This is a genomic window from Massilia sp. UBA6681, from assembly GCF_002454935.1.
Taxonomy (GTDB): domain Bacteria; phylum Pseudomonadota; class Gammaproteobacteria; order Burkholderiales; family Burkholderiaceae_D; genus Telluria; species Telluria varians.
Map to the genome: position 1 here is coordinate 1 of NZ_DKJX01000069.1, position 57,671 is coordinate 57,671.

The window sequence follows — 57,671 nt, forward strand, 5'->3', positions numbered from 1 at the left end:
GGAATACTTCGGTTGCTTCTTCGTAGCTCCATTTTCTCAAACAATGGAGCCTCCACAAAATCCGGGGCGGTTCAGAGCGGCTATTGGCCACTGTTGGTCCCTACTGTGAAGGCATCGAGGCCGAACTGGCGTCGCTGAGCGAGGATCGCGACAAGCCGGCCGGCACGGTCAGGATCAGTTCGCACGACCACGCAGTTCGAACGATCCTGTGGCCGAAGCTGTCCAGACTGCTTCCCGCATATCCTGACTTGAAGATCGAGTTTTCGATCCACTACGGACTGATCGACATCGTTGCGGAACGGTTCGATGCAGGCGTGCGCGTGGGCGACCAGGTGGCCAAGGACATGATTGCGATGCGCATTAGCCCGGATTTCCACATGACCGTGGTCGGTTCACCTTCTTACTTCTCAACGCGGAAGGCGCCGGCAGTTCCTCAAGTCCTGACTGAACACAACTGTATCAATTTGCGGCTGCCGACCCACGGCGGCGTGTATGCGTGGGAGTTTGAGAAGGATGGTCAAGAGATGAGCGTGCACGTCCAAGGGCAGGTGATCCTGAATACATCGGCGGAAATCGTGACTGCCGCATTGGAAGGCTATGGTCTGGCTTACGTCCCCCAGGACGTGGCCGACCGCCACATCGCAGCGGGTGACCTGGTGCAGGTGCTGGATGACTGGCGCCCGACCTATCCCGGGTATCACTTGTACTATCCAAGTCGGCGCAATGCGTCGCCGGCATTTTTGCTTGTGTTGGACGCGTTGCGCCTGAGGGCCTGATGAAGTGGGATGGAGAACGTCCGTTTTGGGTCGGTTCCTGCCCTTCGTGACGTCTACGTCCATCGGCGCGCGGGTCCGAAGAATGTCTGGACATTGTGTAGCGACCGGCAGCGCCTAGATTGGAAGAAGATGCCGCTGGCAAATCACGGGAAATATTGGCTGATACCGAGTTTTTGCAGAGACGACCGGCCCGCCTGTTATGTGATGCAAGCGTCGGATAAATGTGCGGTGACAGCCGGGAACATGCGATTTTTAGTTCGGTGCGCTCGAGCGCGCCACGGCGCCGTCGTGATCCGCCCCCGGCGAGCCCAGGAGCGCGAGATGCGGGATAATAGATGGGCGCTCAGTGCGCCGCCATCACCTCCTTGCGCCACCAGTCCTCGACCATCTGCTTCTCGTGCGAGTACATCTCGTGGGGATAGCGATTAACTCCCATCAGGTAATTCGGATTGGACAGCTTGGCTTCCCCGGTGCGCACTGCCTTCCCGTCCTGCTCGATGGTGTAGCGCAAGTGCAGACGCGGCCAGTCGGCGCGGCCCTTCAGCACGCGCACATTACGAATCGCCACGCGCGGGAACTCGTCCCCGGCCAAGTCGATATCGAGCATCTCGACCTTCAAGTTTTGCCCCGCCGGCAACTGTTTCGACAGATTCGCGAAATGCTCGCTAAAGTGCCACTCCATGTTTTCCCGGTCGATAACCGAGCGCGGCACGTCCGCCATGTTTGCAGGATGGGCGAACGTCACGATCGCTTCGGCCGATGCATTCAATGAAACGATCGTCACCGCCACTGCCAGCGCGCCCTTGTAGATGAGCTTATTCATTACCGACCCCTTTGCGTGTTCCTATTCATCCAATCGATGAATATACGCTTATTTGGAGGCGTCAGTCTCATTCACAATGCCCGCGCTTTGTTGAAGTCCTGCGAGAAGTTCATGAAGACCTGGTACTTTGGCGTGTTGAGCAGGTTATTTCGAAAATCTGGTTCAAAGCTACGTTGTTGATTCGCAGAGCTCATAACGGCCCGCAGAGCCGTCCAGATGGGTCCGACTCCGTCTTCGCTCCAAGGGGTAACGATACGGGCTCCATTTTGGGGCCCGTATCGTTATTGGCTGTCCGACGTTAACGACGATGTCCGGCGTTGACGGGCGTGTGTCATTCCTCCTGCCGGTAGCATCCTCGATCAAGCAGGAAGCGTGCGACAAGCGCTGGCTCTGCGCTCAGCCACGGAGCCGTCCGCGGTCCCGGCGTCAAGACACTGCTCCAGATGAGGGGAACGGGCCGACGCTACGCTTGCGCCTTTGCCGTCGCAGCGCCCTCAAGGCGCCTGACGCCGCAGCGTAATCCGCGTCAGCTCGGCAGGCACGCCAAGCCGAAGCGCGAAGCCCGGCCACAGCGCCGTGCCATTGTTCAGGTACAGCGTCATGCCGTCGACCTCGTAGCGGCCCGAGACGAAGCCATTGTTCGCCTGTGCCACCACCCGATCGAGCCCGAGGATCATGCCGCCGTGCGTGTGGCCGGACAATTGCAGCGCGACGCCACGGCTGGCCGAAAAGCGGGCATTCCTGGGCTGGTGGTCGAGCAGCACGACCGGCACGCCGCTTGGTGCGCCGCGCAGCGCCGCATCGAGGTCGGGCGCGGGAGCGCCGCTGCGCGGGGCGGTCACGTCGTTCACGCCGGCGAGCACCAGTTGGCCGCTACCTCGCTTGACGATGGTATGGCTATTGTCCAGAGGCCTCATGTTGAGCCCGGCAAAATACGCCATCCATGCGCCGTGGCCGAAAAAGTACTCGTGATTACCGGGAATGACCCAGACGCCGTCCCGGGCGCGCAAGTCACGCAGCGCGGCCACGTCGGCTTCGCGCTCCGCGACATTGCCATCGATGAGGTCACCGGTGATGACGATCAGGTCCGCCCCGAGCGCATTGGCATCATCGACGAGCTTGCGTGTCCATGCTGCATCGAACAGGCGACTGATGTGCAGGTCGGTCAGGTGCAGCACCCGATAACCGTCGAATTCGCGTGGCAAGTCCTTGATTGCGATCTGTACGTCCTTCAGCGGCGGCGGCTTGATCGCCTGCATGACGCCGAGCGCGGCCAACAGCATGGCCGTGACGCCGATCGCGCCGCGCAGGCGCGCAGGGATGGGCACGCGGCGGCGCCGGACCAGTGCGAGCATCAATGCGCCGACATCGAGCACGAGCTGGAACACAGCCAGCAGCAACATGGCGCCAAACGCCCAGTTGAACAGGATGATGAGGGATTTCGGAAATTCCGGCGAAAACACGCTGCCGGAAGAAAAACGCGACCACAGGTGATATTGCGAGGCCAGCACCAACACCACGGCGCCAGCGAGCTTGGTGCGCCCGGCCATGGGCAAGGGCAATAACCAGCGTATCAGCACGACCACGCAGGGCAAACTGAACATCAGATGAAACATCAGCTGCGCTCCATTCGCTTCGGGTTGCGGCTGGAGTCGGCCGGATTGCCGTGCGGGGGCGTGGTGGCCCAAGATAGTGCGAGGTAAATACCCATCGTGCCTTGTGTCCGAGCTGTCGAACACGCGAGCATAACGTAGATTGCGTGAAGCCATGGGCACCGGAGTGATTCGGCGCCGTTCGAAAGAAAAGAGACGGCCGGACGCGCGGGCCCGGCCGTTGCGCCGCTCAGGCGGCGGGGTGGGGCGAACCGGCAGGCGGCACACCGTCCTCCTGCACGGCGACGGCAGGCTGGCTGCCGTCGTCGTGGTGGAAGGGCGCGAACCAGGTCGCCAGGAAGGACGGGATGGTCGCCACCATCACGAAAGTGAAGTAAGCGACGTAGCCCATCATCTCCTGCAGGTGGCCGCTGAGCACGCCCGTCACCATGCCGCACAGCCCCATCAGGCCGGTGCCGAAGGCGTAGTGCGTGGTGGTGTACTTGCCCGGCGCGAGTTGCTGCATCAAGTAGATCATGAAGCCCACGGCGCCGAAACCGAAGAAGAACTTCTCGATGACGACACCCGCCGTGATGGCCATCAGGCTGCTCGGCAGGTAGATGCTCATCAGGAGGAAGGTCACGTTCGGGATGTTCACCGCGCAGCACAGCACGAACAGCGTCGACTTCAGGCCGCGCCGCGCCACGTACCAGCCGCCCAGCAGGGAGCCGAGCAGCACCGCGGCCAGGCCATAGGTGCCGTAGATCAGCCCCAGCATTTCGTTCGACAGCCCCAGCCCGCCCTTGGAGGCCGGGTCGACCATGAAGAAGGGACCGATCTTCTCGAGGAAGCCGATGCTGAGCCGGAACAGGAAGGCAAAGGCGATCATCTTCCAGATATCGCGCTTCTGGAACAGGGTGACGAAAGCGTCCAGCAGGATGCGCCCGGCGTCACGCACGCTCGACGGCGTGTCGGCGGCGCGCGCGCCTTCCGGCATCACGCGCGCATGCCACAGCGCCATCAGGAGGGTGATGCCGGCGACCAGGAAGAAGATGATGCGCCAGGACTCGACCCAGTCTGGACCGAATACTTTCGGATCGTGGCCGAACACATTGGTGTGCAGGTAGCCGCTCAGGAACACCATGCCGCCCGCGGCGACGATCGGGCCGATGTTCCAGGACAGGCTCTGGATGCCGCAATACAGCGACTGGGCGCGTGAGTCGAGCGAGGTGACGTAGACGCCGTCGCTGGCGATGTCCTGCGTGGCGCCGATGAAGGACAGCGCGAAGAACAGCGCCATCAGGATGCCCATGTAGCCGGGCAGGCCCAATGCCAGGCCGACCCCGGCGAAACCGAGCCCGATCGCCACCTGCGCGCACAGCACGAAGAACTTCTTGGTGCGGTACATCTCCACGAACGGCGCGAACAGCGGCTTGATCGTGTATGCCAGGATCAGGAGGCTGGAATACTGCGCGGCCCGGCCGTTGTCCATGCCCAGGTTCTTGAACATGATGGCGGTGACGCTGGTGAGCATCACGTAACCGAGCGCCATCGTGAAGTAGCCGCTCGGCACCCACAGCAGCGGGTGGCGGCTGCGCTCAGGCATGCCCATGCTGCACCTCCAGCGCCGCTTGCGGCAAGGCGTGCGCCGCTGGTCGCGCATCCAGGTGTTCCGCCAGCATGGCGGCGGCGCCAGCCAGGGCCGGGTAGGGCGCATGGATCACGAAGCAGGGAATGCGCGCGGCAAAGCTTGAGAAGCGCCCCTTGTTCTCGAAGCGGGCGCGGAACGACGAGCGCGCGAACCATTCGCCCAGGCGCGGCACCACACCGCCGCCGATGTAGATGCCGCCGCGCGCACACAGGGTCACGGCGAGGTTGGCCGCCACGGTGCCGAGCATGCCGCAGAAGCTGTCGAGGGTGTCGGCGCACAGCGGGTCGGCGCCGATCAGGCCCCGTTCGACGATGACGGCCGGCTCCAGCGGCGCGGGCTCGAGGCCGGCGCATGCCCGCAGGGCGTCGTGGATCAGCGCCAGCCCGGGCCCGGAGACCAGGCGTTCGGCCGAGACGTGGTCCCAGCGCTGCCAGCAGTAGGCCAGGATGTCCTGCTCGCGGCGGTCGGCGGGCGAAAAGGCCACGTGGCCGCCTTCGCTTTGCAGGACGTTCCAGCGCCCGTGCGCGGGCAGCAGGCCCGCCACGCCGAGGCCGGTGCCGGCGCCGACCAGGCCGATCGCGCCGTCCAGCGCCGGGGCGCCGCCGCCCACCTGCACCAGCTCGGAGGCGGCCAGCTGCGGCAGCGCCATCGCCAGCGCGGCGAAGTCGTTCACCGCCAGCAGGGTCTCCAGCCCCAGTTCCGCGCGCGCCGCCTGCAGCGAGAACTCCCAGCAGTGGTTGGTCATCTTGACATGGTCGCCTTCGACCGGGTTGGCGATGGCGATCACCGCATGGCGCACCGGCGCCGTGGGCGTGCGGTGGCGTTCCAGGTAAGCGCGCGCGGCGTCCTGGAAGCGCGGGTAGTCGGCGCAGGCCAGGGTCTCGGTCGCTTCGATCGAGCCCGTGCCGCGCTCCAGGGCAAAGCGCGCGTTGGTGCCGCCGATGTCGGCCACCAGGCGCGGGCCGTCCCGGTATTGTTCGTCGTTCATTGTCTCCTCCGTGTTTCTTTTTATTTGCCTGGCATGCGCGTCATGCTGCGCGGCGCTGCCCGCGCTGGGCGGCGACGAAGTCGCGGTACCAGTGGGCGCTGGCCTTCGGCGTGCGCTGCTGCGTAGCATAATCGACGTGGTAGATGCCGAAGCGCTTGGCGTAGCCCGAGTTCCACTCGAAATTGTCCATCAGGCTCCACATGAAATAGCCGCGCACGTCCACGCCGGCGTCCATGGCCGTCTTCAGCGCCGCCAGGTGCTGCTCGACGAAGCGGATCCGGGAGGTATCGTTCACCTGTCCCGCCTCGACGCGGTCGGCCGAAGCCATGCCGTTCTCGGTGATGTAGATGGGTGGCAGAGTATATTCATCCTTGAGCTTGAGGAGAAGCTCGGTCAGGCCCTGCGGGTAGATTTCCCAGCCCATGTCGGTGGTTCCCAGCACGGCCGGCGCCGTGCGCGGCGGCGTCTCGGCGCTGGCGTAGTGGCGGAAGTAGTAGTTCACGCCCAGGAAGTCGAGCGGACCCTGGATGATGTCGAGGTCGCCCTCCGCGACCTGGGGCGCGTCGGCGCCGTGCGCGCGCAGCGCCAGTTCCGGGTAGCGGCCCTTCAGGATCGGGTCCATGAACCACTGCACCGAGCGCGCCCACTCCAGCTCCGCCAGCGCGCGGTCGGCCTCGCTATCGGTGGCCGGGTCCGAGGTCCACTGGTTCAGCACGATGCCGAGCGCGGCGCGCGGACTCAAGGAGCGCATCGCGCGCATCGCCAGGCCGTGCGAGAGCAGCAGGTGGTGGGATACCTGGATCGCCTGCCTGGCGTCGGTGACGCCGGGGGCGAACTGCGAATTGCCGTAGCCCAGGTTGGCGGTGCACCAGGGTTCGTTGTGGGTCGCGATGCTGGCCAGGCGGTCGCCGAAGCGGCGCGCCACTTCCTCTGCGTAATCGGCGAAGCGGTAGGCGGTGTCGCGCGCGAGCCAGCCGCCCCCGTCCTGCAGGCCTTGCGGCAGGTCCCAGTGATACAGGGTCAGGTGCGGCGCGATGCCTTTTTCCTGCAGCGCATCGAGCAGGCGCGCGTAGAAGTCGAAGCCCTTTTCGTTCCATGCGCCCTTGCCGGCCGGCTGCACGCGCGCCCAGGCCATCGAGAAGCGATAGGCATCCACGCCCAGGCCGGCCATCAGGCCGACGTCCTCGCGGTAGCGGTGGTAGTGGTCGCAGGCGACGTCGCCGTTGCTGCCGTCCTTGATGTTGGCGGGGTTGCGCGAGAAGGTGTCCCAGATCGAGGGACCTTTTCCGTCGGCGTCGGCGGCGCCTTCGATCTGGAAGGCGCTGGTGGCGACGCCCCAGGTGAAATCGGGAGGGAATTGCGTGGAATCGGTCATGGCGGATGATGTCGAGGTTGGCGGCGAGGCCCGGTGGCGTGCCAGCGCAGCCACTGCGAACCCGTTTATGAAATCGATTTCATCATATGCGGGTGCCGGAGCGGGTGTCAACGATATTTTGGCGGGTAGTAGCGTGGTAGCTGCTGCTATACTGGCAATTTTCCACCCCTGGCCGCGGCCCCGAGTTGCCGTTCCGGCCGAAAGCATGCATGAGAAAAGCATCCGACAGGCCGACGGCCACTGTCCATGAAGTCGCCCGCGTGGCCGGGGTGTCGGCGGCGACGGTGTCGCGCCTGCTGAACGGCACCGCCAAGGTCTCCGACGACAAGCGCCAGGCGATCGAACAGGCGATCGAACGGCTGAACTACAAACCGAACGTGCTCGCCCAGAACCTCAAGACCGGCAGCTCGCGTACCATCGGCATCCTGACCCAGTCGCTGGCCTCGGGCTACTTTGCCGACGCCATGGCCGGCGTCGACGAAGCCCTGCAGGGCACCGGTTATGCGCCGCTGATCGTGTCCGGCCACTGGCATGCGGACGAAGAGGCGGAGCGGATCGAACTCCTGATCGCGCGCCGGGTGGACGGCCTGGTGATCCTGAGCGGGAACCTGAAGGACGAGCAGATCCTGGCCCTGTCCGAGCAGGTGCCGATCGTCGCCTTCGGACGCGACCTGCAAGGCCCGCGCACCTATGGCTTCTGCCTGGACAACTACCGCGGCGCCTGCGACGCGGTCGAGCACCTGGTGGAACACGGCCACCGCGACATCGCCTTCATCGCGGGCCCCTCCGAGCACCGCGATGCGCTGGCGCGCCTGGCCGGTTACCGCGACACCCTGGCCAGGCATGGGATCAAGCCGCAGCGCAAGCTGGTGCTGCCCGGCGACTTCTCGGAGTCCGGCGGCCTGCAGGCGGTCGAGCGCCTGCTCGCATCCGGCCAGCGCTTCACGGCCATCTTCGCGGCCAACGACCTGACCGCGTATGGCGCCCGGCTGGCCCTGTTCCGGCGCGGCATCGCGGTGCCGGACGAAGTGTCCGTGGTCGGCTTCGACGACCTGCACAGCTCGATGTACACGACGCCTCCCTTGACGACGGTGCGCCAGCCGCTGTTCGACGTCGGTCAGCGCCTGGGACGGGCGATCCTGCGGATGATCCGCCACCAGCCGCTCGAGCTCGAAGTGCCGGAACCGACCCTCGTGGTGCGGGAGTCGGTGCGCGCGATTGGGGCGGCACCGCTCCCGTAGGCTCACGTCAAGCCTGGCGGTCCGGCATGGCGCGCATCGCGTCCGCGATCGCCTGGCGCAGCGGCTTGGCGCGCAGCTGCGCGTCGTAGGGAAGGGGACGCTGCGCCAGCTTGTCCTTGCGCGGCGCCTCGTCCCAGGTCTGCAGCCAGCTGATGTGGTCGGCCATACCCCACAGCAGGAAGTCTTTCAGGCGCGGATAGGAAAGCGTCACGTCGAGGAATTCGCGCGCGGCGGCGGCCACGCCGGCGTCGCGCTTGGCGATATCGGCCGGCAGGGCGCGGTCGTTGACGTCGAACTCGGTGATCAACAGGTCGTAGCCCATGGCGGTGGCCTCGTCCAGGAATTTGCGCCACTCCAGCATGTCTTCGCGGCCGCGCTTCTTGCTCTCGTCCCAGGAGCCGATGTGGGCCTGCAGGCCGAGCGCATGGACCGGGGTGCCGCGCTTCTTCAGTTCGGCCAGCATGGCCAGCACGCCGGCGCGGTGCTTGGCGCTGCCCGAGTCTTCGCGCATGTAGTCGTTGTAGACCAGCTGGGCGTGTGGCGCATATTCCTGGGCCAGGCGGAACGCCAGGTCGATCTGCTCGATGGCGCCGCTGGAGCCGGGGAATGCGCGGGTCAGGGCGTTCTGGCGCATCTTGCCGTCGGTATGGTCGACTGCTTCGTTGACCACGTCCCAGCTGCCGATTCGCTTGCCGTAGTGTTCGCATACGGTCTTGACGTGCTTGCGCATCAGGGCTTCGGCGCGCGCGCTGCCCTTGCCGAAATCTTCTTTCGCGATCCAGCCCGGCAGCCATTTCTCGGCCTGCCAGAACAGGTTATGGCCGCGCATCGCCATGCCGCTCTTCTCGGCCCAGGCCAGCATCGCGTCGGCCGGCCCGAAGCGGTAGGCGTCGCGCGCCGGCTCGAGTGCCTGCCACTTCATCTCGTTCTCGGCCACGATGATGTTGCACTCGCGTTCGACCAGGGCGCGGTAGGCCGCGTTGCCGAACTGGTTCGCGCCGGCGCCTACCGCGGTGCCGAAGCGCAGGCCCTTGCGCTTCGCGATGTCTTTGAGGGCCTCGCCTTTAGGGGCGGCTGCCAGTGCGGGGAAGCCCGCCGGCAGAAGGGCGGCGCCGGCCAGGGCCTGCAGCATGGTGCGTCGTGTCGTCATGTGGTTTGGGTCTCCATGTTGTAATCGTGTCCGCGAATGTTAGCGCAAACTTTCCGCGATTGAAATCGATTTCGGAGCACCTGCGGTTTTTATGCTGACGCAGGCAGGGACACGTTTACGCGTTTGCGAATGTGTTAAGATAGCGCAAACAACAGGGTTGAAAGTCCATACAGGGGTCTGCGAGAACATGAGTAAAGCCAACGTGAAAGCCATCCAGGAAGACGTGGAGCGTCGCGGCCAGCCGACCATGGCTGACGTCGCCAAGCTGGCCGGCGTCTCGCCGATGACGGTGTCGCGCGTCATGAACGGCAAGGGCCTGGTGCGCGAGAGCACGCGGCGCAAGGTCGCCGAGGCGGTCGCCGCCCTGAACTACACCCCCAACCAGGAGGCGCGCAACCTGGCCGGCTCCAAGCCGATCCGGGTCGGATTCCTGTACAGTAACCCGAGCGCCGCCTACCTCAGCGAATTCCTGGTCGGCCTGCTCAGCCAGTCCGGCCTGAACAACGTCCAGCTGTTCGTCGAGAAGTGCGAAGCCGGGCAGCACGAAGAAGAGCAGACCCGGCGCCTGATCGGCAACGGGCTGGACGGCATCATCCTGCCGCCGCCGCTGTGCGACAGCGAAGCCGTGATCGCGTGCGTGGCCGAGGCCGACATCCCGGCCGTGGTAGTGGCCTGCGGTTCGCCGGACGAGCGCGTGGGCGCCGTCAGCATCGACGACTACGATGCCGCCTACCAGATGACGCGCCACCTGATCGCACTCGGCCACCAGCGCATCGGCTTCATCGTCGGCCACCCGAACCAGACCGCCAGCGGACGCCGCCTGGCGGGCTACCGCGCCGCCATCGAAGAGAAGGGCGCCGACAAGGCCGAAGACCTGGTGGTGCAGGGCATGTTCACCTACCGCTCGGGCCTGGATGCGGCGGAACACCTGCTGGCCCTCGAGGAGCGTCCGACCGCGATCTTCGCCAGTAACGACGACATGGCCGCGGCTGCCGTCGCGGTAGCGCACCGCCTGGGCCTGGACGTGCCGGGCGACCTGACCGTCACCGGCTTCGACGACTCGGCCCTGGCCACCACCATCTGGCCCGAACTGACCACCGTGCGCCAGCCGATCGCCGAGATGGCGCGCGAGGCCGTGCAGTCGCTGGTGCGGCGCGTGCGCGCACTGCGCGAGGGAGAAGAGGCGCCGCCGGAACGCGTGCCGATGGTATTCGAACTGGTACGCCGCCAGTCGGACGCCGCCCCGCGCACCAGGCCGCCTGCGCGGCTTCCTTCCGTCAAGGCTGGCGCCAAGGCCGCACCTTCGGGTGCGCGCCGCGTCCAGGCAACACGCTGAGCTACGCGCGCGGCTGATTGCGCGCTCGTTCTCGGCCCCGCAGCGCGCCGTGCCGGCGCGCCCGCGGCACCCTTTCTCTTCCCCGACATCCCCGCCCCGAGGCCACTCCGGCCAGGTTCCCATCGCCTTTCGTCGCGCTCGCTGAACATTCGGCAAGTATTTGATTGACAGCTGATAATACCGCCGTTTAGACTGGAATGGTTGCGGTAACATTTCTGTTATACGAATGTTTGAATGCACTCACCCGCCATCCACGAGCGGGACATAACAACAAGCAGCGGAGACGACATCGATGGGTATCAAACGCAGGGAGTTCCTGGCCTCGGTAGGGAGCATGGCCGGCATGGCAGGCCTGGGCAGCGTCCCGGCCCTCGCGGCAGCGGCGCCCAAGGGCGCGCAGGGCGTACCGTTGTACAAGCAGGCCGGCGCACCGGTCAATGCGCGGGTCGAAGACCTGCTGCGGCGCATGACGCTGGAGGAGAAGATCGTCCAGATGCAATGCCTGTGGCAAAAGAAGCCGGGCGTGCAGAATCCGGACAGCAGTTTCTCGATCGAGAAGGCGCAGGCCGCCTACCCGAACGGCATGGGCATGCTGGCGCGCCCGTCCGACCGCCTGCTGGGCCGGGACGCCAACGTGGCCGGCAATTCGGGTGCGACCGAAAACCGCGGCCCGCGCGAGACCGCCGAGTATGTAAACGCGGTGCAGAAATGGGCGGTGGAACGCACCCGCCTGGGCATTCCGGTCCTGATGCACGAGGAAGCCTTGCATGGCTACACGGCGCGCGAGGCGACCTGCTTCCCGCAGGCGATCGGCCTGGCTTCGAGCTTCGACCCGCTTCTCGTGACGCAAGTGTTTTCGGTCGCGGCGCGCGAGATGCGTGCGCGCGGCGCCAACCTGGCGCTGGCGCCGGTGGTCGACGTGGCGCGCGATCCGCGCTGGGGCCGCATCGAGGAAACCTATGGCGAAGACCCGCACCTGTGCGGCGTGATCGGCAAGGCCGCCGTGATCGGCTTCTCGGGCGAGACCCTGCCGCTGGCCGCCGACAAGGTGCATGCGACGCTCAAGCACATGACCGGCCACGGCCAGCCCGAGAGCGGCACCAATATCGGCCCGGCCAATGTCGGCGAGCGCACCCTGCGCGAAGACTTTTTCCCGCCGTTCGAGAAGATCGTCAAGGAAACCAATATCGCCGCCGTGATGCCCTCGTATAACGAGATCGATGGCCTGCCTTCGCACGCCAACCGCTGGCTGCTGACCGACGTGCTGCGCAAGGAATGGGGCTTCAAGGGCGCCACCGTGGCCGACTACATGGCCGTGATCGAACTGGTCTCGCGCCACAAGCTGGCAGCGACCGGCAAGGAAGCGGCGCTGCGCGCGGTCAAGGCCGGTGTCGACGTCGAGACCCCGGATCCGGCGGGCTACCTGAGCCTGGCGGAGCTGGTACGCGAGAACAAGATCGCGGTCAAGGAAATCGATGACGCGGTGCGCCGCGTGCTGAAGCTGAAGTTCGACGCCGGACTGTTCGAGAACCCGTATGCCGATGCGGCCCGCGCCGACGCGCTGACCGCCACCCCGGACGCGATCGAACTGGCGCGCGAGGCGGCCCGCCGCAGCGCCGTGCTGCTGAAGAACAAGGTGGACGAGAGAGGCGTGGGCCTGTTGCCGCTGCAGCCGAACCGGGTCGGCAAGATGCTGCTGCTAGGCACCCACGCGAAGGACACGCCGATCGGCGGCTACTCCGATATCCCGCGCCACGTGGTCTCGATCCACGAGGCGCTGGAGAAGGAAGCGCGCGCCCAGGGCTTCTCGTTCGACTACCGCGAGGGCGTGCGCCTGACCGAACAGCGCATCTGGGGCAAGGACGAGATCGAATTCACCAAGCCGGAAGTCAATGCGCGCCTGATCCAGGATGCCGTGGAAGCCGCCAGGTCGGCCGACACCATCGTCATGGTCCTGGGCGACAACGAGATGACCGCGCGCGAAGCCTGGGCCGACCACCACCTGGGCGACCGCATCACGCTGGACCTGCTCGGCCAGCAGAACGACCTGGCGCGCGCCATCTTTGCGCTGAATAAGCCAACCGTGGTGCTGCTGCTGAACGGCCGTCCGCTGTCGGCCAAGCTGCTGGCCGAACGCGCCGACGCCTTGCTCGAATGCTGGTACCTGGGTCAGGAAACCGGCCATGCCGTGGCCGACCTGCTGTTCGGCCGCGCCAACCCGGGCGGCAAGCTGCCGGTCACGATCGCGCGCGACCCGGGCCAGCTGCCGATGTACTACAACCGCAAGCCGAGCACCCGGCGCGGCTACATCGACGGCGTGACCACGCCCTTGTTCCCGTTCGGCTACGGCCTGTCGTATACCCGTTTCGAGATCTCGGCGCCGCGCCTGACCCAGGCGCGCATCGGCGTGAACGGCAGCACCCGGGTCCAGGTGGACGTGCGCAACGTGGGCCAGCTGCGCGGCGACGAGGTCGTGCAGCTGTATATCCGCGACGACGTCAGCTCGGTGACCCGGCCGCTGCTGGAGCTGAAGGGCTTCCAGCGCGTCACGCTCGAGCCGGGCGCAAGCCGTACCCTGGAATTCGACATCAAGCCGAGCGACCTGTGGTTCTTCAACGCCGACATGAAGCGCGTCGTCGAACCGGGCACGTTCAGCATCTTCGTGGGACCGAACAGCGTCGACCTCAAGAAGGCGACCCTCACCGTGGCATAAGGAAAAGAGAAAGATCATGACACAAGAAACCAATCTGCTGCCCGCCGACCTGAACGACGCTTTGCTGGTCGGCCGCGTCTGGCGCGAAGCATCGGCCAACTGCGCGGTCGCCGGCCCCGCCGTGGTGGCGGTACGCCGCGGCCGCCTGGTCGACATCACCCGGCACGCCGCCACGGTGGCCGAGCTGTTCGAGCGCGACGACATGCTGGCCATCGTGCGCGGCGCCGAAGGCGAAGACCTGGGCGACGCGCTGGCGCTGGTGCAGGCCGCAAGCAGCGGGGAAGCCGACGGCGGCATCAAGCTGCTCGCCCCCTGCGACCTGCAGGCGATCAAGGCATGCGGCGTGACCTTCGCGGTCAGCCTGCTGGAGCGCGTGATCGAAGAGCAGGCCAAGGGCGACCCCGGGCGCGCCAGCGAACTGCGTGCCCAGCTGCAGGCCTCGATCGGCACGAACCTGGCGCAGATCGAGCCCGGCTCCGAGGCCGCCCTGCGCCTGAAGGACGAGTTGTCCAGCCGCGGCCTGTGGTCGCAGTACATGGAAGTGGGCATCGGGCCGTATGCCGAAGTGTTCACCAAGTCGCAGCCGATGTCGGCGGTCGGCCACGGCGCGGAGGTCGGCCTGCACCCGGCATCGCACTGGAACAACCCGGAACCGGAAATCGTGCTGGCCGTGAACAGCCGCGGGCTGGTGGTCGGCGGCACGCTCGGCAACGACGTCAACCTGCGCGACATCGAGGGCCGCAGCGCACTGCTCCTGGGCAAGGCCAAGGACAACAACGGTTCCTGCGCGATCGGTCCATTCATCCGCCTGTTCGACGGCGGCTTCTCGCTCGATACCCTGCGCGAAGCCGAAGTGGGCATGCTGATCGAAGGCCTGGACGACGGCTTCACCTTGGCGGGCCACAGCCGCATGCGCGAGATCAGCCGCGACCCGCTCGACCTGGTCGGCCAGACCTGCGGCGCCCACCACCAGTACCCGGACGGCTTCATGCTCTTCCTCGGCACGATGTTCTCGCCGATCAAGGACCGCAACGCGCCGGGCAAAGGCTTCACCCACCACCTCGGGGATCGCGTCAGCATCTCCACGCCCTCGCTTGGCACGCTGGTCAACACGGTCCAGCGCAGCGACGGCATCGAACCCTGGACCTTCGGCGTACGGGCCCTCTACAACAACCTGGCGCGGCGCGGCCTGCTGGCCGCAGCCGGCGGCCGATAGGACGCCACTCCTTACGAGAACTTCATGTCTGACAACAAGAATCAAGAATTTACTTACGCGTCCTACCCGAGCCTGGCGGGCAAGCGGGTCGTCGTCACCGGCGGCGGCAGCGGCATCGGCAGCGAGCTGACGGCGGCCTTCGCCGGGCAGGGCGCGCGCGTGGTCTTCCTCGACATCGCCGAAGAGGCGTCGCGCCAGCTGGAGGCCAGCCTGGCCGCGTCCCAGTACCCGCCGAAGTTCATGCGCTGCGACCTGACCGACCTGGACCAGCTCAAGTCCGTTTTCGCCGCCATTGAGGAAGAGCTCGGGGGCGTCGACATCCTGCTCAACAACGCGGCGAATGACGACCGCCACGAGATCGAGGACGTGACCCCGGAGTATTGGGAAAGCCGCATGAACGTCAACCTGCGCCACAAGTTCTTCTGCACCCAGGCTGTCCTGCCGGGCATGAAAGCGCGGCGCGACGGGGTGATCCTGAACTTCGGCTCGATCTCCTGGCATCTGCCGCACACCCAGCTGCACCTGTACATGACGGCCAAGGCCGGCATCGAGGGCATGACCCGCGCGCTGGCGCGCGATGTCGGCAAGTACGGCATCCGCGCCAACACCGTGGTGCCGGGCGCGGTGCGCACCCCGCGCCAGCAGGCGCTGTGGCATACCGAGGAAGAAGAGGCGCGCATCCTGGCCGGCCAGTGCATCCCGGAGCGCGTCGAGATGCAGGACGTGGCCGCATTGACCCTGTTCCTGGCCTCGAACAACGCGCGCCATTGCAGCGGCCGCGAATACTTCGTCGACGCGGGCTGGTACGGCGCATGAGCGGCCCGAACGACATCGCGAGCAGCCCGGCCTGCCTGTGGCAGGTGGGCGCCACGCTGGGCGAGGGCGTCCTGTGGGACGCCGCCAGCGCGCAGGTCTGGTTCGTCGACATCAAGGGCCGGCGCGTCCACCGCTGCGACGCCGATGGCGCAAACCAGCGGAGCTGGGACGCTCCGGGCCAGGTCAGCTTCATCGTGCGCGCCGGCGACGGCGGCATGGTCTGCTCGCTGGACGACGGCCTGTACCGCTTCCATGAAGATACCGGCGCGTTCGCGCCGCTGCTGGCGGTGGAGGCCGAGGTACCGGGCAACCGCTTCAACGACGGCCACGTCGACGCCGACGGGGCGCTGTGGTTCGGCTCGATGGACGACGCCGAAGAGCAGCCTACCGGCGCGCTGTACCGCTTCGACGGCAGCAAGGCCGAACGCCACGACGACGGCTACATCATCACCAACGGCCCGGCGCTGAGCCCCGACGGGCGCACCCTGTACCACACGGACACCCTGGAAAAGCGCACCTATGCCTTCGACCGGGCGGCGGACGGCAGCCTGTCGAACAAGCGCCTGTTCGTGGAATTGCAGGACGGCGGCTATCCGGACGGCATGGCCGTGGATGCCGAAGGCTGCGTGTGGATCGCCACCTTCGGCGGCTGGCGCATCGACCGCTTCGACGCGCAAGGGCGCAAAGTCGGCGAAGTACGCTTCCCTTGCGCCAACGTCACCAAGCTGGCCTTCGGCGGCGCGGACCTGCGCACGGTCTACGCCACCACCGCCAGCAAGGGCCTGTCGAACGAAGAACTGGCGGCGCAACCGCTGGCCGGCGGCCTGTTCAGCTTCCGCGTGGAGACCCCGGGACTGCCGCAGCGCCTCTTGCGGCTGGAGAAATGAGAACATGAATCACGACGACCAACAACAGAAGCCACGCCGTTTCCGCTCCCAGGACTGGTTCGACAACCCCGAGCGGATCGACATGACCGCGCTCTACCTGGAGCGCTTCATGAACTACGGGATCACCCCGGACGAACTGCGCTCGGGCAAGCCGATCATCGGCATCGCCCAGAGCGGCAGCGACATCGCGCCCTGCAACCGCATCCACCTGGACCTGGCCAAGCGCGTGCGCGACGGCATCCGCGACGCCGGCGGCATCCCGATGGAATTCCCGCTGCACCCGATTTTCGAGAACTGCCGCCGCCCGACCGCGGCGCTGGACCGCAACCTGGCCTACCTGGGCCTGGTCGAGATCCTGCACGGCTACCCGATCGACGCGGTGGTGCTGACCACCGGCTGCGACAAGACCACCCCGGCCCAGTTGATGGCGGCCGCCACGGTCGACATCCCGGCCATCGTGCTGTCGGGCGGCCCGATGCTGGATGGCTGGTTCGAAGGCGAACTGGCCGGTTCGGGCGCCGCCGTCTGGAAAGGGCGCAAGCGCCTGGCAGCAGGCGAGATCGACGAAGAGAAATTCATCCAGATCGCCACCGCCTCGGCCCCGTCCGCCGGCCATTGCAACACCATGGGCACCGCCTCGACCATGAACGCCGTGGCCGAAGCACTGGGCATGTCCCTGACCGGTTGCTCGGCAATTCCCGCGCCGTACCGCGAACGCGGCCAGATGGCCTACGACACCGGCCGCCGCATCGTCGAACTGGCCCATGCAGACGTCCGTCCCTCGACCATCCTGACGCGCGAGGCCTTCCTGGACGCGATCGTGGTCAATGCCGCGATCGGCGGCTCCAGCAACGCTCAGCCCCACATCGTCGCCATGGCGCGCCATGCCGGCGTCGAGATCACGCCCGAGGACTGGATGGAATACGGCTACGACGTGCCGCTGCTGCTCAACATGCAGCCGGCTGGCAAATACCTGGGCGAGCGCTTCCACCGCGCCGGCGGCGTGCCGGCCATCATGTGGGAGCTCGAGCAGCAGGGCCTGCTGCGCTCGCAGCGCCCGACCGTGACCGGCAAGACCATGGCCGAGAACCTGGTGGACAAGGAAAGCTGGGACCGCGAGATGATCCGTCCCTTTGCCGATCCGCTCAAGCACAGTGCCGGCTTCCTGGTCCTGAAGGGCAACCTGTTCGACTTCGCCATCATGAAGACCAGCGTCATTTCCCCGGCTTTCCGCGAGCGCTACCTGTCGGAGCCCGGCGCGGAAAACCGCTTCGAGTGCCGCGTGGTCGTGTTCGACGGTTCGGACGACTACCACCACCGCATCAACGATCCGGCGCTCGAGATCGACGAGCGCACCATGCTGGTGATCCGAGGATCCGGCCCGCTCGGCTGGCCCGGATCGGCCGAGGTGGTGAACATGCAGCCGCCCGATGCATTGATCAAGCGCGGCATCATGGCGCTGCCGACCCTGGGCGACGGCCGCCAGTCCGGCACCTCGGACAGCCCGTCGATCCTGAATGCCTCGCCCGAGAGCGCGGCCGGCGGCAACCTGGCGCTGTTGCGCACCGGCGACATCGTGCGCGTGGACCTGAACGCGGGACGCTGCGACGTTCTCATCTCCGATGCGGAGATGGAAGCACGCCGCAGGGACGACCCGCCGGCGATCCCGCCGAACCAGACGCCGTGGCAGCAGATCTACCGCGCCACCGTGGGCCAGTTGCATACCGGCGCCTGCATGGAACTGGCGCTGCCTTATCGCGGCGTGGGCCACGACATGCCGCGCCATAACCACTAAGGCTAAGACGGGCTGGCGCGGCGGCGGGATTTTGATCAGAATGGCAGAAGCCGCTGCAGCGCTGGACCGCAAGGCAACATAAGCAGCATAAGAAATTCATAGGAGACGTAATAATGAAAAAGATGATCAAGGCCGTCAGCCTGGCCTGCGCCATGCTGTTCACGGGCGGCGTCGGCGTTGCCCACGCCGATGCCACCAATCCCAAGATCGGCTTCTCGATCGACGACCTGCGCCTGGAGCGCTGGGCGCGCGACCGCGATTACTTCACCGCCGCCGCCCAGAAGCTGGGCGCCAAGGTGTACGTACAGTCGGCCGACGCCAGCGAGCAGCGCCAGATCGCCCAGATCGAAAACCTGATCTCGCGCGGCGTGGACGTTCTGGTGATCGTTCCCTACAACGCCACGGTGCTGAACAACGCCATCCGCGAAGCGAAGAAGGCCAAGATCAAGGTGGTCTCGTATGATCGCCTGATCCTGAATGCCGACGTCGACGCCTACGTCTCGTTCGACAACAAGGCGGTCGGCGAACTTCAGGCGCAGTCGCTGGTAAACCTCAAGCCGAAGGGCAACTACTACCTGCTGGGCGGCGCTCCGACCGACAACAACGCCAAGATCCTGCGCGAAGGCCAGATGAAGGTGCTGCAGCCGCTGGTGGACAAGGGCGACATCAAGATCGTCGGCAAGCAGTGGGTCAAGGACTGGAGCGCTTCCGAGGCGATGGCCATCGTCGAGAACGCGTTGACCGCGAGCGGCAACAAGATCGACGCCGTGGTCGCCTCCAACGACGGCACCGCCGGCGGCGCGATCCAGGCGCTGGCAGCCCAGAAGCTGGCAGGCAAGGTGGTGGTGTCGGGCCAGGACGCCGACCTGGCGGCGGTGCGCCGCGTGATCGCCGGCACCCAGACCATGACCGTCTACAAGCCGCTGCGCGCCCTGGCCTCGAACGCGGCCAACGTCGCCGTGCAGCTGGTGCGCAACCAGAAGCCGGCCTACAACGCCCAGATGCACAACGGCGTCAAGAACGTCGACAGCCTGCTGCTCAAGCCTGTCCTGCTGAACAAGTCGAACGTCGACCTGCTGGTCAAGGACGGCTTCTACACCCAGGCACAGCTGGCCGGCAAGTAATCCACCAGCTGTCGGCACTTTGCGCCAGCCGCGCCGGTCGGAGACGACCGGCGTGGCGGCGCACCTGAACGAGTCTTGAATGTCACCCTATCTTCTCCAAATGAAGGGCATCGCGAAGCGATTCGACGGTGTCCCCGCGCTCGACGGGATCGACCTGGCGATCCGTCCCGGCGAGTGCATCGGCCTGTGCGGCGAGAACGGCGCCGGCAAGTCGACACTGATGAAAGTCCTGTCGGCGGTCTACCCGCACGGCAGCTGGGACGGCGAAATCCTGCTCGACGGCCAGCCGCTGCGCGCGCGCTCGGTGCGCGAGACCGAGGACGCCGGCATCATCATCATCCACCAGGAACTGATGCTGGTGCCCGAACTGTCCGTGGCCGAGAACATCTTCCTCGGTAACGAACTGACCCTGCCGGGCGGGCGCCTCGACTATCCCGCAATGAACCGCCGCGCCGAGGAGATCCTGCGCGAACTGAAGCTCCCCGACGTCAACGTGGTGCTGCCGGTGAAGAACTACGGCGGCGGCCACCAGCAACTGATCGAGATCGGCAAGGCCCTGAACAAGCAGGCGCGCCTGCTGATCCTGGACGAGCCCTCGGCCTCGCTGACGGCCAGCGAGATCGAGGTCCTGCTCGAGATCATCCGCGACCTCAAGGCGAAGGGCGTGGCCTGCGTCTACATCTCGCACAAGCTCGAGGAAGTCGCGGCGATCTGCGACACCATCGTGGTCATCCGCGACGGCAAGCACATCGCCACCACGCCGATGCAGCAGATGAACGTGGACCGCATCATTGCCCAGATGTGCGGGCGCGAGATGAACCAGCTGTATCCGTCCCTCCCGCACGAGGTGGGCGAGGTGGTGATGGAGGCGCGCCATGTCACCTGCTGGGACCCGGACCAGCCGCAGCGCAAGAAGGTCGACGACGTGTCCTTCGAGCTGCGCCGCGGCGAGATCCTGGGGATCGCCGGCCTGGTGGGCGCGGGCCGCACCGAGCTGGTCACCGCGATCTACGGCTCCTACGAAGGCGCCTATGAAGGCGAAGTGTGGCTGAACGGCCGGCGGGTCGACACCTCGACACCGCTCAAGGCGATCGGGACGGGCTTCGCCCTGGTGCCCGAAGACCGCAAGCAGCACGGCATCGTGCGCGACCTGTCGGTGGGCGAGAACATCACCCTGTCGGTGCTGGACCGCTTCTCGAAGCTCTCGCGCATCGACGACGGCCTGGAAGCGCGCGAGGTGGGCGAGCAGATCCGCCGCCTGGCGCTCAAGACCGCCAGCCCGGCGCTGCCGATCACGGCGCTCTCGGGCGGCAACCAGCAGAAGGCGGTGCTGGCCAAGATGCTGCTGACCCAGCCGAAGGTGCTGATCCTCGACGAGCCGACCCGCGGGGTCGACGTCGGCGCCAAGTTCGAGATCTACAAGCTGATCCTCGAACTGGCCGCCCAGGGCATCTCGATCATCATGGTGTCGTCCGAACTGGCCGAGGTGCTCGGGGTCTCCGACCGGGTGCTGGTGATGGGCGAGGGCAAGCTGCGTGGGAATTTCCTTAATCAAGGCCTGACCCAGGAAATGGTGTTGGGCGCTGCAATCGGACAGGTGAAATGATGCTAGACAAAGTACACGCGCCAGCGGCGGCCCAGGGGGGCGCGGCACGGGCGGCGACAAACACGGGAATCAGCTTCAAGCAGATTTTCACGCAGTATAAAATCCTGGCCCTGCTGGTCGCGATCGCCATCATCTGGGCCTTCTTCAGCTGGAAGACCGACGGCGGCTTCACTTCCGCGCGCAACCTGTCCAACCTGATGCGCCAGATGTCGGTGACCGGCATCCTGGCCTGCGGCATGGTGTTCGTCATCATCGCCGGCGAGATCGACCTGTCGATTGGCTCGCTCCTCGGGCTATTAGGAGGACTGGCCGCCGTGCTGGATGTCGTCCACCACCTGCCGCTGCCGATCTCGATGGCGATCGTGCTGGCAGGCGGCATGCTGCTCGGCTTCCTGAACGGCTACCTGACAGCCTATGCGGGGATACCCTCATTCATTGTCGGGCTGGGGGGCATGCTGGCCTACCGCGGCATCGTGCTGGGACTGACCGACGGCACCACCATCGCCCCGATCTCGCCGGAATTCGAGCAGCTCGGCCAGGCCTACCTGCCGCCGGCCTTCGGCATGCTGCTCGGCGCCGGCCTGTTCGTGCTGGCCTGCGTGCTGGCCTGGCGCCAGCGCGCCAGCCAGGCGCGCCACAATCTGCCGGTCCTGCCGCTGTGGCGCAGCGTGGCCCGGGTGGCCATCATCGGCGTGGTGCTGGCTGGCCTCATCACCACCTTCAACAGCTATGAAGGCATCCCGCTGCCGGTGCTGATCCTGCTGGTCCTGCTGGGCGTGTTCAGCTACATCGCACGCCAGACCGTGTTCGGCCGCCGCATCTACGCCGTCGGCAGCAATATGGAAGCGACGCGCCTGTCGGGCATCAACGTGCGCGCCGTGAAGCTGTGGATCTTCGGCCTGATGGGCCTGATGTGCGCGCTGGCCGGCCTGATCAACACTGCGCGCCTGGCGGCGGGTTCGCCCTCGGCCGGCATGTCGGCGGAGCTGGACGTGATCGCCGCCTGCTTCATCGGCGGCACCTCGATGCGCGGCGGCGCCGGCACCGTGCACGGCGCGCTGGTGGGCGCCCTGGTCATGGCCAGCCTGGACAACGGCATGTCGATGCTGGACGTCGACACCTACTGGCAGATGATCGTCAAGGGCCTGATCCTGACCCTGGCGGTGTGGCTGGACGTGGCGACGCGTACCGGCCGGCGCTGATCCAGACGGCGCCGGGGCGCCGGTGGACGTGAAAAAGCCAGGCGCATGCGTCTGGCTTTTTCGTTTATGGCCTTGTCCCGATCTTTGTAGGGTGGGCGGGTCCTCCCGCCCACGCGGTGATAGTTGGCTTCTTAACCGGCGCACGGGCTGCAGCACCGTGATGTGACCGCGTGGGCGGAATCCGCCCACCCTACAACTGCTCCGATCAGCCCGCGGTCTTCAATACGCCGTCGACCACCCGGGCCAGGCCCAGTGGATTGTCGTCGCGCAGCGCTTCCGGCAGCAGTTCGCTTGGCACGGCCTGGTAGCACACCGGGCGCAGGAAACGGTCGATCGCGGTGGCGCCGACCGAGGTCGTGCGGCTGTCCGAAGTGGCGGGGAAGGGGCCGCCGTGCACCATCGCATGCGACACCTCGACGCCGGTCGGGAAGCCGTTGAACAGGATGCGGCCGGCCTTGCGCTCGAGCAGGGGCAGCAGGCTTGTCGCCAGCGCGCCGTCCGCCGCCGTCGCGTGTACGGTCGCGGTCAGCTGGCCTTCCACATGTGCGGCCACGGCCAGCAGCTCGGCCTCGTCGCGGCACCGCACCATCACCGCGGCCGGGCCGAAGATCTCTTCTTCCAGCGCTGGGGTGGCGAGGAAGGTGGCGGCGTCGCAGCCGTACAGGGCCGGCTGCGCTGCGCATGCCGGGCCTTCCGCGTCGGCTGCCGCGCCGCGCGCCAGCAACTGCACGCCCGGCACGGCGGAGCGGGCTTCGACCGCCTCGACATAGGCCTTGTGGATGCCGGGCGTGAGCATGGTGCCGGCGGTCTTGAGCTGCAGGGCTTCGGCAGCCGCGACGCTGAATGCGTTGAATGCCTCTCCTTCCAGCCCGACCACCAGGCCCGGATTGGTGCAGAACTGTCCGACGCCGAGCGTGAGCGAATCGACGAAGCCTTGCGCCAGCCCGGCAGCCTTGCCCTCGAGCGCGTTCGGCAGCAGGAAGAAGGGGTTGACGCTGCTCATTTCGGCATACACAGGAATCGGTTCCGGGCGTGCGGCGGCGGTGCGCATCAGGGCCAGGCCGCCCTGGCGCGAGCCGGTGAAACCCACGGCCTTGATCGCGGGATGCGCCACCAGCGCGGTGCCGATGCTCCTGCCTTCGCCGATCAGCATCGAGAACACGCCTTCCGGCATGTCGCAGTCGATGGCGGCCTGCTGCACCGCGCGGGCTACCAGCTCCGACGTGCCGAGGTGGGCGTTGTGGGCCTTGACCACTACCGGGCAGCCTGCCGCAAGGCTTGATGCGGTATCGCCGCCGGCCACCGAGAACGCGAGCGGGAAGTTACTGGCGCCGAAGACCGCGACCGGGCCCAGCGGGATCTTGCGCATGCGCAGGTCCGGGCGCGGCGGCGTGCGCTCGGGCAGAGCCGAATCGAGGGTCGCCGCCAGGAAGTGCCCGTCGCGGACCACCTTGGCAAACAGGCGCAGCTGGTTGACGGTGCGCATGCGCTCGCCCTCCAGGCGTGCCTGCGGCAGGCCCGATTCGAGGCCGGCGCGCTCGATCAGGGCCGGGCCCAGGTCGAGGATGCGCGCGGCGATGGTCTCCAGGAATGCGGCGCGCCGCTCCAGGGGCAGGGCGCGGTAGCTGTCGAAGGCCTGCTCGGCCAGCGTGCAGGCGGTCTCCAGCTCTGCGCTAGAAGCCAGGCCGAAGCCCGGTTCGAGGGTGGCGTGGCGCGCCGGGTCGACGGCGTGAACGACGCCCGCGGCGCCGCGCACGCTGCGCCTGCCGATGATCATGTCGCCTTGGATCTGCATGGAATGCTCCTTGTCTGATAAATGGATGACGAGAGAAAAAAAAGCCGCGGTCCGCATGGCGGAACCGCGACTTCAGGAGAGACGAACTTGCTTGCCGTACTAAGACGCAGAAGCGCGGCTTAGAACGAGTACTGCGCCCGGATGGTGTAGCGCGGACCGCTCATGAACAGCTGGCGGGTGAACATGCCGGCGTGCTGCTGCATGACCTGGCGCGTCTTGGCGTTGTTCAGGTTCTGGGCTTCCAGGCCGATACGAAACTTGTCCGTGAAGTCGTAGAAGATCGAACCGTCCAGCTGGCCGTAGTCGTCCTGCCACAGCGGCAGGCCGTAGGCCTGGTCGTTGTTTGGCGTCGGGATCAGGAAGCGTGAGCCGGCGTCCGGATTCGTGTTCAGGCCGTTGTTGCCGCGGCTGCCCCAGGTGTTGACGGCAACCAGGTAGCGCGAGCGCCAGTTGTACGCCAGGCGCGCCGACAGGCCGTTCTTTTCGTACATGACCGCGAAGTTGACCGTGTGACGCGACAGGCCTTGCAGCGGCGTGTTGCCGAACGGACGTCCGTCGGTGTCGCAGCCGTTGATCGACAGGTTCATGTTCGACTGGTCGCTGCCCGCGCAGAATGCGGCCGGCACCGGCTTGTCCAGCTTGCGCTCGCTCGACACATAGGTCCAGCTGGCCTGGGTGCCGATACCGCGCAGCCAGTCAGGCACGAAGTCGTAGTACTGCTGGTGGGCGATCTCGAAGCCGCGGGCAAAGCCGTGGGCGCCGTTGATCGGATGGGTGACCGCGAAGGTCCGGTCCTGGCCGTTGACATCCTTCACCGTGTAACCGTAGGTGGTGTTCACGACGATGTTCTTGATGTCCTTGTCGAAGGCCGAGAAGGTCAGCGATCCGCCCGGCGCGAAATACCATTCGGCGGTCAGGTCGATGTTGGTCGCGGTGGTCGGCCTCAGGAGCGGGTTGCCGTCGCTGGTGCCGGTCAGGTTGTTGCCGCTGAAGACGACGCGCTGGTCCGCGAGCGTGACCGGATCCTTGATCGTCAGCTGGTTCGCCGGCGAGCTCAGGGTGGTCAGGGACTGCAGCTGGTTGAAGTCCGGACGCGACATCGCCTTGGCCCAGGCGAAACGGAACTGCAGCTGGTCGCTGACCTTCATGCGCAGGTTCAGGCTCGGCAGCCAGTTGTGGTAGCCGGTATCGGTGCTGCGCGGGGTTTCGAACTTGGCGATGTTGACCAGGGTGTTCACGCCTTCCACCGGCACGTCGCCCGGAATGCTGACATTGGTCGGGTCGTACGCGATGTAGCCGTGCGTGGTGTTCGTCGTCTTCACGTAGCGGATGCCGACGTTGCCGTCGATCGGGTACTTGAGGTCGTCGAAGCCGAAGCGCAGCTGGGTGTAGGCGGCGCGGGTCTTCTCGGTCTGCGTGTTGCGTGCCGACGGCGTGTCGAAGGTCGATGGTTTCCACGTGTCGCAGGTGCCCCAGCCCTGGGCGGCCGCCTGCTCCTGGCACAGGATGGTGTGGTAGCCGTGCAGCTTGGTCCAGCCGTTCGGGAAGTCGCGTGCCAGCGCATCGGTCGGATACAGCATCGCCGGAATCGATACCTTGCCGCCGAAGAAATTATCGATCTGCGCCAGCTCGGTGCCGCCCGCGAAGCGCGGGTCGCTCAGGCGTGCGACGCCCGGAATCTGCCAGCCTTCCATCCACGGGAAGGTAATCGACGACCAGTTGTAGAACTTCTGCGCCTTGTTGTTCTCGCCTTCGCGGTCAGCCATGCGCACGCCGAAGCGGATGTCGCGCAGCACCGGATCGTCGAAGGAGAACTTGATGTCGCTGCGCCAGGTCTTCTGCTCGGCCTTGGCGCGGTCGAGCGCTTCCTGGGTATAGGCCCAGTAGTAGTTCTTCGGGTCGGCCATGAACTGCGCCGAGCCGAGGCCGATCTTCGGAATGCTGCCCCTGAGGTCCATCGACTGGTTCGGCAGGATGAAGCCGGTCGAGACGTCGGCGTCGAAGCCCTCGGTGGTGGAACGGACGTGCTGGATGTCATTGGTCCAGGTCAGGTCCGGCGTCACGCGCCATTGCACGTTCAGCGCGAGGTCGCGCGTGCCGGAGGTGCGCTGGTTGATGCGGCGCGAGCTGTTGAACGGCGAGCCGCCGTAGCTCGGGTTCGCGATCGTGCCGCTCTGGAAGGCGCCCTTGTTGTCATAGACGGTGTCGGCGCCGGCGACCTGCTGGTACCACTTGTCTTCCGACGAGGCGACTACGCGCTCGCTCAGGTCTTCCTGGTAGTCGGTCTTGAAGTAGGTCAGGCCAGCCGTCACGTCGCGGTTCGGCCGCCACTGGAACGCGGCATAGTCGCCGCGGCGGACGCGCTCGAAGTCCTGCGAACGCAGGCCGCCGCCGAGCGGCAGCCATTTGGTCGCGTCGCGGTTGTACTGGGCCGGGTTGCGGGAATTCACGTGCGGGAAGTACGGATCGATGCCGATGGCGTCGGTACGGGTCGGGTTCTTCGCGTAGGCGAAGTTGACCAGGGCGCCGAATTCGCCGAGCGCGGTGTTCCAGCGGTTCGACAGCAGCACGGTGCCGGTCGGACCCTTGGCCTTGTTCAGCTCGGAATAAGTTTGCGACGCGCCCAGCGAGCCCTTCAGGCCCTTGAAGTCGAACGGCATGGCCGTGCGCAGGTTGACCAGACCGGCGAGGGCGCCTTCGACCTGTTCCGCGGATGGGTTCTTGTAGACGTCGACGCCGGCCATCAGCTCCGGCGGCACGTCGGCGAAGCCGAGCGAGCGGCCGCCGCCGGCCGAGAACGCGTCGCGGCCGTTGACTTCCGAGCGCACGTAGGTCAGGCCGCGCACCGAGATGCCGGAACCTTCGACGGCCTGGCGATTCGGGTCGCCCGGCATGTTGCGGTCCATGGTGACGCCCGCGATACGCTGCAGCACCTCGGTGACCGAACGGTCCGGGAGCTTGCCGATGTCTTCGGCGACGATCGAGTCGACCACTTCGTCGGCATTCTGCTTGAGCTTCTGGGCCGATTGCAGCGCTGCGCGCTGGCCGGACACCTTGACCACCGCCGTCGCAGGGACGACCGGCTCCTCCGCGCTGCTATTGGTGGTCTGGGCCCATGCTACGCCGCTATAGACGACGGCGATCTGCGCGACCGCTGCAGCGATCGCTGTTTTCTGGAACTTCCTCACGATGTCTCCTGATGTAGGTAATTTTTTTATTTGCCAGGCCGCCATGCGCCGCGACTGCATCGACGCCCTGCTAACACTGGATGTTGTACGCTACCATAATTTTAGCGCCGAAACCTGAACAGCGTGTAAGTTTTGTTAATGCACAACACTCAATGCGGCGAAGTGGCCACGTGGCGACATGCGAAACGCGCTGGCTAAGGAATTACCGGAGGGTGCGATCCGCCGCCAGGCGCTTCTATCACTGCAATCGATGTCACGCCATCTCTACAGTACGCAATAGATTGCGCAAGGTCAAGAAATCGATTTCATGACTTGAGGATTTTTCTTGCGTTTGCTACGCGAATCGTCCCGCAAGCTGCATCGGTCTAGTGCGGTGAGGTCGAATCCAGCTTGACTGAAGCACTCTCTAGCCGGAATAAGCATGCTGCTCCTCACTGCTAATCCGGTCGCTGGATAAGTTTTTCCAGGGCAAACAGCGGCAAGCATATCGGTACTGATATGTTAGCGTGAACATTTTGCTTGCAATGCTGTGTACGGCTGACTTACGATGCTGGCACGAATTGTCGACCGAATACCGATTGAGAGGCCCTGCAAGGGTCCGACAGGAGACAGCATGAACCGATTCAGGACGCTGGCTGCAACGCTGGCACTGGTGCAGCTTGTACAGGTGGCGCCGGCCGCAGCAGCCGATTCCGAGCTGCCGCGCTTGGTGGAACGCGGGGGGCGCCACGCGCTGCTGGTGGACGGCGCACCATTCCTGATCCTGGGCGGCCAGGCCCACAACTCCAGCAATTACCCGGCAGCCCTGCCCAAGGTCTGGGCCGCGCTCGAGGATGCACAGGCGAATACGCTGGCAATTCCGGTCGCCTGGGAACAGGTAGAGCCCGAAGAAGGGCGCTTCGACTTCAGTTACGTGGATACCCTGGTGGCCCAGGCCAGGGCGCATGGCAAGCGCCTGGTCCTGCTGTGGTTCGGCACCTGGAAGAACACCGGCCCGGCCTATACGCCGGAGTGGGTGAAGTTCGACAACGCGCGCTTCCCGCGCATGCGCGACCAGGAAGGCAAGGCCAGCTACTGCCTGTCGCCCTTCGGCGAAGCCACGCTCGCCGCCGACAGGAAGGCGTTCGTGGCCCTGATGCGCCACCTGCGCAACATCGACGCCGGCAAGCGCACCGTGATCATGGTGCAGGTCGAGAACGAGGTCGGCACCTACGGCCTGGCGCGCGACCATGGGGCCCGCGCCGAAGCCGCGTTCCGCCAGGCGGTACCGGGCGCGGTGCTGGCCCGCCAACCGGCACCTGCGGGACGACCGGCGCAGGGCAGCTGGAGCGAGGTGTACGGCGACTACGCCGAGCAGTACTTCCATACCTGGGCGATCGCCAGCTACATCGAGGAGATCGCGAAAGCCGGGCGCGCCGTCTACGACCTGCCGATGTTCGTCAACAATGCGCTGCGCGAACCGGGCCAGCCGGGCCAGCCGGGCCAGCTTGACCAGCTGCCCCCACCCTGGAAAGGCGACTTCGCCAGCGGCGGCCCGACCTGGGACGTGCTCGGCATCTACAAGGCTGCCGCGCCCCACATCGATTTCGCCGCGCCCGACATCTACATGCCGGAGTCCGGCAAGGTGGGCGCCGTGCTGGAAAGCTTCCAGCGTCCGGACAATGCCTTGCTGGTGGCGGAGATGGGCAATGCCGCCACTTATGCGCGCTACGTCTGGCAGATCGTCGGCAAGGGCGCCCTCGGCGTCGTGCCCTTCGGGATCGACTACGCCAGCTACAGCAACTATCCGCTCGGCTCGAAGCACACGGACCGCCGCATGGTCGAGCCCTTCGCCCAGGTATATGCCGCCTTTGCGCCGATGTCGCGCCAGTGGGCGCGCTGGGCCTTCGAGGGCCGCACCCACGGGGTGGCGGAGGGCGACGACCGCGCGCCGCAAACCCTCGCCCTGGACGGGTGGAAGGCCACGGTGTCCTTCCGTGAATTCCAGTTCGGCGAGCGCCAATACCTGCGCGACAAGAACGAATACGCCGAGGGCACGGAGCTGCCCGGCGGAGGCGTGGCGATCGCGCAGATCGGCCCCGCCGAGTTCGTGCTGGTCGGCCAGCGCGCACGCGTGAAACTGTCTTCCGCAGGAGACAAGCCGGCGATGTACGCACGGGTGGAGGAGGGCCGCTTCGACGCCGCCGGGAAGTGGATCATGGAACGCAACTGGAACGGCGACCAGACCGATTACGGACTGAACCTGCCGGCCCTGCCTACCGTGCTGAAGGTCAGGATGGGCACCTACCAGCCTTGACCGATAAAAAACGATAACCAGGAGACCCGCAATAATGCAAATCACCCGAATGGCGAGCGCCGTCCTGCTGCTGTGCGCAGCCACCCCGGCCCTCGCCGGCAGTTACCAGAAGACCGCCACCGGCATCGAGGTCAAGCCCGACCGCGGCGCCGCCAAGCTGGTGCGCCTGAACCTGATGAGCGACAACATCATCCAGGTCCTGAAGTTCGATGCGCCCGGCAAGGCGCTCACGCCTTCCCTGATGACGGTCGCCACGCCCTGCACCTGTACGTTCACCGTGAATGCTACCCGGGTCGGCAAGGACGAGGCGGTGCTGCTCAAGGCGGGCAGAATCTCGGCCACGGTGACGCTGAAGGACGGGCGCGTGTCCTTCTTCGACGCGGCCGGCAAGCCGATCCTGCAGCAGGACGCCGAGAGCATGAAGCCGGTTACGGTGGGCGGCAAGCCGTTCTTCGCGATCAAGCAGGGCTTCAACCACGGCACCCGCGACGCCTATTACGGCCTGGGCCAGCACCAGAACTCGCAGATGAACTACAACGGCGAAGACGTGCTGCTGGCCCAGCACAACATGATCGCCTCGGTGCCTTTCGTGGTCTCGGACAAGAACTACGGACTGCTGTGGGATAACAACAGCATCTCGCGCTTCGGCGACGCCACGCCTTATGCCTGGATGTCGCGCGACCTGGTCCTGCGCGACGCCGACGGCAAGCCCGGCGGGCTGACCGCCCGCTACTACGTCGACGGCAAGCTGGCGCTCACCCGCAAGGAAAAGGACATCGCCTACCAGTACCTGAAGGACGTGGCGGAGAACTGGCCCAAGGAGCTGCCGCCGCTCAAGGATCTGAAGGACGCGCGCGTGGTCTGGGAAGGCAGCCTGGCAAGCGACAAGCCCGGCGTGCACAAGATGCAGCTGTACTCGTCCGACTACGCGCGGCTGTCCATCGACGGCAAGGAAGTGATGGACGTCTGGCGCATGGGCTGGAACCCGTGGTACCACAACTTCGAAGTCAAGTTCGAGAAGAACAAACCGGTCAAGCTTCTCCTCGACTGGAAGGTGTCGAGCGGGATGATCGCCATCACCCACAACAATCCGCTGCCGCAGCCGGAGCGCCATTCGCTCACGATGTCCTCGGAAATCGCCGAGGCGATCAACTACTACGTCATCAGCGCGGACAGCATGGACCGGGTGATCGCCGGTTACCGCCACCTGACCGGGCAGCAGCCGATGATGCCGAAATGGGCCTACGGCTACTGGCAGTCGCGCCAGCGCTACGAGACCCAGCAGCAGCTGCTCGACACCGTGGCGGAATACCGCAAGCGCGGCTGGCCGCTGGATAACATCGTGCAGGACTGGTTCTACTGGCCGGAAGACGGCTGGGGCTCGCACGACTGGGACAAGAAACGCTTCCCGGACCCGAAGGGCATGGTCGATGCGGTGCACAAGCAGAACGCGCGCATCATGCTCTCCATCTGGGGCAAGTTCTACGCCAATACCGACAACTACAAGGAACTGGCGGCCAAGGGTCATATGTGGACCAAGAACGTCGAGAACGGCGACCTCGACTGGGTCGGCCCGGGCTACAAGAACAGCCACTATCACCCGTACACGAAGGAAGCGCGCGACATCTACTACCGCCAGATGAAGCACAAGCTGGTCGACCTGGGCTTCGACGCCTGGTGGATGGACAATACCGAGCCCGACATCCTGTCGAACGCGCGCCTGGAAGACTTCAAGCAGCTGATCGGCCCGACCGTCTACGGCGCCGGCGAGATCACCTTCAACCCCTACAGCCTGGTGCACTCGGAGGGCTTCGCCGAGAACCTGCGCCGCGACCAGCCGGACAAGCGCCAGTTCATCCTGTCGCGTTCGGGCTTTGCCGGAATCCAGCGCAATTCGGTGGCGGTGTGGAGCGGCGACATCGTCGGCCGCTGGAACAACCTGGCCGACCAGATCGCCTCGGGCGTGAACTTCTCGATGTCGGGCATCCCCAACTGGACCCACGACATCGGCGGCTATGCGCAGGAGACACGCTTCCAGGTCGGCGATGTCGGTTCGGCCCAGGAAAACCGCGCGACCGGCACCAAACAGGCCGATCCGGAAGACATGAAGGAATGGCGCGAGCTGAACCTGCGCTGGTTCCAGTTCGGCGCCTTCTCGCCGCTGTTCCGCTCGCACGGCGAGGTGGTCAAGCGCGAGATCTACAACATCGCGGCCGGCGACGACAGCATGCGCGACGCCATGGTCGGCTACCTGAAGCTGCGCTACCGCCTGATGCCCTATATTTATACGATGGCGGCCGACACTCACTATCACTCGGGCACGATGATGCGCGGCCTGGTGATGGACTTCCCGCATGACGACCGGGTGAAGAACATCAAGGACCAGTACATGTTCGGCCCCAGCCTGATGGTGGCGCCGGTCACCAGCTACGGCGCGCGCTCGCGCCAGGTCTACCTGCCGCAGGGCAGCGACTGGGTCGACTTCGATACCGGAGAACGTCACAAGGGCGGCAATACCGTCACCGTGCAGGCGCCGCGCGAGCGTATCCCGCTGTTCCTGCGCGCCGGCGCCGTGATCGCAACCGGGCCGGTCACCCAGTACGTCGACGAGAAGCCGGATGCGCCGCTGGTGCTGCAGGTAGTTGCCGGCGCCAACGGCCAGGCCAGCCTGTACGAGGACGACGGCGTCACCAACGCCTACGCGCGCGGCGAGTACAGCCGCATCCCGTTCAGCTACGATGACCGCAATGGCGTGGTCACCATCGGCGCGCGCGTGGGCCAGTACAAGGGCATGCCCGTGAAACGCGAGATCCGCGTGCGCGTGCTGCGTCCGGGCACCGCGGCTGCGAGCAACCTGGATGCCTACGACCAGTCGGTCAGCTACGATGGCCGCCCGGTGACCATCAAGCTGTGACGGCGCGCAGGAAGCTGCTCAAGGGGCTGGCCGCGCTGTGCGCATCGGCGGCCAGCCCCTTGACGCTCGCGGCGAGCAGGGCGCCGGCGCTGGCGGACCCGCAGGCCGGCGCCCATGCGCAGGCGGTGTACGCCTGGCTGCACGGCATCTGGGGCCGCGAAGTCATCGCCGGCCAGCAGGACCTGACATGGGACGACGGCGTCGACATGGCGCAGCGGGTATTCGACGACACCGGCAAGTATCCAGCCTTGATGGGTTACGACTTCATGAACACCGGGATGCGAGGTCCGACGACCTCCGGCCTGCGCCAGGTGGAGGAAGCGATCGCCTTCGCCCGGCGCGGCGGCCTGGTGAGTTTCTGCTGGCACTGGCGCGACCCGGCGCTGCTCGGGACCGAAGGCCGCAACCGGGCCAATTTCTACGTCCGCGAGCCGGATCCGGCCAGGAATACCGGTTTCACGATTCCGATGGCAGGTGGCAGGCTGGATACGGCCAGCCCGGCCTGGCGCCAGATCGACGAGGGCATCGACCTGGTCGCGGCGGAGCTGAAAAAGCTGGCCGACGCCGGCGTGACCGTGTTATGGCGTCCGCTGCATGAAGCCTCCGGCCACCAGGGCGACGGCTGGTTCTGGTGGGGCCGCGCGCGCAGCGACGGCGAGTCGCCCGCCCGGGCCTGCATCCTGCTGTGGCGTCACATGTTTGACCGTTTGGTAAAAAAACACGGGCTGCACAACCTGATCTGGGTGTGGAACGGGCAGGACGAAGCCTGGTACCCGGGCGACGACGTGGTCGACATCGTCGGCTGGGACATCTACGACGACAGCGACGGCAAGCGCTACGGGGCCCAGACCGGCACTTACCGCCGCGCGCTGGCGATCGGCCGCGGCGCCAGGCCGGTGGCCCTCACCGAAACGAGTTACATCCCCGATCCGGACAGGATGCTGGCGGAAGGGGCGCCCTGGCTCTGGTTCACGGTCTGGAACGACGCCAGGGCCGGCGCCGGGGTGCGCGACAAGAGCAACTTCTGGTCTGGCGACTATTACAATACGGCCGAGCACAAGAACAAGGTTTACCACCATCCGAAGGTCATCACGCTGGACAAGCTGCCGGCATTCCTGAAAGCGCCACAATGAAACGTCTTACTCTTCTACTCGCCCTCGCGGCCATGCTGCACGCCGGCCTGGCGACGGCGGCCACGCCCGTCTCGCCGAGCGACGCGAAACTGCAGTACACCGGCCGCATCGACTTCTCGGATCCGGCCGCGCCAGTAATCTCCTGGCCGAACAGCGCGATCGCCGGGCGCTTCACCGGCACCTCGTTCGCCATCAAGCTCGACGACCAGCGCGGCCGGAACTACTTCAACGTGTTCCTGGACGGCGACCTGTCGGCGCCCCTGGTCATCGAAGCGAAGCAGGGCGAGGCGACCTACGTCGTGGCGCAGAAGCTGGCCCCGGGAAGCCACAGCTTCCTGGTCACCAAGCGCACCGAGGGCGAGGAGGGCGCGACCGTGTTCCGCGGCCTGGAGTTGGATGACGGCGCCGGTCTGCTGCCGCCACCGCCGCGGCCCAAGCGCCGGATCGAATTCTTCGGCGACTCGATCACCAGCGGCATGGGCAACGAGGGCGCGCTCAACGGCCGCGACGACGCCGGCAAGGACAAGAACAGCTTCCTGTCCTATGCGGCGATCGCCGCCAGGCAGCTCAAGGCCGAAATGCACATGACCTCGCAGAGCGGCATCGGCGTGATGATCAGCTGGTTCCCGTTCACCATGCCGGACTTCTACGACCAGCTGAGCGCCGTCGGCGACAACGACAGCCGCTGGGATTTCTCGCGCTGGACGCCGGACGTGGTGGTGGTCAACCTGCTGCAGAACGACAGCTGGCTGATCGGCCGCGACCACAAGCTGCAGCCGGAGCCGAACGATGCCCAGCGCGTCGAGGCCTACAAGCAGTTCGTGCAGCGCATTCGCCGCCTCTATCCGCAGGCCTACATCGTCTGTGCGCTGGGCAGCATGGACGCGACCCGGCCCGGTTCACCCTGGCCGGGCTATGTCACGGCCGCCGTGGAGAGGATGCGCAAGGAGAACGGCGACAAGCGCATCGACACCCTGTTCTTCGAGCATACGGGTTATGGCCAGCATCCGCGGGTGCACCACCACCAGGCCAATGCAGCCAAGCTGACTGCATTGGTCCGGGCGCGGATGGGCTGGTAAGGGCAGGGGCCGCTCAGGCGGCGCGCGGGCTGGCTGCCCTCAGCTGGCTCGCGCGAAGTTGCTCAGCGATATAGGCGTCATGCGTCGGCATCCGGTCCACGGCCTGCACGATCATGTCGCGCACGCCGGCGAAATGCCCGTGCACCTCGCGGATGTCCACCGCATCGACGAAAGGATCGTAACGCTTCGGCACCGCGCCCAGTCCCATCAGCATGGCCACGAAGGACGGCTCGGCGAAGCCGTGCGGGTCCAGGATCGTGACGCGCCCGGTTTCGCGGAACAGCTCGATCTGGTGGCGAATCGTATCGGGAATCGGCATGTTGGCGCAGTAGCGCCAGAATTCCGAGTCGTCGCGCTCCGTCAGTTTGTAGTGCAGGACGATGAAGTCGCGCACCGATTCGTAGCGCACGCCCATGTAGCGGTTGAACTCGTCGGCCAGTTCGGGACGGCAGTCACGGTCCGGGAACAGCTCGACCAGCTTGCCGACCGCTGTCTCGATCAGGCTGATGCTGGTCGATTCCAGGGGCTCGACGAAGCCGGCCGACAAGCCCACCGCGACGCAGTTCTTGACCCATGACTTGCGCCTGCGGCCGGTGACGAAGCGGAGCTGGCGCGGCTCGTCGAGCGCGGCGCCGTCGAGGGAGTCGAGCAGTACTTCGCGTGCCCGCGCGTCGCTGGTGAAGGCGTTGCTGTAGACGTGGCCGTTGCCGGTGCGGTGCTGCAGCGGGATACGCCAGATCCAGCCCGCTTCCTTGGCCGTGGAGCGGGTATAGGGCGTGAGCGTGGGCGCGCTGGCGCAGGGCACGGCGAGCGCGCTGTTGCAGGGCAGCTGATCGCTCCAGTCATCGTAGCCGGCCTTCAATGCCCCTTCGATCAGCAAGCCCCGGAATCCCGAGCAGTCGACGAACAGGTCGCCCTCGATCCGGCGGCCGTCGCGCAGCTTGACCGCCGTGATGAAGCCGCTCTCCGGATGCTGTTCGACCTCCACCACCGTCCCCTCGATGCGCTGCGCACCGTGCGCCACCGCGTAGTCGCGCAGGTAGTTCGCGTACAGGCCGGCGTCGAAATGGTAGCCATAGGAATACGCGTCGGTGATCGAGGGCGTGCCCTCGTGCGGCGGCACGAACTTGTTCTTGCGCGCCATGATCGAGGACACCGACCAGTTCTCCAGCGCCGGCATGTTGTCGAACTGCGTGGACATGCGCAGCCAGAACAAGTGCGACGGGTGGCGGTCGAGCGAGGGGCCGAAGTCGCCGAAGCCGTGGAAGAAGCGGTTGCCGAGGTGGCCCCAGTCCGTGAACTCGATGCCGAGCTTGTAGCTGGCCTTGGTGCGCCGTACGAAGTCGTCGGCGTCGAGGCCCAGCGCGGCATTGTAGTAGCGGATGGTCGGCAAGGTCGCTTCGCCGACCCCGATGGTGCCGATGTCGGGCGACTCCACCAGGATCACCTCGCAGGGGGCGTCGGGGCGGCGCGCCAGGCGCTGCGCCAGCGGGGCTGCCGCCATCCAGCCAGCGGTTCCCCCGCCCACGATCACGATCCGGCGGATCGGCTTGTCATTCATTCTGTCTCCTGTCTTTTTCTGTCGTAGGTATGCGTAGGGCGTGCATACGACAGGCAGTGTAGAGCAGGTTCCGATTGCCAGGCAACAGAAATGTTTGCGCCTAACAATCGGTGTTGCTGCGCCGTTTCAGCGCTGCAGCGACTCCATCGCCGCCGCCACGTAGACCAGCGGCGCGTTCCAGTTGATCGCGATCTCGTTGCTGGCGTAGCTGCACACGTGGTCGATATAGGACAAGGCCGGCAGCTTCGACGGATAAGGGACCGGGCAGTCCTTGGCGTCCTGCTGGCCCGGGTTGGGGCCGCCCACCAGCATGCCCGGCACCGGCGCCTTGACGCCGTCCGCCTCGGAGGGGCGGTGGTGCGGGTGCATCGGCGAACGGGCGCCGAAGCCGGTGACGAAGGACATGCCGGGACCGTTACGGCCGAGCACGTAGTCGAGCGCCGACTGCGCCGCATTCAGGTAGTCCGGCCGCGGCTCGACGCGGTAGGCCGCCACCAGCATCATGGCCTGGTTCAGGATGGTCGAGCTGCTGCCCCAGACGAAATCCTTGGCGCCCATGGTGATGCGGTAGGGCGAAGCGCGCCAGCGCTCGACCAGCCGGTCGCCGACCTCCAGCAGCTGCTTGCGCACGGGGGCGGCGTCCGCGCCCGCCGGCAGGCGCCCGGCGTGCTGGGCGAGCGAGATCCAGCCCAGCATGCCGACGTCGGCCCACCCCGGCTCGGTGCCCTTGGCGGCATCCCCTGCATGGGCAAAGGCGCGGCTGCGGTAGTCGCTCTTGCCGGTAGTGATCAGGAGCTCGGCGGCGGCCCAGGCGAATTCGTCCTCGGCGCTCTTGTCGCCGTAGGCGCCGGTCTGGATGTCGGCCGGCTGCTCGTACAAGACCTTCGGGTTGGCCTCGGCCCAGCGCCAGGCGTGTTCGGCCGCGGCCAGGTAGCGCGCCGAGCGCCCCGGCTGCTGGCTGTCGAAGGGTTTCAGCACGCGGCTGGCGGCTGCCATCACGGCCGCGAAGTCGAGCGTGGCCGTGGTGGTCTTCTGCACCACGTAGCGCGGCGCAGTCGCTTTCTCGGGCATGACCATGCCGTCGAAGACCTTGTTGGTCAGCTTGTGGTAGACCCCGCCGTCGTTCGGGTCCTGCATGGTGAGCATCCAGTCGAGGTTCCACAGGGTCTCGTTGAGGATGTCGGGCAGGCCGTTGCCGGATTCCGGCAGGTTCAGGGGCAGCTTGGCGAACCACTCGGGAAAGTGCTCGTAGGCCGCCAGCAGGGTGTAGGTGCTGATGCCCGAATTGACGATGTATTTGTTATAGTCGCCGGCGTCGTACCAGCCTTTCGGACTCGAGATCACGGTGCCGGCGGGACGCGCTTTCGATGCGGCCGAGGCATGCACCAGCACCCGCGTGTCCGGGTGCGCCAGCGGGCGCGCGTAAGGGCCGGCGATGGCCGGGGGCAGGGCGATGCCGGTGCGGTTCAGGGTAAAGTTGCGGATCGCCGCGATGTCGAGCTCACGGTAGACGCCGGGCTGGATGGCAAAGGGCGTCGAATCCGGCAGGCCGGCCACGCGCAGGCGGTAGCTGCCGGGCGTGCGCAGGGCCGTGAAGTCGGCCAGGCGCACCCGCTCGCCGGACGCATCCCAGGCGGCGGCGCTGGCCAGGCTGCCTTCGAAGACCTGCTTGCCGCTGGCGGCTTCCACCACGGCGAAGCGCGCCTGCGCGTCGGCCGGCACCACGACCAGCTTTTGCGCGGCCGGCAGGTAGCCTACCTGGTTCAGCTTGACGCTTGCCGGGCCGGCGGCATGGGCGCCGCCGGCAAGCAGCAGCGCGGCGCAGGCAGCGGCCAGGCGCAGCAGGGGCAGGGATAGGGGAGTGCCGGACTGTGGCGCGGGGTGGTGCATGCTGTCTCCTGATATTGTTGTGAAATCGATTTCATAATACCGTCGTGTATCACGCAACGTCAACGTCGATTGCGCGCACTTCGAACGTCGCGGATAATGTCGGTAAAGGCCCTGTTCTTACAGGGCCTTGTTATTTGGATGGTCGGCGTTGGCCATGTTTTTTCAAGCAGGTGTGAAGGATTTATTATGGAAATCAAGGTCAACTTTCTCGACAAGCTTCGCCTGGAAGCGAAATTCGACGACTTTACGGTCATTGCCGACCAACCCATCCGCTACAAGGGCGATGGCTCCGCGCCCGGGCCTTTCGACTATTTCCTGGCCTCGTCGGCCTTGTGCGCGGCCTATTTCGTCAAACTCTACTGCAATACCCGGAATATCCCGACCGAGAATATCCGCCTGTCGCAGAATAATATTGTCGATCCCGAAAACCGCTACAAGCAGATCTTCAAGATCCAGGTCGAGCTGCCGGCCGATATCTCCGACAAGGACCGCCAGGGCATCCTGCGCTCGATCGAGCGCTGTACCGTGAAGAAGGTGGTCCAGCAGGGACCGGAATTCGTGATCGAAGAGGTGGAGAACCTCGACGCCGACGCCCAGGCGCTGCTGACCTTGCAACCGGATGCCGCTGCGCAGACCTATATCCCCGGCAAGGACCTGCCGCTGGAGCAGACGATCGCCAACATGTCGGGCATGCTGGCCAGCTGGGGCATCAAGATCGAGATCGCCTCGTGGCGCAATATCGTGCCGAATGTCTGGTCGCTGCATATCCGCGACGCGCATTCGCCGATGTGCTTCACCAACGGCAAGGGTGCGACCAAGGAAAGCGCGCTGGCCTCGGCCCTGGGCGAATACATCGAACGCCTGAACAACAACCACTTCTACGCCGGCGTGTTCTGGGGCGAGGATATCGCCAACGCGCCTTTCGTCCATTACCCGAACGAGCGCTGGTTCAAGCCCGGCCCGGACGATGCGGTGCCGGGCGAGATCCTCGACGAGTATTGCATGGGCATCTACGATCCGGACGGCGAACTGCGCGGTTCGCACCTGATCGATACCAACTCCGGCAACGTGGAGCGCGGCATCGTGTCGCTGCCCTTCGTCCGGCATTCGGATGGCGAAACCGTGTATTTCCCGTCCAACCTGGTCGAGAACCTCTACGCCAGCAACGGCATGAGCGCCGGCAATACGCTGGTCGAAGCCCAGGTGCAGTGCCTGTCCGAGATCTTCGAGCGCGCCGTCAAGCGCGAAATCCTGGAAGGCGAGATCGCGCTGCCGGACGTGCCCCAGGAAGTGCTGGCCAAATACCCGGGCATCCTGGCCGGCATCCAGGGCCTGGAAGAGCAGGGCTTCCCGGTGCTGGTCAAGGATGCCTCGCTGGGCGGCACCTACCCGGTGATGTGCGTCACCCTGATGAACCCGCGCACCGGCGGCGTGTTCGCCTCCTTCGGCGCGCACCCGAGCTTCGAGGTGGCGCTGGAGCGCAGCCTGACCGAGCTGCTGCAGGGCCGCAGCTTCGAGGGTCTGAACGACCTGCCGCAGCCGACCTTCGCCAGCGAGGCCGTCACCGAGCCCTATAACTTCGTCGAGCACTTCATCGATTCGAGCGGCGTGGTGTCGTGGCGCTTCTTCAGCGCCAGGTCGGACTACGACTTCGTCGAGTGGGACTTTTCGGGCCAGGGCCAGGATTCCAATGCCGAGGAAGCCGCGACCCTGCTCGGCATCCTGACGGACATGGGCAAGGAGGTCTACACGGCGGTGTATGACCAGCTGGGCAGCAATGCCTGCCGCATCCTGGTGCCCGGCTACTCGGAGATCTATCCGGTGGAAGACCTGGTCTGGGACAACACCAACAAGAGCCTGCTGTTCCGGGAAGACATCCTGAACCTGCACCGCCTCGACGACGACGCGCTGGCGGCCCTGCTCGAGCGCCTGGAGAACAACGAGCTGGACGAGTATTCGGACATCGCCAGCCTGATCGGCATCGAGTTCGACGAGAACACGGAATGGGGTCAGCTGACGGTGCTCGAGCTGCGCCTCTTGATCAACCTGGCCCTGCAGCGCTTCGAGGATGCGCAGGAACTGGTCGGCGCCTTCCTGCAGTACAACGACAACACCGTCGAGCGCCGCCTGTTCTACCAGGCGATGAACGTGGTGCTGGAGGTGGTGCTCGACGAGGAGCTGGAGCTGGAGGACTACGTCGCCAATTTCCGCCGCATGTACGGCAATGCGCGAATGGACGCGGTGCTGGGCTCGGTGGACGGCAGCGTGCGCTTCTCCGGCTTGAGCCCGACCAGCATGAAGCTGGAAGGCCTCGAGCGGCATCAGCGCCTGATCGACAGCTATCGCAAGTTGCACAAGGCGCGCGCCGCCGCTGCTTAGGCTCCCGCGCACACGCATTGTGCGCTGCATTTGCAGGCGGGCTGGTCGAAGAGTATGCTGGACTTACAACAGACATGCATACAACGGAGACAATCATGAAACTTCGACTGGCAACCCCTGCCTTTGCGAGCCGCTTCCATGGTCCCTTGCGTTTCGGCCGCGCCTGGCGCGGTCACGAACTCGGTTTGCGCCTGGTTCAGTTGGCCGTGCTGATCGCGGTCGCAGTGGTAGGGGCGAGACTGATCGCCGGCGGCGTGGCGCTGCTGACCCGCACGATCGCCGGGTTGATCGCCTGAGTTAGCCTCTCACAGCGGCCGCACCCAGATATTCCGGAAGCTGACCGCGTCGCCGTGATCCTGCAGCAGGATCGGTGCGGGTCCGTGCTTGCGGTAGGTCGGCTTGCCGACGTACACGGTTTCGCCCTGCAGGGCAACGTGGTTCTGCACCAGCACGCCATTGTGCAGGGCGGTCACGTAGGCGGGCGACAGCAACTTGCCATCGGCGCCAAAGCGCGGCGCGGTCCAGATCACGTCATAGCGTTGCCACTCTCCCGGCGCGGCGCAGGCGTTCACGAGCGGGATGTGCTGCTTGTACATGCTTGCCGCCTGGCCGTTGGCATAGGTCTTGTTGTCGGCGCAGTCGAGGATCTGGATCTCGTAGCCGCTGCCCTTGCCCGTTGAAGCGAGGAACAGGCCGCTGTTGCCGCGGGCCTGCCCAGTGCCGCTGAGCGTGGTGGGCACGCGCCATTCGAGGTGGATCTGGTAGTCGGTGAACAGGCGCCTGGTCTGGATGTCGCCGCTGCCGCCGTGGACGGTGAAGCTGCCGCCGGCGACGGTCCAGCCGGCAGGCTGGTCGGGCGCCGCCGCCGACACCCATTCGCGCAGGTCTTTTCCGTCGAACAGCACAATCGCGTCCGACGGCGCCGACGCCGGGGAGCCGGGGGCGACGCGCGCAGGCTCCGGCGCCCACACCTCGGTCGCCTTGGGATCCGGCTGCTGCCGCTCGGCGGCAAACGATGGAAAAAGCAGAAATAGTCCGGCTACCGCTACGCTCAATTGTGCAATCATCGCTCGTCCCCGTGCATGAAGAGGGGAGCAGCATAGCATGCAGTGCAATCCCTGCAGGAAGCGCGAAAACGCGCGACAATGGCAGGTTTCCCGACTCAATCATCGATTCGCCATGTCCGGTCCAGCATCCCTGTCCTCCCTGTCTCCCCGTCCGCGCGCGGACATCAACCTGAAGCCCTTCGCCGTCTCGCTCCTGTTGATCGCAGCGGGTTGCTGGTACCTGGCGCAGGCCGCCGGCTGGCGCCAGTCCGCGCTGTATGCCGTCGGCGCGCTGCTCGGCGTCACGCTGTACCACGCGGCATTCGGCTTCACCTCGGCATGGCGGGTGTTCATCGCCGACGGGCGCGGCGCCGGCCTGCGCGCGCAGATGCTCATGCTCGCGCTCGGCGTGCTGCTGTTCTTCCCGGTGCTCTCCAGCGGCACCCTGTTCGGCGCCCCGGTCACCGGCCTGGTGTCGCCCGCCGGCACCTCGGTCATTGTCGGCGCTTTCATCTTCGGCATCGGCATGCAGCTCGGCGGCGGCTGTGCCTCCGGCACCCTGTACACGGTCGGCGGCGGCAGCACGCGCATGCTGGTGACGCTGGCTGCCTTCATCGCCGGCTCGGTGATCGCCACCGCGCACATGCCGTTATGGACCGCACAGCCGCAGCTTGCGCCGCTCTCGCTGGTGAACGCGCTGGGCCTGGTTCCCGCGCTGCTGCTGAACCTGGCCGTGTTCGCGCTGATCGCCGCCATCACGGTGGCGGTCGAGAAGCGCCGCCACGGACGGCTGGTCACGCCGCAGCCGCAGAAAGCAAACGGCCCGCGCTGGCTGCACGGCCCCTGGCCCCTGGTGGCCGGCGCCATCGCGCTGGTGGTCCTGAATTTCGCGACCCTGGCCCTGGCCGGACGCCCCTGGGGCGTGACCTCGGCCTTCGCCCTGTGGGGCGCGAAGACCCTGGCGGCGGTCGGCGTCGACGTTGCCAGCTGGCCCTACTGGTCGACCAAGGCCAACGCCGCCGCATTGGCAGCGCCGCTCTGGCGCGACGTCACGTCCGTGATGGACATCGGGATCGTGCTGGGCGCGATGCTGGCCGCGGCGCTCGCCGGCCGCTATGCCCCGGTATGGCGCCTGCCCCTGCGCTCGCTGGTCGCGGCGGTGGTCGGCGGCCTGCTGCTCGGCTATGGCGCTCGCCTGGCCTACGGCTGCAATATCGGCGCCTATTTCAGCGGCATCCTGTCCGGCAGCGTGCATGGCTGGCTCTGGCTCGTCGCCGCCTTCGCCGGCAACGTGTTCGGGACGCGCCTGCGTCCGCTGTTCGGCCTCGAAGTCGAGCGCGTGAAACCGAGCGCCTGCTGAGGGAAGATCCTTCGATACGCGCCAAACCCCCGCTTCTTTACGAGGTGCATCCGTCCGGCCCTTGGGACATAATGCACTTGAAAACGGGGGAGACGGCAGATGCGCGACGCGATCATCATCGGGGGCGGCCATAACGGCCTGGTATGCGCCTTTTACCTGGCCCGTGCCGGCCTGAAGGTCACGGTACTGGAGCGGCGCACGGTGGTCGGCGGCGCCGCGGTCACGGAAGAATTCCACCCCGGTTTCCGGAACTCGGTCGCCGCCTACACGGTGTCGCTGCTCAACCCCAAGGTGATCGAGGACATGGACCTGGCCGGACACGGCCTGCGCATCGTCGAGCGGCCGCTGTCGAACTTCCTCCCGCTCGACGACACCCGCTACCTGAAGCTCGGCGCCGGCAGGACCGCGTTCGAAGTCGCCAAGTTCTCGCAGCGCGACGCGGACCGCCTCGAGGATTACAGCCGGCACCTGGACAGCGCGGCCGACCTGCTGCGCGAACTGGTGCTGCAGACCCCGCCGAACCGGGTGCAGGGCAGCTGGCTCACGGCCTTGCCCGAGCTGATCAAGGCCGGCAAGCTGGGCAACCGGATGCGCGGGCTGTCCCTGGCCACCCAGCGCGAACTGCTCGACCTGTTCACCAAGTCGGCCGGCGACTACCTGGACGGCTGGTTCGAGAGCGCGCCGATCAAGGCGGCCTATGGCTTCGACAGCGTGGTGGGCAACTACGCCAGTCCCTACACGCCCGGTTCCGCCTACGTGCTGCTGCACCACGTGTTCGGCGAGGTCAACGGCAAGAAGGGCGCCTGGGGCCATGCGATCGGCGGCATGGGCGCCATCACGCAGGCGATGGCCAGGGCCGCGCAGGCGCAAGGCGTGGAGATCCGCACCGGGTGCGCGGTGGAAGAGGTGTTGCTGGACAAGGGACGCGCCTGCGGCGTCGTCACCGCGGGCGGCGAGCGTGTCGATGCCCGGGTGGTCGTGTCGAACCTGAATCCGCGCCTGCTGTACACCCGGCTGGTCGACCCGGGCGCGCTGCCGGGCGACTTCCTGCGGCGCATGCAGGCCTGGCGCTGCGGTTCGGGCACCTTCCGCATGAACCTGGCGCTGTCGGAGCTGCCGAGCTTCAGCTGCCTGCCGGGCACGCAAGCCGCCGAGCACCACGGCAGCGGCATCATCATCGCGCCGAGCCTGCAGTACATGGAGCGCGCCTACCATGACGCCCGCGCCCACGGCTGGTCGCGCGAACCCATCGTCGAGCTCCTGATTCCGTCCACGCTGGACCCGGGCCTGGCGCCGCCAGGCCAGCACGTGGCCAGCCTGTTCTGCCAGCACGTGGCGCCGCAGCTGCCGGACGGCGCCAGCTGGGACGCGCATCGCGAGGAGGTGGCCGACCTGATGATCGCTACCGTCGACCGCTATGCGCCCAACTTCAAGCGCTCGGTGCTGGGCCGCCAGATATTGACCCCGCTGGACCTGGAACGGACCTTCGGCCTGGTGGGCGGCGACATCTTCCACGGCGCGCTGGGACTCGACCAGCTGTTCGCGGCGCGACCGATGCTGGGACATGCCGATTACCGCGGTCCCGTGGCCGGCTTGTACACCTGCGGCTCGGGGACCCATCCAGGCGGTGGCGTCACCGGCGCGCCGGGGCACAATGCGGCGCGCGAGGTGCTGCGCGATTTCGGGCGGGGGCAACGGGGGCGCTCTGCGGCATAGCGCTTGCCCTTAATATAAGTTGAACGTATATCCCGCATTCAAGGAATCAGGCCTTTGGGTGCGAGATATTGGTTATCATTATGGGGCGGATCAGAAATCTAAATTGGATTTATATCTGGCGCTGCTCTATGCTGTCATCATCGCTTAACGCACCACCAAACGAAGGAAAACAGCATGAACGCCATCGCCATCAACGCCGCCCGTCCTGACGCATCCGACACCTTCCGCCACCTGGTCCGCCGCATCAAGGCCGTGCTGCGCCGTGCCTTCGAGCTGTCGGGCGCGCCGTACAGCGAGATCGGCTACCGCTACCTGTAAAAAAAGTGCGCCCCGCAGGGCGCACCAAAGGAGACTGCGCTCCTCGCGCAGTGATGAAACCTCCGATCAGGGCAGCGACGCGTCTACCGCGTACACGTGCTGGGCCCCGTGCATGTTCGATGCGAACACCAGCCACTTGCCGTCCGGCGTGAAGCGCAGGTTGGGCTCGAGCCGGTAGTCGTGGGCGGACAGGTCGACCAGCCGCGTCGACTTGAACTTTTCGACTGTGATCAGCTTGTCGTCATAGGACGGCAGGTCGGCGTCGACGATGTCTTCCGCCTGCAGCAGCTGGATCCACTTGCCGTCGGGGGCGTGCGCCACCATGTCGGCGTCGCCGCCGTCGCTGGCGAAGGTCTTGTTGTCCGGGGCGATGTTGAAGTGCACGCCCCATTCGTTCGCCTCCAGCCGCTTCCAGATGCGCCGGCCGGTCGCCAGCTCCAGGCCGGCGACCCAGAACACCTGGCCGCGCGGGGTCTGCAGGTCGTACCACAGCCACTTGCCGTCATGGCTGAAGAATTCGTGGCCCCATATCTCGAAGTTCATGGTGCGCGTGTGGACGCTGCGCAGCCCGCTGCCGTCCGCATGGATCAGCTTGATGCGGTCGACGCGGTGCCACGGCCCCTCCATGCAGAAGCGGATCAGCTTCGGGTCGGTCGGCGAAAACTGGGCGTGGCCGATCCATTCCTCGGTCTGGTACAGCACCTTGCGCTCGCCGCTCTCCAGGTCGATGGTGAACAGCTCCGCCGGCACCCGCGCCGACCAGCGCTCGAGCATGCGCACGCCCTTGGCCTTGGCAAAATTCAGCGGCTTGCCGTCCGGGCCGAGCGCCGCGTATTCGGTATTGCCGAACTTGGCGATGCTGGCCGCATCCTTGGGCTGCAGCGGCTTGGCGCCGTAGGCGACCTGGCCCAGCAACAGCGTGTCGTCGGCATTCGAGGCGGTCACGCCGCCGGCCGCGATGCGGGCCAGCCTGCGCACCTTCTTCGTGTCGACGTGGACGGCATAGATGGTCTTTGGACGGTCGACCGCTTCGCCCGCACCCGGATCCGTCACCGAATAGACCGCTTCGCGCGTGGTGCGCAGCATGAACAGCAGGTCGTTCTCGCGGCCCGGCGCCAGCAGCGTGGTGTTCCAGTCTTTCAGGCGCACTCCCATGATCCCGGAGGGTGATTTGATCACCATGACGTCGCCTTCGGGCGTGTAGGCATGGCGGTAGAAATACAGCACGCCCGAGCCGGCTTCTTGCGAGATGCGCACGACGCGGCGGCCGGTCTTCGGGTCGGTGAATTCCTTCGGGATGGGTCCGCTGAAGGGCTTCGATGCGGCGGGCGCCGCGGCCGGCGCCTGGGCGGAAGCGATCCCCAGCGGCAGCAGGGCGGAGGCGCCCCACAGGCTTTTCAGTACGGTACGGCGACGGGTGGGGCTCATTTGCTGCTCCTGACGGGTGTCTTGAGGGTGGCCGGGTCGTAGGCGAGCGCGCGGGTGGCGCGCATTTCCTGTTCGCGCCGGGCCTTCTCGGCCTCGCCGACGATGGTTTTCGGCGGCGGCGGCGTCGGCGTGGTGGCGGCGATGCTTGCCTCGTCGTCGCGCGCCGGCGCCGGCTCGGGCAGCGCCTGCACCGGGCCGTGCAGGTCCATCATTTCCAGGCCGGCCAGCAGGAAGGCGCCGGTGGCGTAGGGGCCGACGTCGTCCGCGCGGGTCGGCACCGGCCGGTCGCCGGTCTTCTGGGCGGCGCCGACCAGGCCGTTCGGCAGGACCTGGCGGTTGAGCGCCGCCCAGCCGCGCGTGACCGCGGGCAGGTAGGTCTGGCGGTCCAGCAGGCCGTGGTTGATGCCCCAGGCCAGTGCGTAGACGAAGAAGCCGGAGCCCGAGGTTTCCGCTTCCGGGAAGCTGTCCGGGTCGTTCATGTCGCTGCGCCACAGGCCGTCCGGCTGCTGCAGTTCATGGATGCGGCTGGCCATCTTGCGGAAGATGTCGGTATAGAAGCTGCGTCCCTCGAAGCCGGCCGGCATCGATTCCAGCGTGCGCGCCAGGCCGCCCATCACCCAGCCGTTGCCGCGCGCCCAGTAGACCGGCTTGCCGCCGGCGCCCAGGTGGTTACGGTCCTTGAAGCGCTCGTCGCGCAGGAACAGGCGGTCCCGTTCCACCCACAGGCGGGCCGCGGTGCGGCGCCATTCCTTGTCCATCGCCTGCAGGTACTTCAAGTCGCCGGTCAGGCTGGCCTGGCGCGCCAGCACCGGCGGCGCCATGAACAGCGCGTCGCACCACCACCAGACCAGGGCCGGGGTTTCCTGCTGGCGGTTTAGGTGCAGCAGCATGAAGTCGAGGCGCTGCTGCAGCGGCATGATGGTGCCGACCTGGCCGCGGCGCGCATACAGTTCCTGGTACAGGTCGCCGATGGCGACTTCGTCGGCATTGAGCAGGGTCCGTTCGGAACGGGCGCCGCGCAGCGAGTAGTTATAGTGCTCGGCGGTGGCGGTGAGGAAGCGCAGCACCTCGCGGTTCTGCGTCACCCGGGCCAGGCGCGCCGCGCCGACGTAGAAGGTGGCGGCGACCCAGTTCGAGGAGATCTCCGACAAGTTGGAGCCGGTCGCCATCTGGATCGGACGGCGGCTCATGTCGGCGATCTGCGACATGGCCACGTAGTCGAGCACCGGCAGCACCGCGGCGCGGCTGGGCAGCCGGCCGGGATCGAAATCCATGGCGGGACGGGGCGGCGGCGTGAGCCAGCTGGCTTCGATGCCGGCCACCTGGGACGGCTCGGCGGCAAGCGCGGGCAGGGCCAGCAGGCAGGACAGCACGCCCAGCATGGCGGCCTTGCGTAGGACGGGATAGGTCATCGATCGGTATCCTGGTAGGTGGTCGCTCGGATCAAGGCTTGCCGCTGACGTTCTGGGCGTTTTCGAGCGCTGCGGCGCCGCGTGCGCCCACGGCGAGCTTGCCCGTGCGCGACCAATCGGCGTACGCGTCGAGCGCCTTCTGCGGCGCATTGGTGTACCAGGAGTAGCCGTTGCGGCGGCCCTTCGAGATGAAATTGACGTCGTCGTGGATCGACTTGTCGCGGTCGCCGAAGATCGGCTTGCCGGTCTGGATGTCATAGTTGCGCGACCAGATCGGGCCCGCGCCAGGCCGATCGACCAGCTTGCGGCCTTCTTCCTCGCTCAGCTTGGTGAAGGCCTTGCCATAAATGGCGCTGGCCTTCAGCCAGGCGACGCCGGCCTCGATGGCGGCGCGGATCTCCGGCGTCTGCTCGGGCTGGCGCATCAGGAACATCAACACCTCGGCGCTTTCGGCGCTGGCCAGCGAGCGCATCTCGTAGTTGCGCGCGGAGATGGGTTTGAGGGTGATGGCGTCGGCCTGTTGCGGCCATACCGTCTTCTTGCCGTTCACGAGCACCTGGGCATCGAGGATCGGGCGCACCGCGCGGGCGCTGGCGGCGCCGGCCTGCTGGCGCAGATCCTGAGGCACGAAGGCGAAGTCCGGGTGGCCTTCGGCGATGTCTTCCAGGATCATCGCGGCTTCGGCGACGGCATTGTCGTTGAAGGTGATCCCGTCATGGAAGCCTCCCTCGAGCGGATAGTTCTGCGGCCAGCCGCCGTTCGGGTATTGCGCCATCAGGAGGTACCGGACACCCTTGGCGATGCTGGCGCGGTAGGCATCGCCTTCCTTGCCGGGCGCCTGCGCCTGCACCCGGCCGAGGAAGCGCATCTCGGTGGTCGTGGCGCCATTGTCGAGCGTGCCCACGAAGGTCCAGAAGCGGTCCTGCGGAACGTCGAAATTGGTCGGGTCGGCCACCATGGTTTCGGCATCGTTGGCATAGCGCTGGCCGCGCAGGCGCGGCGGCTTGCTGCGGTCCTGGTTCTTGCTCCAGCCGCCGGACGGGGTCTGGAAGCTGACGATGGTGTCGGCGATGGCGCGCGCTTCAAGCGTGGCGTACCAGGAAGCCTCTTTATTCAGCGGCATCTTGCCGCTGCCGGCGGTCGGCGCCGGCGGGGCGGTTTCGCCGGCCTTGAGCTCGGCAGCCAGGGTGTCGCGGTCATACTGCCGCTGCTTTTCCGAGCGGGCGATGTACGCGGCCCAGGCGGCGCGTTGCGCGGTCGGCAGCTCCGCGAGGCGTTCCAGGCTGACCTGCGGCGCGGGCGTGTTGGTGCCGATGACCGTGGCGTGGGCGGGCGTGGCGGATGCGGCGAGCGCGAGACACACGGCGCCCAGCAGGGCCGTCCCTTTGGTAGTTTTCATGCTGTCTCCATCGTTGGTGTTTTTCAGGGCTGTGCGGCCTTGTAAGGACTATGACTGTTGACGCGCCGATTTCCTCGGCCTTCCAAGGCAAAAACAGAAAACGCGCACGCGGATGATTGAATGGGTGCGCCGCGCATGGAAAGCGTCGCTTTTTGCTGTCGCGTATGGTTGAATTTCCCGCCATTCCAATCAATGAAGGGGAGTTCACCGCCATGGGTCCGATACTGTTTTCCCGCCGCCGCATGATGCTCACCGCCGCTGCGACCGGCGCGGCCCTGGCCGTACCCGGCATCGCGCCGGCCCAGGACCGGATCGACCGCAAGGCCCTGGTCACGCGCCACAACCCGGTGCTGCGCCAGGCCGATCCGCACGCGCCGCTCATGCTGGGCAACGGGAACATCGGCTTCACCGCCGACATCACCGGCCTGCAGACCTTCACCGAACCCTACAGCAAGGTCGCGCCGCTCCTGACGGAAGCGCAATGGGCCTGGCACAGCTTCCCGAATCCGGACGGCCACACGGTGCGCGACACCCAGGTCGAGATCGCGGTCGGCGGCCACACCCGCCGCTACGGCTACATCCAGGACTGGGCCGACGCAGCGAAGAACCCGGCGGTGGCCTGGATCCGCGAGAACCCGCACCGCTTCTCGCTGGGGCGGCTAGCGCTCGACCTGCGCGCGCGCGACGGCTCGCCCGCACGCTTCGACGACATCCGCGACACGCAGCAGACGCTGGACCTGTGGACCGGAACGCTCACCAGCCGCTTCGTCTACGACGGCGTGCCGGTCAAGGTCGTCACCCGCGTGCTGCCGGACCAGGACACCATCATGGCCGAGCTCAGTTCGGCGCTGTTGGCGCAGGGCCGCCTGGCCGTGGCGGTACGCTTCCCGGGCGTGTCGAAGACGCTCAATCCCGATCCATCGGACTGGAGCAATCCCGGCGCCCATAGCACGACCGCGCTGTCGCGCAAGGCCGGCGAGCTGCGCCTGCGGCGCCAGGTCGACGCGACCACCTACCACGCGGCCATCGGCGCACCCGGCGCGAGCATCGAAGAGAACGGCCCGCATGCCTACCGGGTGGCGACCAAGGCCGCCACCCTGAGCGTGATGCTGCAATTTTCGGAGCAGGCCGGCCCCGCGCTGCCCACCCCGGCCGCAGGTGCCGTGGCCGTCGCGCGCCACTGGACCGGCTACTGGACCCGGGGCGGCATGGTCGATTTTTCGGGCTCCACCGACCCCCGCGCCGCGGAACTGGAACGCCGCGTGATCCTGTCGCAGTACCTGATGGCGGTGAACGCCGCCGGCAGCTTCGCGCCCCAGGAAGAAGGCCTGTTCTCGAACAGCTGGAACGGCAAGTCGCACCTCGAGATGCATCCCTGGCATGCGGCGCACTTCGCCCTGTGGGGCCGGCCCCAGCTGCTGGAGCGCAGCCTGGGCTGGTACGTCGGCTTCCTCCCGAAGGCGAAGGCGAGGGCGCAGGAGCAGGGTGTCAAGGGCGCATGGTGGCCGAAGATGATCGGCCCGGACGGGGTCGACAGCCCGTCCAAGGTCTCGCCCTTTATCATGTGGCAGCAGCCGCACCCGATCTACATGAGCGAGCTCTTGTGGCGTGCCGGCGGCGGGGCGCGTGTGCTGAAGGCCTACGGCGAACTGGTCGAGGAGACCGCGAACCTGCTGGCCTCCTTCCCCCGGATCGACGAGGCGAGCGGCAAGCTGCGCCTCGGCCCGCCGATCATCCCGGTGCAGGAAAACTTCGCGCCGCTCGGCACCTTCGATCCCGCCTTCGAAGTCGCCTATTACCGATGGGGCATCGAGACAGCCCAGGCCTGGCGCGAGCGCGCCGGCAAGCCCCGCCGCGCCGACTGGGACGCGCTGCTGGCGAAGTGGCCCACGCTGCCGCAAAAGGATGGCCTCTACCTGCCGGTGCGCTCCGCGCCGGATTTCTGGGACCAGGCGGCCGGCAGCTGCCGCGCCAACGCGATCGATGAGCGCTGCCAGAACCGCGACCACATGTCCTTCCTGATGCCGCTCGGCTGGCTGCCTGGCCGCGACGTTGACCGGACGACCATGCGCGCCACGCTCGACCGCATGAAGCGCGACTGGGACCTGCGCCAGACCTGGGGCTGGGATTATCCGATGATGGCCATGACGGCGGCCCGGCTGGGCGCGCCGCAGGAAGCGGTCGACTGGCTGTTCTTCGACGCCCGCAACAACCAGTTCGGTCGAAGCGGCATGACGCCGCGCGTGCACCTGGACGCCCATGCCGCCCACTTCGTGCCGACCGCCACCGGAGCCGGCGCCCAGGCCGGCGCGGGCCCGGACGGCCCCGGCTACCAGCGCGCCGCCGAGACCTACTTCCCCTCGAACGGCGGCCTGCTGCTGGCGGTGGCCCTGATGGCAGGCGGCTGGGATGGACAGACCGGGAACGCGCCGGGCTTCCCGAAAACCGGGTGGAAGGTCAAGGTCGAAGGCATCCTGCCTTCGCTGTAACCCGTAGGGTGGGCGGCTCCACCCGGCAATGCGATCAGCCGGCAGCGCTGTTGCCGCCCACGCGTTCAAGGAGGCCATGAATCGTCGTTCCCTCTGATCGAAGGGGAGTTGAACGCGTGGGCGGCATCGAGGCCGCGAATGATTCGGATTCCAGGGTATAGCCGCCCACCCTACAAAAAAACCGTCAGCCCGCTTGCGCGGGGTGACGGTTTTCTTGCTTCGGGGCCGGATTACATCGTCCGGAAATTCACCCCGAACATGATGCGGCGACCCGAATACGCGTAGTCCAGGATGTTCGGCGTACCGTCGGCGAACGGCGCATACGGGCCCTGGCTGTGCGAAACGGTCGCGTTGCCGATGTTGCGTCCTTCGACGAACACCTCGATCATCGGCGAATACCGGTACGAGATCTTGGCGTCGATGAAGCGGGTGGCGTCCGTGAAATTGGGCGAGCCCGGGTTGTAGGTGGTGCTGGTGCGCCCGCCGCCCACGTTCGGGTAGTTGTACATGCTGGTCGTCTTGCCGCAGGCGGCGATGCAGTTGAAGTAGGAGCCCACTGCCTGCAGAGCGACCCTGGCCGACAGCCTGCCGTCGTCGTACCACAGGGCGGCATTGTAGGTGTACTTCGGCTCGTTCTGCGGCGGCAGCGGCGTGCCGGTCAGCAGGTCGACGATGTTGGCCGTCGAGGTCGACGAATGCATCTTCGAGTAGTTGGCGTCGAAGCCGGTGTAGCGCAGCAGCCATGGCAGGAAGGTGAAGGCCGTCTTGCCGCTGAACTCGACGCCGCGGCGGCCCGTCGTGGCGCCATTCATCCAGGTGGAGTAGTCGAACAGCTGGCCGGCCAGGCTTTCGCCGGTGACCGGATTGACCATGTCCGAGTTAGCGAACAGCGGCGACTGCGATACGCCCTGGGCGATCGCGCCGCCGATCTTGCCGTCCTGGCGGAAAGCCGTCGCGGTCAGCATCGTGTCGCGGTTCGGATACCACTCGATCGACAGGTTCTGGTTGAAGTTCTTCTGCGCGGCCAGTTCCGGATTGCCGACCGTGCCCGAGCACGACTGTCCGTCTTCGCCCAGGTCGGCCGCCACCTGGTCGTAGGTGCAGGAGCCCGAGGCCAGCAGGCGCGACACCGGCGGCCGGGCCACCGTCTTGGCGGCGCTGTAGCGCAGCACCAGCTTGTCGGGGACCAGCCAGGTGGCCAGGTTCAGGCTCGGCAGGAGGTCGCTCGTCTTGGCACTGATGGCGGTGGCCTGCTGCACCCGCATCCTGGTCGTGCCGCCCACCGCTTCCGGGAAGCTCGGGTCGAAGCTGGCGGTCTTCATGATGGCCGTGAAGCTCATCATGCCGGTGCCGTGCACCTTGGTGCGCACATAGCGTACGCCCACGTTGCCTTCCAGCTCCAGGCCGAAGGGCAGCGAACGGTCCGTGAAGGGCAGGTGATCGAGGCCGAAGTCGCCCATCAGGTAGAAGGCGTCGGTGCGTTCCTTCAGGTGGTTGGCCGGCTGCGCGTAGACCTTGCCGTCGCTGGCGGTGCAGTACTTCACGCAGTCGAAGTTGGTGTTGCCGACCTGGGAGATGGCGAACAGCTTCTCGACGTCGACCTGCGTCCAGTTCTCGATCAGGCCGGCGGGGCGGTCCTTGGCGCCGTTGAAGAACTGGGTCGGCGTGGCTTTCAGCGTCATGACCTGGCTCAGCATGTCGACGAACTGGGGGATGGTGTAGACCATCGCGCCATCCAGCGACTGGCGGATGTCGCCTTTCGGAATCCAGCCGTACTGGCACTTGTTGCCGCCCGGCGCCAGCGAGCCCGGCGTGTCGGCACAGCCGTACATGGTGCTGCGCAGGGTCGGCGAAGGCATCACGATCGGCGCCACGAAATTCGCGGTGCCGAAGGTGCCTTGCGGGTCGCGCAGGTTATAGCCGCCGTTGTTCAGGTTCCAGTTGTCGTTGCGCGTGTCGCGCATGTTGTAGCCGGTCTTGAAGCGCTTGAAGAAGGGGATGCTGTCCGGCGTGTTCCAGGTCGCGTCCACCTTGGCGGTGCGCTCCGAGGTGTGGTACTCGGTCGGCACCCAGGTCAGGTTCGGCGACGAGGTGCCGGCATTCTGCTGGGCGGCGGTGTAGGCGGGCGCCGAGTTGGTGGTGTAGACCGTCGGCACGATGGCGGCGCTGGCGCCGCGCGGGAACAGCACGGCGAAGCGCGAGGGATCGGCCGAGGTGATCGGATTGACGTTCGGGAAGCTGTAGGTCCACAAGCCATTCGGCATCACGCTCATCGTGCCGGTGCCGTAGTAGTCGTTCAGCGTGAGTTCCTTGATGCCCTTCCTGAAGTCGGACTGGGCGTCGCCCGCGAAGAAGTCGACGTTCAGGCCGCCGCGTTTGAAGTTGCCGCCCAGTTGCAGGTAGCGCGCGGTGGTCTCGCCGATGCCGTGGCTCTGGTTGGTCTTGGCCACGCCATTGCTGTTGGTATTGTTGAAGGTGTACGAAGTCAGGTGGTGCTTGGCGTCGACCACGGCGGAGCCGGGCTGCACGTTGCTGCTGCCGTTCTGCACCGACATGTTACCCAGCGAGAAAGCCAGGGTGTTGATGTCGTTATGGCGCTTGTTGTAGCTGCCTTTCGAGTACAGGGTCAGCTCGTCGGTGAGCTTGAAGTCGGCGCGCAGGTCAAGGTTCTTGCGGCGGTCGATCTCGCGCCGCACCACGTAGCGCGGGCCGGACGGGGTGTAGTCGTTCCACTGGTTCAGGCAGGTATTGAGTTCGTTGGTGCGCTGGTTCTGCGCGGCGGTGCGCGCCGACGACGAAATCAGGTTCAGCTGGGCGCTTGGAATCGGCGCGAAGATCGCACGGCACTCGTCCTTGCTCTGCGCGCCGGCCGAGCGCGTGACCATTTCGAGCGGCGTGGCCGAGTTGAAGAAGCCGCCGTTGGTCAAGGCCGAACGCAGCAGCGGGGTGGTGCTGGTCGCATCGGCCGTGTTGACGGTGCCCGGCTGGTAGCTGAAGGTCTTCTCGGGCGAATTGTCGAAGTCGAACAGGCGGTAGTAGCCCTGCCAGCCATTGTTGCCGCCGCCCGACACCTCGGTCTTGTGGCCTTCGTTGTCCAGCGTGGTGCTCGACGCGTTCAGCAGCAGGCCCAGGCGGCCGTTCATGTACTTGTTCGCCAGGATCAGGTTGGCGTCCGGCTGCCATTTCTTGTTCAGGCTGTTCTGGCTGCCGCCCAGGCGCAGCGAGGCGAAGGGCTTCTTGAAATCGAGGCCGGTACGGGTCTTGATCTGGATGCCGCCGCCCAGCGAACCCTCGGTCATGTCGGCGGTCGAGCCCTTGACCACGTCGACGCTCTTGATCAGGTCGGCGGAGAGCTGGCGGAATTCGACGGCGCGGCCGTCGCCGCCGCCGGCCATGTCGCTGCCGCCGGCGGACTGCACGGCCTGGCCGTCCAGTTCCACGCGCGTCAGGTCCGGGCCGTTGCCGCGCACCGACACGGTGACGCCCTCGCCGAAGTCGCCGCGGTCCAGCGCGATGCCGGCGATGCGCGAGATCGCCTCGCCGACGTTCCGGTCCGGCAGGCTGCCCACGTCCTCGGCGACGATCGAATCGATCGCGGTGGCGGCATTCTTCTTGCGGTCGATGCTGGACTGCTGGGACGCGCGGGTGGCCACCACCTTCACCTGCTGCACGCCGTCGCCGGCCTGCTGGTTCGGCGCCGGCGCGCTCTGTCCGGACTGTGCCTTCGCCTCCGGTATTTGCACCTGCGTGCCGGGCGCCTGCTCCTGCGCATTCGCCAGCGGTGCGCCCATCATGAGCACGGCCGCCGAGACCGCGACGCAGGTCGCCTTGCGCCGCCCGGGGAGGGTATGTTTTGTCATTGTCTCATCCGATATTTTCGAGTCATTGGGTTGTCCGGATGATCCTGGCGGTCGCGCCAGGATCACCACGGTGCCGCCGGAGCTGACCCGTCCGACCAGATTAGTGCAGCCGAGCAGTCGATCGACCGCCTCAGAGATGACGAATGCGCCACTGAGCGCTTCGGTGTTTACGCCATCCAGGATGTCCGCCGAGGTCAATATGTTGATGCCGGCCTGGCGCGCGAATTCCGGAATGGACTCCGTCGCAGGGCCTGCGGGAATATTGAAGGGCCGCGGCAATTCCTGGGCGCTGACGCTGCCCGCGTACGCGGCCATGCTCACGGCCAGGATGGTGCCGGCCGCGCTGGCGTATGGGTGCATGGGGTTCATGCACGTCTCCTCTAATCTGTTTTTGTCGGAACTATGCTGCTCCGTATGTGTAAAGACTGCCGGCGACGGCGTCTTCCTCATGCTGCGGCGATCGTTTGCCCAATCACTCAAAACGATGACTGAATCGACATCCTCCCTCAAAAATCAAGCAGTGGCGTGCTGTCGTATAAATACTCAGGAAGCTGACTGCAAAGGGCAAAAAAATATGGCGCTGTCAACCTTAACTATGGATGAGGGCGGAACTGCTGAGCTGCTTCCTGGTCGAACACATGTCGCCACAGACGGAGCCGACCATGCGCGCACCCCATTTCAAGAAGTGGTTTGCCAAACTCCCTGCACTGAACCTGCCTCAGCGCCTGCAAACGCTGGCCGCCCTGCATCCCGCTGCCGGGCTGGACCAGGTGATCGCCCACATCGGCCAGATCGGCGCCACGCAGCGCCGCTGCCCCAGTTGTACCTGCGAACGTTACTACCGGCACGGACAAGCGAACGGCCTGCAGCGCTATCGCTGCCGCGCCTGCAGTCGCACCTATAACGACCTGAGCGGCACGCCACTGGCGCGGCTGCGGTTGCGCGAGAAATGGCTCGATTACCTGGGCGCCGTGCTCGACTCGAAGTCGGTGCGCGCCGCCGCCAGCGAGGTCGGCGTGCACCGTAACACCGCCTTTCGCTGGCGCCACCGCTTCCTGGAACGCCCCAGGCATGCCCAGCCGACGCGCCTGGGCGGCATTGCCGAGGCTGACGAAATGTTTATATTGGAATCGCAGAAAGGCGCGCGCAAGCTGGATCGACCGGCGCGCCGGCGAGGAGGCCGCGCCGGCAAGCGCGGCATTTCACGCGAGCTCGACTGTATTCTGGTGGCGCGCGACCGCAGTGGCCAGACCGTCGATGCCGTGGTCGGCCGGGGCGCCTTGACGGCGGCGCAGCTGGAGCGCCACCTGCTGCCCCGGCTCGACCGGCAGGTGCTGCTGGTCAGCGACGCCCATGGGGCGTACCGCAGCTTCGCCCGCAAGCATGGCGTTGCGCACCAGGCGGTGAACCTGCGTGCGGGCGTGCGGGTACGCCACGGTATTGCCGGCGTCATCCATGTGCAAAAATGTAAATGCCTACCACCAGCGCTTCCGGCAGTGGTTGAGCCGCTTCCGCGGGGTCGCTTCGCGCTACTTGCCGAACTACCTGGGCTGGCGCCGGGCGCTCGATGGAGGACGGATCACGACGGTGGAGCAGTTACTGCGCCTCGCGATCGGAGTCATCCATAGCTAAGGAGGACAGCGCCAAAAAAATCCGGACCCGCCATAGACGGCGCGTCCGGATCGTGTGCCAGTGTGGCGCGGCATCGCTTCGCTTCCTGTATCAGATGCCGTCCTGCACCTCGCCTTGCCTGCGGCCGATGAAGATCGTGTCCGCGGTGATCGCGACCGGCACGTCCAGCACGGTGCTGACGTCCTGGGCGAACAGTTCGGGGGCGTCGAGCTTGTACTGGCCGAACAGGCGCTTGTCCCTGAGCGTGGCGTCGACGATGACGATCGTCTTCGGGCTGTAGCGGTTGAAGTCCGCCACCGCGTCGTCCAGGGTCTGGTTCTTGAGGATCACCTTGCCTTCTCTCCATGCCAGTTTGCGGTTCACTTCGACCGGCTGGCGGCTCACGCTGATCGCGCTCGCATCCTGCGCCAGGAAGGCGCGGTCGCCCTCGACCAGCTGGCGCCGCCGCGCGCTGCTGCCCTTGTCCCAGACCTCGACCTTGCCTT

Annotated in this window: 36 protein-coding genes and 2 pseudogenes (1 of these 38 running past the window's edge); 22 read left to right on the top strand and 16 right to left on the bottom strand. The window is 66.3% G+C overall.

The annotated features are described in order from the left end of the window. Positions 1–74: 74 nt before the first annotated feature. Positions 75–776, top strand: a pseudogene (locus B2R83_RS10955) (LysR substrate-binding domain-containing protein); the annotation flags it as partial. Between the two features lie 343 nt (positions 777–1,119). On the opposite strand, the gene B2R83_RS10960 reads toward B2R83_RS10955, so the two are convergent. From B2R83_RS10960 to B2R83_RS10980, 5 genes are all read right to left on the bottom strand, one after another. Continuing rightward, positions 1,120–1,599 (bottom strand): DUF3016 domain-containing protein, encoded by a 480-nt coding sequence (locus B2R83_RS10960; protein WP_292041050.1) that lies wholly within the window; start codon positions 1,597–1,599, stop codon positions 1,120–1,122. Between the two features lie 494 nt (positions 1,600–2,093). Then, positions 2,094–3,215 carry a metallophosphoesterase gene (locus B2R83_RS10965; protein ID WP_292041053.1) on the bottom strand — a complete coding sequence of 374 codons (1,122 nt, stop codon included), beginning with the start codon at positions 3,213–3,215 and terminating at the stop codon, positions 2,094–2,096. 226 nt (positions 3,216–3,441) lie between these two features. Continuing rightward, on the bottom strand, positions 3,442–4,803 hold the full coding sequence (locus tag B2R83_RS10970) for an MFS transporter (RefSeq protein WP_292041056.1): 1,362 nt from the start codon (positions 4,801–4,803) through the stop codon (positions 3,442–3,444). Beyond that, positions 4,790–5,830 carry a glucokinase gene (locus tag B2R83_RS10975; RefSeq protein WP_292041058.1) on the bottom strand — a complete coding sequence of 347 codons (1,041 nt, stop codon included), beginning with the start codon at positions 5,828–5,830 and terminating at the stop codon, positions 4,790–4,792. Before B2R83_RS10975 ends, B2R83_RS10970 begins: the two co-directional genes overlap by 14 nt. Before the next feature lie 40 nt (positions 5,831–5,870). Further along, positions 5,871–7,205 (bottom strand): GH1 family beta-glucosidase, encoded by a 1,335-nt coding sequence (locus B2R83_RS10980; RefSeq protein ID WP_292041061.1) that lies wholly within the window; start codon positions 7,203–7,205, stop codon positions 5,871–5,873. Positions 7,206–7,414: 209 nt separating this feature from the next. Here B2R83_RS10980 and B2R83_RS10985 point away from each other — a divergent pair, with 209 nt between their 5' ends. Then, a complete protein-coding gene (locus B2R83_RS10985; RefSeq protein WP_292041064.1) occupies positions 7,415–8,446 on the top strand; it encodes a LacI family DNA-binding transcriptional regulator in 1,032 nt (343 codons plus the stop codon). Positions 8,447–8,453: 7 nt separating this feature from the next. Here B2R83_RS10985 and B2R83_RS10990 read toward each other — a convergent pair whose 3' ends face one another. Continuing rightward, entirely contained in the window at positions 8,454–9,596 is a 1,143-nt protein-coding gene (locus tag B2R83_RS10990; protein ID WP_292041067.1) for an endo-1,4-beta-xylanase, read from the bottom strand. Between the two features lie 187 nt (positions 9,597–9,783). Here B2R83_RS10990 and B2R83_RS10995 point away from each other — a divergent pair, with 187 nt between their 5' ends. From B2R83_RS10995 to B2R83_RS11035, 9 genes are all read left to right on the top strand, one after another. Beyond that, positions 9,784–10,932 (top strand): LacI family DNA-binding transcriptional regulator, encoded by a 1,149-nt coding sequence (locus B2R83_RS10995; protein WP_292041070.1) that lies wholly within the window; start codon positions 9,784–9,786, stop codon positions 10,930–10,932. A 292-nt stretch (positions 10,933–11,224) separates the two neighbouring features. Continuing rightward, a complete protein-coding gene (locus B2R83_RS11000; protein ID WP_292041073.1) occupies positions 11,225–13,645 on the top strand; it encodes a glycoside hydrolase family 3 N-terminal domain-containing protein in 2,421 nt (806 codons plus the stop codon). Positions 13,646–13,661: 16 nt separating this feature from the next. Next, the gene (locus B2R83_RS11005; RefSeq protein ID WP_292041075.1) at positions 13,662–14,861 is read left to right on the top strand and encodes a fumarylacetoacetate hydrolase family protein; all 1,200 of its coding nucleotides are present in this window, start codon (positions 13,662–13,664) and stop codon (positions 14,859–14,861) included. A gap of 24 nt (positions 14,862–14,885) precedes the next feature. After that, positions 14,886–15,677, top strand: coding sequence for an SDR family NAD(P)-dependent oxidoreductase (locus B2R83_RS11010; protein WP_209586475.1), 792 nt, complete (start codon positions 14,886–14,888; stop codon positions 15,675–15,677). After that, complete coding sequence (locus B2R83_RS11015) at positions 15,674–16,564, top strand: SMP-30/gluconolactonase/LRE family protein (protein WP_292041081.1); 891 nt, start codon at positions 15,674–15,676, stop codon at positions 16,562–16,564. Before B2R83_RS11010 ends, B2R83_RS11015 begins: the two co-directional genes overlap by 4 nt. 4 nt (positions 16,565–16,568) lie before the next feature. Next, a complete protein-coding gene (locus tag B2R83_RS11020) occupies positions 16,569–18,359 on the top strand; it encodes an IlvD/Edd family dehydratase (RefSeq protein WP_292041085.1) in 1,791 nt (596 codons plus the stop codon). A gap of 113 nt (positions 18,360–18,472) precedes the next feature. Next, the gene (gene xylF, locus B2R83_RS11025) at positions 18,473–19,483 is read left to right on the top strand and encodes a D-xylose ABC transporter substrate-binding protein (RefSeq protein ID WP_292041089.1); all 1,011 of its coding nucleotides are present in this window, start codon (positions 18,473–18,475) and stop codon (positions 19,481–19,483) included. A gap of 79 nt (positions 19,484–19,562) precedes the next feature. After that, positions 19,563–21,089 (top strand): D-xylose ABC transporter ATP-binding protein, encoded by a 1,527-nt coding sequence (xylG, locus tag B2R83_RS11030; RefSeq protein WP_292041092.1) that lies wholly within the window; start codon positions 19,563–19,565, stop codon positions 21,087–21,089. After that, a complete protein-coding gene (locus tag B2R83_RS11035) occupies positions 21,086–22,291 on the top strand; it encodes a sugar ABC transporter permease (RefSeq protein WP_414674395.1) in 1,206 nt (401 codons plus the stop codon). The genes xylG and B2R83_RS11035 overlap by 4 nt, the downstream gene beginning before the upstream one ends. 205 nt (positions 22,292–22,496) lie before the next feature. Here the strand turns inward: B2R83_RS11035 and B2R83_RS11040 are convergent, their stop codons facing one another. Continuing rightward, complete coding sequence (locus B2R83_RS11040; protein WP_292041095.1) at positions 22,497–24,086, bottom strand: aldehyde dehydrogenase (NADP(+)); 1,590 nt, start codon at positions 24,084–24,086, stop codon at positions 22,497–22,499. A gap of 119 nt (positions 24,087–24,205) precedes the next feature. Further along, positions 24,206–27,274 carry a TonB-dependent receptor gene (locus B2R83_RS11045; RefSeq protein ID WP_292041098.1) on the bottom strand — a complete coding sequence of 1,023 codons (3,069 nt, stop codon included), beginning with the start codon at positions 27,272–27,274 and terminating at the stop codon, positions 24,206–24,208. A 613-nt stretch (positions 27,275–27,887) separates the two neighbouring features. Here B2R83_RS11045 and B2R83_RS11050 point away from each other — a divergent pair. From B2R83_RS11050 to B2R83_RS11065, 4 genes are read left to right on the top strand one after another with little or no spacing between them, the layout of a single operon-like run. Continuing rightward, positions 27,888–29,570, top strand: coding sequence for a DUF5597 domain-containing protein (locus B2R83_RS11050; protein WP_292041100.1), 1,683 nt, complete (start codon positions 27,888–27,890; stop codon positions 29,568–29,570). A gap of 34 nt (positions 29,571–29,604) precedes the next feature. Further along, positions 29,605–32,484, top strand: coding sequence for a TIM-barrel domain-containing protein (locus B2R83_RS11055; RefSeq protein ID WP_292041102.1), 2,880 nt, complete (start codon positions 29,605–29,607; stop codon positions 32,482–32,484). Then, positions 32,481–33,617, top strand: a complete 1,137-nt coding sequence (locus B2R83_RS11060; protein WP_292041103.1) for a glycosyl hydrolase — start codon at positions 32,481–32,483, stop codon at positions 33,615–33,617. Before B2R83_RS11055 ends, B2R83_RS11060 begins: the two co-directional genes overlap by 4 nt. Continuing rightward, complete coding sequence (locus B2R83_RS11065; RefSeq protein ID WP_292041105.1) at positions 33,614–34,696, top strand: SGNH/GDSL hydrolase family protein; 1,083 nt, start codon at positions 33,614–33,616, stop codon at positions 34,694–34,696. The genes B2R83_RS11060 and B2R83_RS11065 overlap by 4 nt, the downstream gene beginning before the upstream one ends. A gap of 13 nt (positions 34,697–34,709) precedes the next feature. On the opposite strand, the gene B2R83_RS11070 is transcribed toward B2R83_RS11065, so the two are convergent. Both B2R83_RS11070 and B2R83_RS11075 read right to left on the bottom strand, forming a co-directional pair. Next, a complete protein-coding gene (locus B2R83_RS11070; protein WP_292041106.1) occupies positions 34,710–36,257 on the bottom strand; it encodes a tryptophan halogenase family protein in 1,548 nt (515 codons plus the stop codon). A 126-nt stretch (positions 36,258–36,383) separates the two neighbouring features. Then, complete coding sequence (locus tag B2R83_RS11075) at positions 36,384–38,147, bottom strand: glycoside hydrolase family 9 protein (RefSeq protein ID WP_292041108.1); 1,764 nt, start codon at positions 38,145–38,147, stop codon at positions 36,384–36,386. A 186-nt stretch (positions 38,148–38,333) separates the two neighbouring features. Between B2R83_RS11075 and B2R83_RS11080 the strand changes: the two genes are divergently transcribed. Continuing rightward, complete coding sequence (locus tag B2R83_RS11080) at positions 38,334–40,526, top strand: OsmC domain/YcaO domain-containing protein (RefSeq protein WP_292041110.1); 2,193 nt, start codon at positions 38,334–38,336, stop codon at positions 40,524–40,526. Positions 40,527–40,621: 95 nt separating this feature from the next. Then, positions 40,622–40,822 (top strand): hypothetical protein, encoded by a 201-nt coding sequence (locus tag B2R83_RS11085; protein WP_292041112.1) that lies wholly within the window; start codon positions 40,622–40,624, stop codon positions 40,820–40,822. Positions 40,823–40,831: 9 nt separating this feature from the next. Here the strand turns inward: B2R83_RS11085 and B2R83_RS11090 are convergent, their stop codons facing one another. Further along, positions 40,832–41,431 carry a 3-keto-disaccharide hydrolase gene (locus B2R83_RS11090; RefSeq protein WP_292041118.1) on the bottom strand — a complete coding sequence of 200 codons (600 nt, stop codon included), beginning with the start codon at positions 41,429–41,431 and terminating at the stop codon, positions 40,832–40,834. Positions 41,432–41,705: 274 nt separating this feature from the next. Between B2R83_RS11090 and B2R83_RS11095 the strand changes: the two genes are divergently transcribed. The 3 genes from B2R83_RS11095 to B2R83_RS11105 all read left to right on the top strand — a co-directional run bounded on the left by B2R83_RS11095 (position 41,706) and on the right by B2R83_RS11105 (position 44,966). Continuing rightward, positions 41,706–42,932 carry a YeeE/YedE family protein gene (locus B2R83_RS11095; protein ID WP_292041120.1) on the top strand — a complete coding sequence of 409 codons (1,227 nt, stop codon included), beginning with the start codon at positions 41,706–41,708 and terminating at the stop codon, positions 42,930–42,932. A gap of 99 nt (positions 42,933–43,031) precedes the next feature. After that, positions 43,032–44,648 carry a phytoene desaturase family protein gene (locus tag B2R83_RS11100; protein WP_292041122.1) on the top strand — a complete coding sequence of 539 codons (1,617 nt, stop codon included), beginning with the start codon at positions 43,032–43,034 and terminating at the stop codon, positions 44,646–44,648. 174 nt (positions 44,649–44,822) lie between these two features. Further along, on the top strand, positions 44,823–44,966 hold the full coding sequence (locus tag B2R83_RS11105; protein ID WP_161784002.1) for a hypothetical protein: 144 nt from the start codon (positions 44,823–44,825) through the stop codon (positions 44,964–44,966). A 66-nt stretch (positions 44,967–45,032) separates the two neighbouring features. On the opposite strand, the gene B2R83_RS11110 is transcribed toward B2R83_RS11105, so the two are convergent. The 3 genes from B2R83_RS11110 to pelA are packed head-to-tail and all read right to left on the bottom strand — an operon-like array spanning position 45,033 to position 49,205. Further along, entirely contained in the window at positions 45,033–46,394 is a 1,362-nt protein-coding gene (locus B2R83_RS11110; protein WP_292041125.1) for an oligogalacturonate lyase family protein, read from the bottom strand. Continuing rightward, a complete protein-coding gene (locus tag B2R83_RS11115) occupies positions 46,391–47,806 on the bottom strand; it encodes a glycoside hydrolase family 88/105 protein (RefSeq protein ID WP_292041128.1) in 1,416 nt (471 codons plus the stop codon). Before B2R83_RS11115 ends, B2R83_RS11110 begins: the two co-directional genes overlap by 4 nt. 31 nt (positions 47,807–47,837) lie before the next feature. Continuing rightward, positions 47,838–49,205: a pectate lyase gene (pelA, locus tag B2R83_RS11120; RefSeq protein WP_292041130.1), complete on the bottom strand. Its 1,368-nt coding sequence runs from the start codon at positions 49,203–49,205 to the stop codon at positions 47,838–47,840. Positions 49,206–49,417: 212 nt separating this feature from the next. Here pelA and B2R83_RS11125 point away from each other — a divergent pair, with 212 nt between their 5' ends. Then, positions 49,418–51,694, top strand: a complete 2,277-nt coding sequence (locus B2R83_RS11125) for a hypothetical protein (RefSeq protein ID WP_292041132.1) — start codon at positions 49,418–49,420, stop codon at positions 51,692–51,694. Positions 51,695–51,924: 230 nt separating this feature from the next. On the opposite strand, the gene B2R83_RS11130 is transcribed toward B2R83_RS11125, so the two are convergent. Next, on the bottom strand, positions 51,925–55,923 hold the full coding sequence (locus B2R83_RS11130; RefSeq protein WP_292041134.1) for a TonB-dependent receptor: 3,999 nt from the start codon (positions 55,921–55,923) through the stop codon (positions 51,925–51,927). A gap of 293 nt (positions 55,924–56,216) precedes the next feature. Here B2R83_RS11130 and B2R83_RS11135 point away from each other — a divergent pair. Beyond that, positions 56,217–57,186, top strand: a pseudogene (locus B2R83_RS11135) (IS1595 family transposase). Positions 57,187–57,276: 90 nt separating this feature from the next. Here B2R83_RS11135 and B2R83_RS11140 read toward each other — a convergent pair. After that, positions 57,277–57,671, bottom strand: the end of a protein-coding gene (locus tag B2R83_RS11140; protein ID WP_292041136.1) for a FecR family protein. Its footprint extends 577 nt past the window's final position; only the last 395 of its 972 coding nucleotides appear in the window; its start codon lies off the right edge, out of view; its stop codon occupies positions 57,277–57,279.

Excerpts from the sequence above, each read along its gene's own strand:
- B2R83_RS10960 (WP_292041050.1), bottom strand. The coding sequence starts at position 1,599 with ATGAATAAGCTCATCTACAAGGGCGCGCTGGCAGTGGCGGTGACGATC.
- B2R83_RS10965 (WP_292041053.1), bottom strand. The coding sequence starts at position 3,215 with ATGTTTCATCTGATGTTCAGTTTGCCCTGCGTGGTCGTGCTGATACGC.
- B2R83_RS10970 (WP_292041056.1), bottom strand. The coding sequence starts at position 4,803 with ATGGGCATGCCTGAGCGCAGCCGCCACCCGCTGCTGTGGGTGCCGAGC.
- B2R83_RS10975 (WP_292041058.1), bottom strand. The coding sequence starts at position 5,830 with ATGAACGACGAACAATACCGGGACGGCCCGCGCCTGGTGGCCGACATC.
- B2R83_RS10980 (WP_292041061.1), bottom strand. The coding sequence starts at position 7,205 with ATGACCGATTCCACGCAATTCCCTCCCGATTTCACCTGGGGCGTCGCC.
- B2R83_RS10985 (WP_292041064.1), top strand. The coding sequence starts at position 7,415 with ATGAGAAAAGCATCCGACAGGCCGACGGCCACTGTCCATGAAGTCGCC.
- B2R83_RS10990 (WP_292041067.1), bottom strand. The coding sequence starts at position 9,596 with ATGACGACACGACGCACCATGCTGCAGGCCCTGGCCGGCGCCGCCCTT.
- B2R83_RS10995 (WP_292041070.1), top strand. The coding sequence starts at position 9,784 with ATGAGTAAAGCCAACGTGAAAGCCATCCAGGAAGACGTGGAGCGTCGC.
- B2R83_RS11000 (WP_292041073.1), top strand. The coding sequence starts at position 11,225 with ATGGGTATCAAACGCAGGGAGTTCCTGGCCTCGGTAGGGAGCATGGCC.
- B2R83_RS11005 (WP_292041075.1), top strand. The coding sequence starts at position 13,662 with ATGACACAAGAAACCAATCTGCTGCCCGCCGACCTGAACGACGCTTTG.
- B2R83_RS11010 (WP_209586475.1), top strand. The coding sequence starts at position 14,886 with ATGTCTGACAACAAGAATCAAGAATTTACTTACGCGTCCTACCCGAGC.
- B2R83_RS11015 (WP_292041081.1), top strand. The coding sequence starts at position 15,674 with ATGAGCGGCCCGAACGACATCGCGAGCAGCCCGGCCTGCCTGTGGCAG.
- B2R83_RS11020 (WP_292041085.1), top strand. The coding sequence starts at position 16,569 with ATGAATCACGACGACCAACAACAGAAGCCACGCCGTTTCCGCTCCCAG.
- xylF (WP_292041089.1), top strand. The coding sequence starts at position 18,473 with ATGAAAAAGATGATCAAGGCCGTCAGCCTGGCCTGCGCCATGCTGTTC.
- xylG (WP_292041092.1), top strand. The coding sequence starts at position 19,563 with ATGTCACCCTATCTTCTCCAAATGAAGGGCATCGCGAAGCGATTCGAC.
- B2R83_RS11035 (WP_414674395.1), top strand. The coding sequence starts at position 21,086 with ATGATGCTAGACAAAGTACACGCGCCAGCGGCGGCCCAGGGGGGCGCG.
- B2R83_RS11040 (WP_292041095.1), bottom strand. The coding sequence starts at position 24,086 with ATGCAGATCCAAGGCGACATGATCATCGGCAGGCGCAGCGTGCGCGGC.
- B2R83_RS11050 (WP_292041100.1), top strand. The coding sequence starts at position 27,888 with ATGAACCGATTCAGGACGCTGGCTGCAACGCTGGCACTGGTGCAGCTT.
- B2R83_RS11055 (WP_292041102.1), top strand. The coding sequence starts at position 29,605 with ATGCAAATCACCCGAATGGCGAGCGCCGTCCTGCTGCTGTGCGCAGCC.
- B2R83_RS11065 (WP_292041105.1), top strand. The coding sequence starts at position 33,614 with ATGAAACGTCTTACTCTTCTACTCGCCCTCGCGGCCATGCTGCACGCC.
- B2R83_RS11070 (WP_292041106.1), bottom strand. The coding sequence starts at position 36,257 with ATGAATGACAAGCCGATCCGCCGGATCGTGATCGTGGGCGGGGGAACC.
- B2R83_RS11075 (WP_292041108.1), bottom strand. The coding sequence starts at position 38,147 with ATGCACCACCCCGCGCCACAGTCCGGCACTCCCCTATCCCTGCCCCTG.
- B2R83_RS11080 (WP_292041110.1), top strand. The coding sequence starts at position 38,334 with ATGGAAATCAAGGTCAACTTTCTCGACAAGCTTCGCCTGGAAGCGAAA.
- B2R83_RS11085 (WP_292041112.1), top strand. The coding sequence starts at position 40,622 with ATGAAACTTCGACTGGCAACCCCTGCCTTTGCGAGCCGCTTCCATGGT.
- B2R83_RS11095 (WP_292041120.1), top strand. The coding sequence starts at position 41,706 with ATGTCCGGTCCAGCATCCCTGTCCTCCCTGTCTCCCCGTCCGCGCGCG.
- B2R83_RS11100 (WP_292041122.1), top strand. The coding sequence starts at position 43,032 with ATGCGCGACGCGATCATCATCGGGGGCGGCCATAACGGCCTGGTATGC.
- B2R83_RS11105 (WP_161784002.1), top strand. The coding sequence starts at position 44,823 with ATGAACGCCATCGCCATCAACGCCGCCCGTCCTGACGCATCCGACACC.
- B2R83_RS11110 (WP_292041125.1), bottom strand. The coding sequence starts at position 46,394 with ATGAGCCCCACCCGTCGCCGTACCGTACTGAAAAGCCTGTGGGGCGCC.
- B2R83_RS11115 (WP_292041128.1), bottom strand. The coding sequence starts at position 47,806 with ATGACCTATCCCGTCCTACGCAAGGCCGCCATGCTGGGCGTGCTGTCC.
- pelA (WP_292041130.1), bottom strand. The coding sequence starts at position 49,205 with ATGAAAACTACCAAAGGGACGGCCCTGCTGGGCGCCGTGTGTCTCGCG.
- B2R83_RS11125 (WP_292041132.1), top strand. The coding sequence starts at position 49,418 with ATGGGTCCGATACTGTTTTCCCGCCGCCGCATGATGCTCACCGCCGCT.
- B2R83_RS11130 (WP_292041134.1), bottom strand. The coding sequence starts at position 55,923 with ATGAACCCCATGCACCCATACGCCAGCGCGGCCGGCACCATCCTGGCC.